Source organism: Pseudomonas sp. M5A4_2d, from assembly GCF_053345295.1.
The window spans coordinates 852,383-907,839 of the sequence record NZ_JBKEZW010000001.1; the positions used below are offsets into that span (position 1 = coordinate 852,383).

Sequence of the window (55,457 nt, forward strand, 5' to 3'; positions counted from 1 at the left end):
GACATGGATCTTGCGAATCTGCCCGGACGCCTGGGCGCCCACATCGACGTACCGGCGCGGTTGCAGGGTGCCCAGTGCCGTGACGCTGTTTTCAATGTTACCGCGCGTTACGGTGACCGTGGCCAAGGTGTCGCGGCCTGGCGGTAGTACCTGCCAGGCGGCCAGCGCAATGAGGGGAATCAGGCACGCGACAGCAAGCAGGGCGCGTCGGGCGGGGCGAGGGCGTTTCATGCGTTGGTTCCAGCCAGGAAGTTTGGACCGCAGTTGCGGAGGGCTGACTGTTATACGAGAAAATCGCCCGAAGATTTAGGTGCTTACATATGCCGTAACAGCTCCTTTGAATAAAAAAATCGTGCGTTGATGCAAGACTTCTTTAAAAGTAGATGAGAATTACTATAAATTGCACGCACTCAAACTGCCACTATCCGCTGGCTGTCGTCTTTAGCATTCAAGGATCTGATGCCGTCTTCCCAGGCGGTCGGGAGTCATGTTGGAAAACTACTATCGCGAGCTGGTGTGTTTCCTCAACGCCAAGCTGGGCAACCGTCAGGTGGCCGAGGATGTGGTGCATGACGCTTATGTCCGGGTGCTGGAGCGCGCCAGTGACACGCCGATCGAACAGCCGCGCGCCTTTTTGTACCGCACCGCGTTGAACCTGGTGATTGACGGGCATCGGCGCAACGCCTTGCGCCAGTCCGAACCCCTGGAAGTGCTGGACAGCGAAGAACGCTTCGCCACCAGTTCACCCCATGCCAGCCACGATCAGGCCCGCCGCCTCGATATGCTCGAGCGCGCACTGGCCGAGCTGCCGGCGACCTGTCGCGAGAGCTTCCTGCTGCGCAAGCTCGATGGCCTGTCCCACCCGCAAATCGCCGAGCACCTGAGCATTTCCCGCAGCCTGGTGGAAAAACATATCGTCAATGCCATGAAGCATTGCCGGGTGCGTATGCGCGAGTGGGACGCGCACTGATCAATGATTAGTTAAATTTTATTTCACTGTCCTCGTTTCCTATCAACACATGACCTGTTGTTGAGGTCTTGCAGGTATTCCCGCCCCACCGCCAAGGGGCTTATCCAGAGGACACTGGAATGACACAGGCAATTGCTTCGCCCGCGGTTCACGACCTGATCGGTATCGGTTTCGGCCCATCGAACCTTGCGCTGGCCATCGCCCTGCAGGAGCGTGAAAAAGCCCAGGGCAAACTGGATGCACTGTTTCTCGATAAGCAGGCCGACTACCGCTGGCACGGCAATACCCTGGTGACCCAGAGTGAACTGCAGATTTCGTTCCTCAAGGACCTGGTGACCTTGCGCAACCCCACCAGCCCTTACTCCTTCGTCAACTACCTCAAGGCCCACGACCGCCTGGTGGACTTCATCAACCTGGGCACCTTTTACCCGTGCCGCATGGAGTACAACGACTACCTGCGCTGGGTTGCCGGGCAGTTCCAGGCCCAGGCACGCTATGGCGAGGAAGTGCTGGCCATCGAGCCGATCCTGCATCAGCAACACGTCGAAGCGTTGCGCGTGATCTCCCGCGATGCACTGGGCGAGCAGCATGTGCGCACCACCCGTTCGGTGGTGGTCAGCGCCGGTGGCACGCCTCGTGTGCCGCCGGCGTTCAAGGCGCTCAAGGAGGACGGCCGGGTGTTCCACCATTCCCAGTACCTGGCGCGCATGGCCCAGCAGCCATGCGTTGAAGGCAAAGCGATGCGGATTGCGATCATCGGTGGTGGCCAGAGCGCGGCTGAAGCCTTCATCGACCTCAACGACAGTTTTGCGTCGGTGCAGGTCGATATGATCCTGCGCGGTTCGGCACTGAAGCCAGCCGATGACAGCCCGTTCGTCAACGAAGTGTTTTCACCGGCGTTTACCGATCTGGTGTTCCAGCAAGTCGGCGCCGAGCGTGAGCGGCTGGTCGCCGAATACCAGAACACCAACTACTCAGTGGTGGACCTGGACCTGATTGAGCGGATCTACGGTATTTTTTACCGCCAGAAAGTCTCCGGCGTTGCCCGCCAGGCCTTCCGCACCATGACCGTGGTCGAAAAAGCCACCGCCGGGCCACTGGGCATCGAGTTGACGCTGCGCAACAACGCCAGCGGCGAAACCAGCCTCAGCCATTACGACGCAGTCATCCTGGCCACCGGCTACGAGCGCCAGATGCACCGCGAACTGCTGGCGCCGCTGGAAGCCTATATGGGCGACTTCGAGGTCGCCCGCGACTATCGCATCGTGACGGACGAGCGCTGCAAGGCCGGGATCTACATACAGGGTTTCAGCCAGGCCAGCCATGGCTTGAGTGACACGTTGCTCTCGGTATTGCCGATTCGTGCCGACGAGATTGCCGCGTCGCTGTATGAAAACGATCGCAGCCGGGGCAAGGGGCGTTCGGTGCAGGATTTGCTGCTGGCCACCGCCAGCTGACAGGCTGCACTTGTGACGGGCAGGGCTGCCTGATACTGTACAAAAAACCAGTATCGGTAGCCCTCCATGCAGTTGATCGAAAAACTCAGCATCCTTGCCGACGCCGCCAAGTACGACGCTTCCTGCGCCAGCAGTGGCGCGCCCAAGCGCAGCTCCGAGGGCAAGGCGGGCCTGGGCTCCACCGATGGCATGGGGATCTGCCACAGTTACACCCCGGATGGGCGCTGTGTGTCGTTGCTCAAAGTGTTGCTGACCAACTTCTGTCTCTACGATTGCCAATACTGCGTCAACCGCCGCTCCAGTGACGTGCCCCGCGCGCGTTTCAGCCCGGAGGAGGTGGTCACCCTGACCCTGGATTTCTACCGCCGTAATTGTGTCAGCGGGCTGTTTCTCAGCTCCGGCATCATCCGTTCGGCTGACTACACCATGGAGCAACTGGTGCGGGTCGCCAAGCTCTTGCGCGAAGAGCATGACTTTCGCGGCTATATCCACCTCAAGACCATTCCCGAAGCCGACCCGGCGCTGATCGCCGAGGCCGGGCGCTATGCCGATCGGTTGAGTGTGAATATTGAACTGCCCACCGATGCCAGCCTGCAAACCCTGGCGCCGGAGAAGCAGATCGTGTCGATCAAGCAAGCGATGCAGACCATCTACACCGGCGAACAGACCGTCCTCAACGAACCGCGCGCTCCGCGTTTCGCCCCGGCTGGGCAGAGCACGCAGATGATCGTCGGCGCCGATGACACCGACGACAGCACCATCTTGCATGGTGCCGAGGCGTTGTATGGCAACTTCAAGTTGCGCCGCGTGTATTACTCGGCGTTCAGTCCTATTCCCAACAGCCCGAAAAGCGTGCCCCTGGCGGCACCGCCACTGATGCGCGAGCACCGTTTGTATCAGGCGGACTTTCTGTTGCGCAGCTACGGTTTCAGCGCCAACGAACTGTTTGAAGGCCCAGGCCACCTGGCGCTGGATATCGATCCGAAGCTGGCCTGGGCCTTGGAACACCGCGAGGTATTCCCGCTGGACTTGAATCGCGCCGAACCGACCTTGATCGCGCGTATCCCCGGCATCGGCCTGCGCACCACCCAGCGTTTGGTGGACCTGCGCCGCGAACGCAAGATCCGCTTCGAAGACCTGGCGCGCATGCGCTGCGTGCTGGCCAAGGCCAAGCCGTTTTTCATCACCAGCGATTACCACCCGCAACAGGCTGAAAGCACCAGCGTGCTGCTGCGCGAACAACTGCGTGACCGCCCGCAGCCACAGCAAATGGGGTTGTGGGGATGATCAGCCTGGAATGCGACAACCTGTTCAGCACCTGGCGCGAACAGGCACGCTGGCTGCTCAGCCATCAGGTCGACCCCAGCCAGGTGAGTTGGGGCGAAGCGCAAGGGGCGGACCTGTTTGCTACTGACGAACCGATACCTGAAGGGCTCGGCCCGTTCCAGGCGCGGATTCCCAAGGCGCTCCTGGAGCTGCTTGAGTCGGCCGCCTGTTATCACGGAGACCAGCGTTGGAGCTTGCTGTACGAAGTGTTGTGGCGAGTCAGCCATGGCGACCGCACCGCGATGCTGGCGGGTGACAAGCTGGGCAGCGAGTTGCAACGGCGAATCAAGCAGGTCAGTCGTGAAGCCCATCACCTGCATGCCTTTGTGCGGTTTATCGCGTTGCCGGCAGAGGCGGGCAGCGAATTGCCGGAATATGTGGCGTGGCACGAGCCGGCCCATGACATTCTGAAGTCAGCCAGCCAACACTTTGTCGGGCGCATGGGCCGTCATCGTTGGATGATTGCCACTCCGCTGGACGGGGTTTATTACGACGGGGAGCAGTTGATTCATCAGCGCGAGTGCCCCGATGCGTGGCGGCAACTGGCGCAAAATGTCGAAGACCCGCACAGCGCCATGTGGCTGACCTACTACAGCCACATCTTCAACCCTGCGCGGTTGAACCCCAAGGTGATGGAAGGGCACCTGCCCAGCCGGTTCTGGAAGAATCTGCCGGAGGGCAAGTTGATTCCGGGGTTGATCAGCGAGGCGCGTACGGGGAAGCAGAAGGATGGGCAGGCGAAGCTTGTAGGCGCAAAGTCCGGTAAGCGCATTGCGAACCCTATCAATGTGGGAGCTGGCTTGCCTGCGAGGGCGGTGGGCCAGTCAAATCAAAGTTGACTGATAAACCGCCCTCGCAGGCAAGCCAGCTCCCACATGGGGTTTGTGTTGTTTAGTCCGTGTGCGGGGTCGGGCTTTCAGCGGGAGGGCTGACGAACTGCTTCAACGGCGAATCGAAGTCATCAGTTTTAATCGGCGGGCGATAGTTTTGAGTACTGGCGGGCATCACATTCTTCAGTGCGTAATCTGCGCCGGAAGGTTGAGTGCCTGAAGCAGTGGGTTTGCTTGCAACGCCAGGTAGCTCTTTCAGGCAGTTTTCTTTCTCGATCCCGTCCGGGAAATCACGACAAGCCTGTTCGCGGTTTTTGCGAATACACTGTTCGCGATCAGCAGGCACCAGGCGATTCTGACACGAAGCTCCCGACAATATCCCCATGGCCACCTTGAACCAGGTGGCTGTAGCGTCGCTGGCGGGTGGGGCTGCCTGGGTGGCAGTAGAGACGAGGCAGGTGAGTAATGCGCAGATCAATAATGATGTTTTGATGGTGTTCATCCTTGAGGCCGCCAATCAGAAGAGTGGTTTGTATAACACCGTGGTGTTTCAAGCTGCAACATGATGATCATTCCCACGCTCTGTACGATCTGCAGCGATGGACGGTGTTTAAGCCAGCTCAGTTGCGGTGTTTTTAACCACCGCCAACTCCGGATGCGCCACCAATTTATCAATGTGCAACTCGTCGTTGTTCAACCAGGTCTCTGTCAGCACGCGGTAGTGCTCCATGTCCCGGCAGCGCATGCGCAGGCTGTAATCAAATGGCCCACTGATCAACTGGCATTCGAACACCTGCGGGCAGGCTTTGACGCACGCTTCAAAGGCCTTCTGCGCCGAGCGCCCGCTTTGATTGGACAAGGCCACCAGCACCAGCAGTGACAGCCCCGGCGAGACCATCTGCACATCGATGATCGCCCCATACCCGCGAATCACGCCGCGCCGCTCCAGCTTGCGCACGCGCTCCAGGCAGGGCCTGGGCGTGAGGTGCACCAGTGACGAGAGCTTTTCGTAGGTGATACGCCCCTGGTGCCGCAACACGTCGATGATGGCCTCATCGATGCGATCCAGCGCAGAGGAAGAATGGGGTCCGTTGGCCTTGGTATCCATGAGTTCACTTCAAACGATTGGAAAGAAATTGCTGCAAACGTTCGCTGCTGGGGTGGTCGAGGATCTCGGCGCCGCCTTGTTCTTCGACTCGGCCCTGATGCAAAAACAGCACTTGGCTGGACACCTGGCGGGCAAAGCCCATTTCGTGGGTGACCATCAACATGGTACGACCTTCCTCGGCCAACGTCTGTATGACTTTGAGGACTTCTCCTACAAGTTCAGGGTCCAGCGCGGAGGTCGGTTCGTCGAACAAAATGATTTCCGGCTCCATCGCCAGCGCCCGTGCGATGGCCACGCGCTGTTGCTGGCCACCGGACAGAAACGCCGGGTATTGATCCGCCACACGGCCCGGCAAGCCGACTTTGTCCAGGTACATTCGTGCACGTTTTTCAGCCTCCGCCGCGCTGACATTCAGCACCCGGCGCGGGGCCATGGTGATGTTTTCGAGCACGGTCATGTGGCTCCACAGGTTGAAATGCTGGAACACCATGGCCAAGCGCGTGCGCAGGTTCTGCAGTTGCGCCTGGTGTGGCGCGCGGGTGCCGGCGCGGCCTTGCTGCATCTCGATGCTGATGCCGTCGAGGGTGATCACCCCGGCGTCCGGTTGTTCGAGAAAGTTGATGCAACGCAGCATCGTGCTTTTGCCCGAACCGCTGGCGCCGATCAGGCTGATCACATCGCCCTGGCGCGCATTGAGGGAAACGCCCTTGAGCACTTCGTGGTCGCCGTAGCGTTTATGAATGCCTTCGACCTGGAGTTTGACGGCTGCCGTTACCGCCTTGGCGGACGGCGCGGTGTGTACATCTACGGGATAAGTGGCCAGGGCCTGCGCGGACTGATTCATGGGTTAGCCTCGGGTAGGAACAAGAAAACGCATCCAGCGACGTTCGGCCAGTCGAAACAGGCCCACCAGTGCAAAGGACAGCAGCATGTAGAGCAGGGCGGCGATACCGAAGGCCTGGAACGTCAGGAACGTTTCGGCGTTGGCATCGCGGGCCACCTTGAGGATGTCGGCGACGGTGGCGGTAAACGCCAGCGAGGTGGCATGCAGCATCAGGATCATTTCATTGCTGTAGGCCGGCAATGCACGGCGCAGCGCGGCGGGCACCACCACAAACAGGTTCAGCCGCCAGCCATGCAAGCCGTAGGCGCGTGCCGCTTCGATTTCACCATGGGGAATATTGCGGATCGCCCCGGCGAAGATTTCCACGGTGTAGGCGCAGGTGTTGAGCACAAACGCCAGCAGGGTGCAGTTCAGCGCATTGCGGAAAAACTGGTTGAGCAGGGCGTTGTCCTGCACCACCTCCAGGCTGTACAGCCCGGTGTAGCAAATCAGCAACTGGATATACAGCGGCGTACCGCGAAACAGGTAGGTGTAGACCTCCACCGGCCAGCGCAGCCAGAAGTGCTCCGATACGCGGGCCAGCGCCAGTGGGATCGACAGCACAAAACCCAGGATCACCGAGATGATAAACAGCCACAGCGTCATGGCGACTCCGGACAAGCCGGCGCCGTCGCTGAACAGGTAGGCCAGGCCGTATTGCTGGAACAGTTCGATCATCGCGCCATCCCCTTGATGCCGAGGTTGTAGCGCCGTTCTAGACGCTTGAAGATGCGGTTGGAAAGGGTGGTGATCACCAGGTACACCACGCCGGCGAGGATCAGGAAATACAACGGCTCGTTGGTGCTCTTGCCTGCGTTTTGCGCGGCCTTGACCAGGTCCGACAGGCCAATGATCGACACCAGCGCGGTGGACTTGAGCAGCACCAGCCAGTTATTGCCCAGGCCCGGCAGAGCAAAGCGCATCAACTGCGGGAACAGCACCAGGTGGAAGCGCTGCCAGCGGCTCAAGCCGTAGGCGGTGGCGGCCTCAAGCTGCCCGGCCGGCACGCTGAGGATCGCGCCGCGAAAATTTTCGGTGAAATACGCACCGTAGATAAACCCCAGGGTGATCACCCCGGCGGTAAACGGGTCGATTTCAAAATAATCCCAGCCGAACACTTCGCTAAGGTCGTTCAGCCACAGTTGCAGGCTGTAGAAAATCAGCAGGATCAGCACCAGGTCCGGCACGCTGCGGATCAGCGTGGTGTATAGCGTGGCGGGCACGCGCAGCCCTTTGACGCTGGAGAGCTTGGCGCCGGCCGCAATCAGGCCCAAGGCGAGGCTCAGGGCCAGGGCCAGAAATGCCAGCTTGACCGTCATCCAGGCACCCTGGGCGAGCATGGGGCCGTAGCCTTGCAGGTTGAGGAATTCGTTCATGGGGGGGAGATCTCGATGGAGCACAGAGATTTACTGTGGGAGCTGTTTTTTTGTGGCGAGGGAGCTTGCTCCCTCGCCACAAAAAGCCAATTCCCACAGGGCTGGCGTTGACTTACTCGTTGTAGATATCCTGATCGCCGAAGTACTTCTTCTGGATCTGTGCGTAGGTGCCATCGGCCTGCACGGCGGCGATGCCTTTATTGATCAGCGCGCGCAAGTCTGCGTCGTTTTTGCGCAGGCCCATGGCGATGTCCAGGGGCAGGGTCGGGTCCTTGAAGGCCGGGCCGGTCTTGAAGTCGGCGCCTTCAGGCTTGGACAAGAAGTTGAGCTGGGCTTCGAGCTTGTCGGTCAGGGTGGCGTCGAGGCGGCCATTTTGCAGGTCGGCGTAGTTCTGTTCCTGGGACTGGTACGCCTTGATCTGCGCGCCGAGCTTGGCCAGGTGCGCGCGGGCATAGGCTTCTTGCAGCGAGCCTTGCAGCACGCCGACCTGTTTGCCTTTCAGGGATTCGGGGGTGTCGCCGAAGTCGGCGCTTTTGCGGGTGATCACCGAGGTCGGGCTGAGGAACAGCCGGTCTGTGAAGTCGATGACTTTTTCGCGCGCCGGCGTCACGGCCATGGACGACATGATCGCGTCGAACTTGCGTGCGCGCAGGGCCGGGATCATGCCATCGAATTCGTTGTGCACCCAGGTGCATTTCACTTCGAGCTTGGCGCAGATGGCGTTGCCCAACTCAATATCAAAGCCTTGCAGGCTGCCGTCGGCGGCCACGGATTCGAAGGGCGGGTATTCGGGGAATACGCCGAAGCGGATTTCTTTCCAGTCCTGGGCGTGGGCGGCGCTGGCGCACAGAGGCAACAGCAATGCAGCGAAGAGTGATCGCAGTGGAGTCATGGGGCGTCCCTATATTTTGTAATTGATGTCAGGGCAGTGAAAGGGTGCAGCGTGCATTCATTTGCTGACTCTTTGGTCGGGCTCAGAATGCTTCATGGTGGTGCGTTTTTTGTGTCGTTTATCCGGTGCATAAAGCGCGAATTGCGCTGTTAAAAAGCGCAATGCAGCGGAATCGGCTGCTGCACGCGCAAAATCGGCTTTTTGCGGGTGAGGTTCTGGCCTGCCATCGGCGCAAAGCGGCAGACCAGAGCGGTCTCAGGCGCGCTTTTTCTGCTGTGCGCGCGGCTGTTGGGCCAAGCGTGCAAACAAGTCTTTCGGGTCGGCCAGGTCCGGCACCAGTTCGAGTGTGCTGCCCACATCCAACGCGTTGGCCACATCGAACACATAGCGCAGTGCCGAATAATCTTCGATGGCAAAACCCACCGAGTCGAACAGCGTGACCTGGCGTGCGTTTTCGCGACCCGGCTTCTGGCCGTTTAGGACCCGCCACAACTCGGTGACCGGCGAATCTTCCGGCATGTGCTGGATTTCACCTTCGATGCGGCTTTGCGGTTCGTACTCGACGATCACGCGGGCGCGTTCGACGATACGTCGGTCCAGCTCGGTCTTGCCGGGGCAGTCGCCGCCCACGGCATTCAGGTGCATGCCGGGTTCGATCATGTCGTCGGTGAGGATGGTCGCGTAGGCCTTGTCGGCGGTGACGGTGGTGACGATGTCCGCGCCTTTGACCGCTTCGGCAACGCTGCCGGCCAGGATCACTGTGATTGCCGGGAAGGCCTCGAGGTTGGCAGCCAGCTTGGCGGTGGCCTTGGCGTCGATGTCGAACAGGCGGATTTCGTTGATGCCGAGCATGGCGTGGAAGGCCAGGGCCTGGAACTCGCTTTGCGAGCCGTTGCCGATCAGCGCCATGCTGCGGCTGTTGTCGCGCGCCAGGTAGCGGGCGACCAACGCTGAAGTGGCAGCGGTGCGGATGGCGGTGGTCAGGGTCATTTCCGCCAGCAGTACTGGTTTGCCGGTGTCCACGTCGCCCAGCGCGCCGAAGGCCATCACCGTGAGCATGCCGGCCAGGGTGTTCTTGGGGTGGCCGTTGACATATTTGAAGGCGTACAGCGCGGCGTCGGACACCGGCATCAGCTCGATCACGCCATCCGGCGAATGGTTGGCCAGGCGCGCACATTTTTCGAAGTCCTGCCAGCGCAGGTAGTCGGCGCGGATGTATTCGGCCATTTCGGTGATGCAGGTTTGCAGGCCTTTTTGCGAGACCAGGTAGCAGAGGTCGTTGACGTCGATGTAACGGGTCATGGCAAGACTCCTTATTGAAATGAGGGGCGGGCGGGCAGGTGCACTTCCGCCAACATGCAGCGGGCACTGCCGCCGCCGATGCGTTCGATGTTGTCGATGTTCACCACCACCGGCCGCGTGTGGCGTTCCACCTGTTGGCGCTGATTCGGTTGCAGGGCGCCCCAGGCGCTGGCGGACATCACCAGCAGCGGCTGGCCGTCGCGGTTGTGGACTTCGAGCATGTTGCCGGCGAAGGCTTCGAGCTGGTTGAAGTCGAGGGCGAGGATGTCTTTGCCGGTGTCGCGCAGTGAGCGTTCCAGGCCCAGGCGTTCGCTCGCGTCGGGCAGGGCTTGCAGGCACACCACCGAGAGGTCGCGGCCGACGCTCATCATCACATTGCTGTGGTAGATCGGCGCGTGATGGCGGTCGACGGCGTGGAACACACAGAGTTGATAGTCGAGGCGTTCGGCGAACTGGCGCAGGGCGTCCTGGTGCGTGCGCCCGGAGTGGCAGGCGTAGCTGATGCGGTGCTGGCGGTCGAGCACCATGCTGCCGGTGCCTTCGAGGAAGATGTTCTGTTGTTCGAGGTGGCTGAGGTCGATGGTGTGGTGGATCGCAAAGCGCTGCTCCAGCACTTGCAGCACGCCTTTGCTGCGCTCCAAGCGTCGGTTCTGGCCTTCCATCGGGTACAGCACCAGGCTGCCGTCGGCGTGGCTGCTCCACCAGTTGTTGGGGAAGATCGAGTCGGGCGTGTGAGGCGCGGGAGTGTCCTGCACCACCAGCACTTCGACGCCGTGTTGGCGCAGGGTGTCGACGTAGCCGTCGAACTCCTCCAGCGCTTTCTGCTGCGTGCTGAGTGGGTCGAGGGGTGGGCGTTGGAAGCGGTTGTTGATCGCGGTGTCCGGGTTGAAGGCAAAGCGCGCCGGGCGAATCATCAGGACAGTGTTTGTTGTTTGCATAGGTGCACGGGTCCATGGGGGCTGAGCTGTGGGGGTATTTTGTGCGTTGTGGTGGGGGAATCCCGGCTGAAACAGAGGGGCGGCTCAGCCGGGAAAGCTGAAAAGTGGGGTAGGGCAGCCGAATCGGCTGAAGAGGTTGGAATGAGGTCAAACTGTGGGAGCGGGCTTGCTCGCGAAGGCGGTGGGTCAGGTTCAGATGCATTGACAGGAAGACTGCATTCGCGAGCAAGCCCGCTCCCACATTGGTATTGTTGCGTCTGTTGTAACGCCGTCAGCCAGGAGGAATCATGTCTACCGCCGTTCGTCTCGCCCAGGCAGCCGATGCCGAAGGGATCAGCCAGGTCATCCTGGCAGCCTTGCACAGCAGTAATGCGCGGGATTACCCGGCGGATGTGATTGCTCGGGTCGCGAGTAATTTTACGCCTGACGCTGTGCTGGCTTTGCTCCAGCGGCGGGTGGTGCTGGTGGCGATTCAGGATCAGGTGATCGTCGCCACTGCTGCCCTTGACGGCAATGTGGTGCGCTCGGTGTTCGTCAACCCGGCGCTGCAAGGGCAGGGCATCGGGCGGCTGCTGATGATCGAAATCGAACTGCGTGCCCGCGAAGCCGGGGTGACGGTCTTGAACGTGCCGTCTTCGCTGACGGCCGAGCCGTTCTATACCAAGCTGGGGTTCCACACGGTGCGCGATGTCTATCACGGCAACGAGCGCACGCTGGTGATGGAGAAGGCGTTGTTATCCCGCCATCCGATTGGGCCGTATCGCGACCGTCAGCACCGTGCGCAGGTGGTGGCCTTGTGGCAGGAGGCGTTTGGGTATGACACCGCGCACAACCTGCCAACGTTGGCGATTGATAAGAAACTGGCGGTCAACGATGGGTTGTTCTTTGTGGCGACGGATAAAAAAGCCGTGATCGGCAGCATTCTCGCCGGCTACGACGGGCATCGTGGCTGGCTGTATTCGGTGGCGGTGCACAGCGATTATCGGCGGCAGGGTTTGGGCGCGTCGTTGGTGCGGCATGCCGAGCAGGCGTTGACGGCGCTGGGGTGTATGAAGATCAATTTGCAGATTACTGGCGGGAATGACGCGGTGGTGGGGTTTTACGAGGCGTTGGGGTATGGGGTGGAGCCGAGGATTAGTATGGGGAAGAAGATTGGCGTGAATATCCCGACTCAATCTTGAAAACACTGTAGATCAAATGTGGGAGCGGGCTTGCTCGCGAATGCGCAGTGTCAGTCACCTGATTCAGTGCTGACAGACCGCATTCGCGAGCAAGCCCGCTCCCACATTGGGTTATGCGTGTGGGCTGTTAGACCTTGACGATCCAGCCTTCCGGCGCTTCAACGTCGCCGGTCTGCACACCGGTCAGCTCTTTGTAGAGCTTCTGGGTGATCGGGCCAACTTCGGTTTCGCTGTGGAATACGTGCAGTTTGCCGTTGTACTGGATACCGCCGATCGGCGAAATCACCGCAGCAGTGCCGCAGGCACCGGCTTCCTTGAACTGGTCCAGTTTGTCGATGAAGACTTCACCCTCGACCACTGTCAGGCCCAGGCGCGACTGGGCCAGTTCGATCAGCGACAGGCGGGTGATGCCTGGCAGCACCGAAGGCGACTTCGGCGTGATGAACTGGTTGTCGTGGGTGATCCCGAAGAAGTTGGCCGAACCGACTTCTTCGATTTTCGAATGGGTCATCGGGTCCAGGTAAATTGCATCGGCGAAACCGGATTTCTTCGCTTCGGCACCCGGCATCAGGCTGGCAGCGTAGTTGCCACCCACCTTGGCGGCACCGGTGCCCTGTGGCGCGGCGCGGTCGAAGGTGGAAATCTGGAAGTTGTGTGGCACCAGGCCGCCCTTGAAGTAGGCGCCGACCGGGATTGCGAAGACCGAGAAGATGAACTCCGGCGCGGTACGCACGCCGATGTTGTCACCGGTGCCGATGACGAACGGGCGCAGGTACAGCGCGCCGCCGCTGCCGTACGGCGGGATGAACCGCTCGTTGGCCTTGACCACTTGCTTGCAAGCGTCGATGAACGCGTCGGTCGGCACGTGCGGCATCAGCAGGCGGGCACAGCTGCGCTGCATGCGCGCGGCGTTCTGGTCAGGACGGAACAGGTTGATCGAACCGTCCTTGCAGCGGTAGGCCTTGAGGCCTTCAAAGCACTGCTGGCCATAGTGCAGGGCAGTGGAGCCCTCGCTGATGTGCAGCACATTGTCGTCGGTCAGGGTGCCGGCTTGCCATTCGCCGTTTTTCCAGACCTGGAGAAACCGCTTGTCGGTCTTGATGTAGTCAAAACCCAGCTTGTCCCAATTGATGCTTTCGTTACCCATGACACCCTCTATCTCTGGTCAACCGCCTGGTCGAAGACAGGCTTGTCGGTTTTTTTCTGGATGGGCGCAACAATACTTCATTCTTGCTTTATGTGGGAGCGGGCTTGCTCGCGAATGCAGGGTGTCAGTCAATACACGTCTGACTGATCAACCGCATTCGCGAGCAAGCCCGCTCCCACAGGGGAATTGCGGCAGTTCACATATGTAAGGCGTGGCCCAATGCCCGCAGTGCAGCCTCTTGTACAGCTTCGCCGAGGGTCGGGTGGGCGTGGATGGTGCCCGCTACATCTTCCAGGCGCGCGCCCATTTCCAGGCTCAGGCCGAAGGCCGTGGACAGTTCCGACACACCCACGCCTACGGCCTGCCAGCCGACAATCAAATGGTTGTCACGCCGCGCGACCACACGCACGAAGCCGGTTTTAGACTCCAGCGTCATTGCCCGGCCATTGGCCGCAAACGGGAAGCTCGACACGATACAGTCCAGGCCCGCCGCCTTGGCTTCGTCCGGGGTCTTGCCGACCACCACCAGTTCCGGGTCGGTAAAGCACACCGCCGGGATGGCCGCCGGGTTGAATTCGCGGGATTTACCGCTGATCAGTTCGGCAACCATTTCACCCTGGGCCATGGCCCGGTGCGCCAGCATCGGCTCGCCGCTTACGTCGCCGATGGCATACACGTTGTGCATGCTGGTCTGGCAACGGCTGTCGATCTTGATCGCCGAACCGTTCATCTCCAGGTTCAGCGCTTCGAGGTTCCAGCCCTGGGTGTTGGGTTTGCGACCCACGGCCACCAGCACCTGATCCGTCTCCAGCGACAGGGTGTCGCCATTCGGGTCACGCACTTGCAGGCTGTTGTGTTCGAAACCGGTCACGCTGTGCTTGAGGTACAGCTTGACGCCCAACTGCTTGAGGGATTCAGCCACGGGCAGTGTCAGCTCGCCGTCGTAAGCGGGCAGGATACGTTCCTGCGCCTCGACCACACTGACCTCGGCGCCGAGCTTGCGGTAGGCAATGCCCAGCTCCAGGCCAATATAGCCGCCACCCACCACAACCAGTCGCTTGGGCACGCGGGTGGGCGTCAGCGCTTCGGTAGAGGAGATAATCGGCCCGCCAATTGGCAGCATCGGCAAGTTGACGCTTTTCGAACCGGTGGCCAGCACCAGGTGTTCGCATTGGATGCGCTGGTCGCCGACGTCGACGGTTTTACCGTCCACTACTTTGGCCCAGCCGTGGATCACCTGCACTTTGTGCTTCTTCAGCAGCGCGGCAACGCCGGTGGTCAACCGGTCGACGATGCCATCTTTCCATTCCACGCTTTTGCGGATGTCCAGGGTCGGCACATCCACTTCGATGCCCAACTGTGAGCCCTGGCTATGGTGCACGGTTTGCTGGAACTGCTCGGCCACATGGATCAACGCCTTGGACGGAATGCAGCCGATATTCAGGCACGTGCCGCCCAGCGCCTGGCCTTCTACCAAAATGGTCGGGATACCCAGTTGACCCGCCCGAATCGCGGCCACATAACCACCAGGGCCGCCGCCGATAATCAGCAGCGTCGTGTTCAATGTCTGAGACATGCCTTACTCCAAAAACAGGCTGGCGGGTTGTTCGAGCAGGCCGCGAATGGCCTGGATGAATTGCGCCGCGTCCATGCCGTCGACCACGCGGTGATCGAAGGAACTGGAGAGGTTCATCATCTTGCGCACCACGATCTGGCCTTTGATGACCATTGGTCGCTCGACAATGCGGTTGACGCCGACAATCGCCACTTCCGGCAGGTTCAGCACGGGTGTGCTGACGATGCCGCCCAGCGCGCCGAGGCTGGTCAAGGTAATGGTGGAGCCGGACAGCTCATCACGGCTGGCCTTGCCATTGCGTGCAGCGGTGGCCAAACGTGCGATTTCCTCGGCATTGCCCCACAGGCTGCGTGCTTCGGCGTGGCGCACCACCGGCACCATCAAGCCCACGTCGCTCTGGGTGGCGACGCCTACATGCACCGCGCCGAGGCGGGTGATGACCTGGTTTTCGTCGTCGTAACGCGCGTTGATCTGTGGGAAATCGCGCAGCGCCACGACCATGGCGCGCACGATGAATGGCAGCAGGGTCAGCTTGCCGCGTGTAGCGCCATGTTTCTCATTGAGGTGCACGCGCAGCTCGTCGAGGGCGGTGACGTCGATTTCTTCCACGTAGCTGAAATGCGCGGCGCGGCGAGTGGCGTCCTGCATACGCTGGGCGATCTTGCGGCGCATGCCGATCACCGGGATCTGTTCTTCGCTGTTGCGTTCGGCGTAAGGGTTGCCCGCCGCAGAAGTTTTTGCCGGACCCTGAAGCAAGTAAGCCTCCAGGTCTTCGTGCAAAATGCGGCCCGCCGGGCCAGTGCCCTGGACCAGACGCAGCTGAATCCCGGCATCCAGCGCATGCTTGCGCACGGCAGGGGAGGCCAGTGGGCGTTCGTCGGCTTCGCGGGCCACAGGTGCTTGAGTCGCCACGACCGGCGCGGGTTTACTGGCGGCTGGCGCAGGCTTGGCTTCCACCACCGGCGTCGGCACCGTTTTTACCGGTTCAGCCACTGCCGGCGCCTCTTTGGCATTGCCCGCGCCTTCCACTTCGATGCTGATCAAAATACTGCCCACGGCCATGACTTCACCCGGCGCGCCGCCGAGGGAAATCACTTTGCCGTGCACCGGCGAGGGAATGTCCACCATCGCCTTGTCGGTCATCACATCCGCGAGCACCTGGTCTTCAACCACCAGGTCGCCAACCTTCACGTGCCATACCGACAGTTCAACTTCTGCGATGCCTTCGCCAATGTCCGGCATCTTGATAACGTGCGTGCCCATTCAGACCTCCATAACCCGTTTCAACGCCGCGCCCACTCGGGACGGCCCTGGGAAATACGCCCACTCTTGCGCGTGCGGGTAGGGTGTGTCCCAACCAGTGACGCGTTCGATCGGCGCTTCCAGGTGGTGGAAGCAATGCTCTTGCACCAGCGCTACCAGCTCGGCACCAAAGCCGCAGGTGCGGGTGGCTTCATGCACCACCACGCAACGACCGGTCTTCTTCACCGACTTGACGATGGTTTCCAGGTCGAGCGGCCACAGGCTGCGCAGGTCGATGACTTCGGCGTCGATGCCGGTTTCTTCGGCGGCCACTTGCGACACATACACCGTGGTGCCGTAGGTCAGCACGGTGACGGCCGAGCCGGGGCGCACGATAGCGGCGACGTCCAGCGGCACGGTGTAGTAACCGTCCGGCACTTGTGCTTGCGGGTGTTTCGACCACGACGTGACCGGGCGATCGTGGTGGCCATCGAACGGGCCGTTGTACAGGCGCTTGGGCTCGAGGAAGATCACCGGGTCATCGTTTTCGATGGAGGCGATCAGCAGGCCCTTGGCGTCATACGGGTTGGACGGCATTACCGTGCGCAGGCCGCAGACCTGGGTGAATACTGCTTCGATACTCTGGCTGTGGGTCTGGCCGCCGTAAATGCCGCCGCCGCAGGGCATGCGCATGGTCAGCGGCGCAGTGAACTGGCCGGCCGAGCGATAACGCAGGCGCGCCGCTTCCGAGATGATCTGGTCGGTGGCAGGGTACACGTAGTCGGCGAACTGGATTTCCGCGACCGGGCGCAGGCCGTAGGCACCCATGCCCACGGCCACGCCGACGATGCCGCTTTCCGAGATCGGCGCGTCGAAAACCCGCGAGCTGCCGTACTTGTTCTGCAACCCTTCGGTGCAACGGAACACGCCGCCGAAGTATCCGACGTCCTGGCCGAACACCACCACATTGTCGTCACGCTCAAGCATCACATCCATGGCCGAGCGCAGGGCCTGGATCATGGTCATGGTGGTGGTGGTCATGGCGGTTTCCAGTTCAATGCTGTTGTTGTGATCGTTCATGTCAGATCCCCAACTCTTGACGCTGGCGCTTCAAGTGCTCCGGCATCTCTTTATAGACGTCTTCGAACATGGTCGCGGCGCTTGGAATCTGGCCACCGGCCAGGGTGCCGTACTGTTCGGCTTCTTTTTGTGCCGCAATGACTTCGGCTTCAAGTTCGGCACTGACCGCCGCGTGTTCCTCTTCGGACCACTGGCCAATCTTGATCAGGTGCTGCTTGAGACGGACAATCGGGTCGCCCAACGGGAAGTGGCTCCAGTCATCGGCGGGGCGATATTTGGAAGGGTCATCGGAGGTGGAGTGTGGACCGGCGCGGTAGGTGACCCACTCGATGAGGGTTGGCCCGAGGTTGCGGCGCGCGCGCTCGGCAGCCCAGGCTGAGGCGGCGTACACCGCGATAAAGTCGTTGCCGTCCACACGCAGGGAGGCAATCCCGCAACCGACGCCGCGTCCGGCGAATGTGGTGGCTTCACCGCCGGCGATGGCCTGGAAGGTGGAGATGGCCCACTGGTTGTTGACCACGTTGAGAATCACCGGCGCACGGTAGACGTGGGCGAAGGTAAGGGCGGTGTGAAAGTCGGATTCGGCGGTGGCGCCGTCGCCAATCCAGGCCGAGGCGATTTTGGTATCACCCTTGATCGCCGAGGCCATGCCCCAGCCCACACCCTGGACGAATTGGGTGGCAAGGTTGCCGGATATAGTGAAGAAACCGGCGTCTTTGACCGAATACATGATCGGCAACTGGCGGCCCTTGAGCGGGTCGCGCTCGTTGGACAGCAGTTGGCAGATCAGGTCTACCAGCGGCACTTCCCGGGCCATCAGGATGCTTTGCTGACGATAGGTGGGGAAGCACATGTCGTCGATGTTCAAGGCCAGGGCCTGGGCGCTGCCGATGGCTTCTTCGCCAAGGCTTTGCATGTAGAACGACATTTTTTTCTGACGCTGGGCAACCACCATGCGGTTGTCGAAAATCCGCGTCTTGAGCATGGCGCGCATGCCCTTGCGCAGGATCTCGACCGGTACGCCTTCGCCCCATGGGCCAAGGGCCTGGCCCTGGTCGTCGAGCACGCGAATCAGGCCTTTTGCCAGGTCGGCGGTGTCGGCGGGTTCTACATCGATGGCGGGTTTGCGCACCAGGCCGGCGTCGGTCAGACGCAGGTAGGTAAAGTCGGTCTTGCAGCCTGGGCGGCCCGAGGGTTCGGGAACGTGCAGGCGCAATGGTGCATATGGCTGATTCATGGCTTTCTACGCTCGATCTTGTGAATTCTTGTAGTGGGCGCGCTAGCTGACAGTCAGTCTCCGGGTAGGAGAAATCTTGTCCTACAAACATCATAGGCGTGGCGTAGAAGAATATTTATCTGTGTTTCGTTGCGCTCGCGATCATTTGCGGATAAAAAAACTGCATAACCATAAAAAACAGGTGATTTTGTCTCATGCGCAAACTGGACCGTACCGATATCGGCATTCTCAACGCCTTGCAGGAGAACGCCCGCATCACCAACGCCGACCTGGCTCGCTCGGTCAACCTGTCACCCACACCGTGTTTCAACCGGGTCAAGGCGATGGAGGAATTGGGCCTGATACGCGACCAGGTCACGCTGCTCGACGCGGATTTGCTCGGGCTGCACGTCAACGTGTTCATCCACGTCAGCCTGGAAAAGCAGAATGAACTGGCCTTGCAGCAGTTTGAAGGCGCGATCTCGGACCGTCCGGAAGTGATGGAGTGCTACCTGATGGCTGGCGACCCCGATTACTTGATCCGCGTGCTGGTGCCGACAATCCAGTCGCTGGAACGCTTCATGATGGACTTTCTGACCAAGGTACCGGGCGTCGCCAATATCCGCTCCAGTTTTGCCCTCAAACAAGTGCGTTACAAGACGGCGCTACCCTTGCCGCCCGGTGGCTTGATGGTCTGAGGAGTATGAGACGGCGGCGCAGTGCGTCGCTGCCTCCGCGTTATAAAGTGATCCCTGTCAATATAACTTGGGCTTTTACCTTACTAGGCTCAGGTACCTGCTAAGCTCTATTTTTAAATGGCGGGACAGGTCATGGATAAGCAGCAATTAATATGCCGCGCGCTCTACGACTTTAATCTAACTCAGCTGTCTATTGCCGCCGCGCTCGAGGACATGGCCGCGCTCATCGAAAATATAAGTAATCTGTCGCCACAAATAAGTGGCTCTTTGAAACGCCACTTGGAAACGGTCGGGCGAAACTGTGACCGGTCCTGTAATGCGATGTATTCGCTGCTTAACGAAAAAGCCGAAGCCGACTGACCCAGCAGAAAGTCTTAGGGTTGAGTGACTTTTTTTGTTGGCTAAGTAACATTAGGGGGCGCACTCTCTTAACCCTGATACTAAACATTCCTGTAAGTGGTTACATAGTATTCACAGACGGCTATGCGCGATGATAGCCATAGACTATCTAACTAAGCGGTCTAAGTAAGAGGTGAATAGATATGTCCATGAGATCCTTGAAGTTGAACATTCGTACGGCGCTCTGTTTTGGAGTAGTGTGCCTGCTGCTGTTAATCCAAGGGGGCATGACGCTGGTCAAAGTCGATACTATCTATGCCTCGACCGTTGAAATTGAAACCAACTGGCTGCCGAGTATTCTTCTGTCCGGGAAAGTCGACTCGGCCCTGTATAAGCTGCGCCTGGAGTTGCGCAGTTTTGCGATGGACGCTGCCCGGCAAACTCAAGGCTCACAGGATAAAATCCAAAGCCTGCGGGCGGACCTGACCAAGGTCGCCGAGAGTTATGCGCCCATGGTGTCGAGTCCCGAGGAGCAGGCTAAATATGATGAGGTCCTCAGTGGTGTTGGAAGTTACAACCAGCAGGTTGACGGTTTTCTCGTACTCTCTTCCACGGCGGCCACTGAACAGCTCGCGATCTACATGCGTGAAGTCCTGAGTCCTATCGCCATGAAGGTGCAGGGTTCGATCAACGAACTGATCCAGTTGAACGAGCGCGGTTCTCAGCAGGCGGTGCAGGTTGCCGCCAGCGAGCACAGCGCGACGCGTCTGTTTACTTGGGGATTGATGATCGTTTCAGTGCTGTTGACCGTGGTAGTCGCCGGTCTGTTTACCCGCAGTATCATTAAACCGGTACGTGAACTGCTTGTGTCAACCACCAAGATCGCTGAAGGCGACCTACGCGTGGCCATTACCGTTGATGGCAAGGATGAGCTGACGGCGCTTCAGCAATCCACGGCAGCCATGCAGATGAACCTCAAGACCACCTTGCAGAACATCTCCGAAGCCTCCGGGCAATTGGCTTCGGCTGCCGAAGAGATGAGTTCGATTACCCGTGAGTCCAGCGCGGGTATTGAGCGCCAGAGCCAGGAAACCGACCAGGCGGCCACGGCGGTCAATCAGATGACGGCTGCGGTGGAGGAAGTGGCCCGCAACGCGGTCTCGGCCTCCCAATCGACCCAGGACTCCCAGCGCTCGGCGAAAATCGGCCAGGAGCGCGTCACCCAGACCATTGCCGCGATTGAAAAACTCAGCGCCACGGTGCAGCAGACCGGCGTGGAAGTCGAAGGCCTGGCCAAGCAGTCCCAGGACATTGCCCGGGTGGTGGAAGTGATCCGCTCGATTGCCGAACAGACCAACCTGCTGGCACTGAACGCCGCCATTGAAGCAGCGCGGGCCGGTGAGCAGGGGCGCGGCTTTGCGGTAGTGGCCGACGAAGTGCGGGCATTGGCCCACCGCACTCAGACCTCGACGCAGGAAATCGAGCAGATGATCGCGAAGATCCAGACCTGTTCCAGCGACGCCGTCGCCTCCATGAGCATGAACCGCAGCGAAGCGGTGGACTCATTGAAAATTGCTCATGAAGCCGGCCAGGCCATCCTTCAGATTACCGAGGCCATTGCCGATATCAATGACAGAAACCTGCTGATCGCGACTGCTTCCGAGGAGCAGGCCCATGTGGCCCGTTCGGTGGATCAGAACCTGATCAGTATCCGCGACCTGTCGATCCAGAGTTCGTCGGCCGCCGGGCAAACGTCGATTGCCAGCCACGAGCTGTCGAAGTTGGCGATGGACCTCAAGCACATCGTGGCCCGTTTTTCCATAGCCTGACGGTGCACGCAGTGAGGGATGGCCTATGTTGAAACGCATTCCTGCGTCGCAAGCGATTTTGGGCATGTATATCCATAAACTCGAGGGTGCCTGGATCGAGCATGGTTTTTGGAAAAACCAATTCTTACTGGAGCGCGCCGAGGATCTGCAGCGCCTGCAGGCGTCGCAGATTCAGCATGTATGGGTTGATACACTCAAAGGTTGTGACGTGGCTGTTGCGGCCACGTTGCACTCCGCACCGGCGCCGGCCAAGCCCCGAGAGGTGCTGACCCGTCACGAGATGAAGGCGGAAGTGGCCCGGGCGGTAAAGTTGTGCGCGGTGGCCAAGCGCGCGGTTATCACCATGTTCGGGGAGTTGCGTATGGGCGGGGCAGTCGATCCCACGCAGGTGACCCAACTGGTGGACGACATCTCCCAGTCGCTGCTGCGACACCCTCATGCCTTGATCAGCCTGGCCCGCCTGAAGACGGCCAATGAATACACCTACATGCACTCGGTGGCCGTGTGTGGGTTGATGATCGCGCTGGCGCGCCAGCTGGGTTTGTCACCCGACTTTATCCAGGAAGCGGGCTTGGCAGGGTTGTTCCACGATGTTGGCAAGATGGCTGTTCCCGAGGCGATCCTGAGTAAACCCGGTGCGCTGACCGCGCTTGAGTTTGCCTCGGTACGCCAGCACCCGGCGCAGGGCTTGGACATGCTGCGCCACTGCCCGCACATCAGCGCACTGGTGCTGGATGTGTGCTGGCATCATCATGAAAAATGCGATGGCAGTGGCTACCCACACGGGCTGGTCCAAAACCAGATCAGCCTGTTCGCGCAAATGGGCGCGGTGTGTGATGTTTACGACGCCATTACTTCTGAACGCCCTTACAAGCAAGGCTGGGGGCCGGCCGAAGCCATTCAGAAAATGGCCGAATGGAAAGGTCACTTTGACGAGAGAGTTTTTCAGGCGTTTGTCCGGTGCATGGGCATCTACCCCGTCGGTACCCTGGTACGCCTGGAAAGCGGTCGTATCGGTGTCGTCATCGAACAAACATCGATGTCATTGCTGACGCCGACAGTAAAGGTGTTCTTTTCCGCACGTTCCCGTTTGCCGATTAGCCAAGTGGTGGTCAATCTGGCCCAGCAACCCGACAAGATTGTGGCGCGCGAGAATGTCGATGAGTGGGGCTTCAAGCACGTCGACGAATTGTGGTCGGGACTCCCGCACCCTAAAGGGTCCTATTTCGATTAGCCGCTCACAGCTGATTCAGCGGAATCTTCAGATAGACCACGCCATTCTCCTCCGCTGGCGGCATATTCCCCGCCCGCACATTCACCTGGATCGCCGGCAGTAGCAGAGTCGGCATTCCCAACCCGGCATCGCGTGTCGTGCGCATCGCCACAAACGCCGCTTCCTCCACCCCGTCATGCACATGGATATTCCCCGCGCGTTGTTCTGCCACGGTGGTCAAGCACTTGGCTGCACGGCCCTCAGGCGGATAGTCATGGCACACGTACAGCTCGGTCTCCAATGGGAAGGCCAGCAACTTGCGCATCGACGCATACAATTGGCGCGCATCGCCGCCGGGGAAATCGCAGCGGGCGGTGCCGACGTCGGGCATGAACAGGGTGTCGCCCACCAGGATCAAGCGGCCGTCGATCAAATACGCCATGTCGGCCGGGGTATGCCCGGGCACATGCAGTGCCTGGGCCTTTAAATTGCCGATATGAAAGATCTCATCCGGCGCAAACAGGTGGTCGAACTGCGAGCCATCGACGCGAAATTCCGGCTCCAGGTTGAACAAGTTCTTGAATACGCCCTGCACCTTGCTGATCGACTGGCCGATGGCGATCTTGCCACCCAGCGTACGCCGCAGGTAGGGCGCGGCGGACAGGTGGTCGGCATGGGCGTGGGTTTCCAGCAGCCATTGCACCTGCAAACGATGCTCGCGCACAAAGGCGATGACTTTGTCGGCTTGGGCCGTATCCGTGCGCCCGGAAGCCGGGTCGTAGTTGAGCACCGAGTCGACGATGGCGCACGGGCCGCCGTCGTTTTCATAGAGGACATAGGTGAAGGTCGACGATGCCTCGTCCAGAAAGGCTTGAATCAACGCTGGCATGGCGGCTGTCCCTGTTGAGGAAAAAAATGAAGAAGAAAAATGTGGTTACAATCAGTTTACGATTACACATAATGTTTTGAGCTTAAGTGACGTAAAGGACCCGAGGCAAATGGAATCTACTCTGAGTGAGGGCGAAGTCGCCCAGTTGCGCGCGTCGGCGTCCAAGGCTTGCTCCTTGCTCAAGGCGCTGGCCAATGAGGACCGCTTGTTGATCTTGTGCCAGTTGACTCAGGGCGAGCGCAACGTCGGCGAGCTGGAAACCATGACCGGCGTGCGCCAGCCCACGCTGTCTCAACAGTTGGGCATCTTGCGTGACGAAGGGTTGGTCGCCACCCGTCGGGAAGGCAAATACATTTTCTACGGGCTGGCCAGCCACGAAGTGATTCAAGTGATGAAAACCTTGTCCGGGCTGTACTGCGGCGCGGTCATGAAAAGCTGGGCGTGACGCCATCCGGCAGCGACCCTTGTGTGCATTGACTATAAAAGGCAAAAGACCATGACCGAGCAACACTGTGGACCAACCATCAGTGGCGACATCGTAGTCATCGGCGGCGGCTCGGCAGGTATCGGCCTGCTGGCCAGCTTGCTCAAGCGCGACCCGCACCTGAACATCATCCTGATCGAACCGAGCGAATTCCACTGCTACCAGCCGGCCTGGACCCTTGTCGGCGGCGGTGCCTACGACCTGAAAAAGACCCGGCGCCCACTGGCCGACGTGCTACCCAACGGCGTCACCTGGGTGCAGGCCACCGTCACCGAGTTGCTGCCCGACGAACACACGCTGGTGCTCGACAGTGGCCAGCGCGTCACCTGGAACAACCTCATCGTCTGCCCCGGCCTGCGCCTGGCCTGGGAGAAAGTCGAAGGCCTGCAAGACACCCTCGGCCAGAACGGCGTCACCTCCAACTACAGTTACCAGCACGCTGCCTACACCTGGCAATTGGTGCAGCAACTCAAGGGCGGCAAGGCGATTTTTACCCAGCCGGCCATGCCGATCAAATGCGCGGGCGCGCCGCAAAAGGCCATGTACCTGTCCTGCGATCACTGGCTCAAGCAAGGCCACCTGAAGAACATTGACGTGGAATTCAACCTGGCGGGAGCGGCCCTGTTTGGGGTGGCGACCTTTGTGCCGCCGCTGATGAAATACATCGAGAAATACAACGCGCACCTGGCGTTCAACTCAAACCTGATCAGGGTTGATGGCCCGGCACGCAAGGCCTGGTTCGAAGTCAAGAACGCCGAGGGCACTGTCACGGTTGAAGAGAAAACCTTTGACCTGCTGCACGTGGTTCCGCCGCAAGTCTCCCCGGACTTCATCCGCCAAAGCCTCCTGGCCGATGCCGCCGGCTGGTGCGAAGTGCACCCCCACAGCTTGCAGCACCTGCGCTACCCGCACATCTTCGGCCTCGGCGATGTATGCGGCACGACCAACGCCAAGACCGCCGCCGCCGTGCGCAAACAGATCGTGGTCGTCGCGGAAAACCTGCTGGCCCTGCGCAAGCAGGCGCCGCTGCCGCTCAAGTACGACGGCTATGGTTCGTGCCCGCTGACGGTGGAGAAGGGCAAGGTGGTACTGGCCGAGTTCGGCTACGGCGGCAAACTGCTGCCGACCTTTCCATTGGACCCGACCCGGGCGCGCCGCTCGATGTGGTTTCTCAAGGCCACGCTGCTGCCGTGGTTCTACTGGAACGGCATGCTCAAGGGCCGCGAATGGCTGACCCGCCTGAGCAAGGTGGATTAAATGCTGCTGGCGAGTGTGTTGGGGTTATTGATGGGCCTGGTCATGGGCCTGACCGGCGCGGGCGGCGGTATCCTCGCGGTGCCGGCGTTGGTACTGGGGCTGGGCTTGACCATGACCCAGGCGGCCCCGGTGTCGTTGCTCGCCGTGGGTGCGGCGGCGGCGGTCGGGGCGGTCCATGGGTTGCGTCACGGCCTGGTGCGCTACCGTGCCGCGTTGTTGATTGCCTTGCTCGGCGCGCTGTTTTCACCGCTGGGTGTGTTTGTCGCACACCAGCTGTCGGAGCACCTGCTGATGGGCTTGTTCAGCGCGTTGATGGTGCTGGTGGCCTGGCGCATGTTGCAACGTGAAAAGGTCGAGGCCGGGCCCAGCGACCATGGTGCCGCGTCCTGGGGCCAAAAAAACTGCATGCTCAACCAGCAAACCGGGCGCCTGGCCTGGACCGCCAAATGCACGGCCACCCTGGCAGCGCTGGGCGCAGTAACCGGCGCGGTGTCGGGCTTGCTCGGCGTGGGCGGCGGGTTTCTGATCGTGCCGGCGTTCAAGCAACTGACCGATGTGCAGATGCGCGGCATTGTGGCTACGTCGTTGATGGTGATCAGCCTGATTTCGCTGATCGGCGTGGCGGGTGCGATGCACGCCGGTGTGACTATCGGGCCCGTGGGCTGGATGTTCATCGGCGCCAGCATTGTCGGCATGCTGGCGGGGCGGCGTTTGTGTTCGTTGATCAGCGCACGAACCCTGCAGGTAGGCTTCGCGAGCCTGTGTGTGCTGGTGGCTGTCGGAATGCTCATCAAGGCAACACTCTCACCCTGACCTGGAATACAGTCCAACTGTGGGAACTGGCTTGCCTGCGATAGCGGTGTGGCTGACCCACCGCGATCGCGGGCAAGCCAGCTCCCACCGTGTTGACCGTGTACACATTTGACATGGCAAGATGAACGCCTCTCAGGTTTACTAGGCCCTGAGTCACGGATTCACCGGCCTTGCACGTCGGATCATCAAGGTCATGCAATGGACAAATACACCCCCCACACCTGGCAGCCCCACGAGCGACCGAGCCTGCCCGGCTCGCCGTCGACGCCGCTGCACCCCACGCACAAGCGCTGGCTGTTTGCGCTGGTCGGCGTATTGGTGGCGATTACCGGCGGGCTGGGCAACGCCCTGGTGATCGCCAACCTGCAATACCTGCAGGGTGCTCTCGGCGCGACCACCGCCGAGATGGCCTGGCTGCCCGCTGCTTATGTCATGACCAACGTGTGCATGAACCTATTGCTGGTGAAGTTTCGCCAGCAGTTCGGCTTGCGTGCGTTTACCGAGGTGTTCCTGGTGCTGTATGCACTGGTGACCTTCGGCCATTTGTTCGTCAACGACCTCAGTTCGGCGATTGCGGTGCGGGCGGCCCACGGTATGGTGGGTGCGGCACTGAGTTCGTTGGGCTTGTACTACATGATCCAGGCGTTCCCGGCGAAGTGGCGCATGAAAGCCCTGGTGCTGGGGCTGGGCACCGCGCAGTTGGCGTTGCCGCTGGCGCGATTGTTCTCCGAAGATTTGCTGCAAATCGCCGAATGGCGCGGGTTGTACCTGTTTGAACTGGGCCTGGCACTGATCTGCCTCGGCTGCGTATTTCTGCTCAAGTTACCGCCCGGCGATCGCTTCAAGACCTTTGAAAAACTCGACTTCCTCACCTTCGGCATCCTCGCCACCGGCGTGGCACTGCTCTGCGCGGTGCTGTCCCTGGGGCGTATCGACTGGTGGCTGGAAGCGCCGTGGATCGGCGTCGCCTCGGCCTGTTCCCTGGTGCTGATCATGGCTGGCCTGGCCATCGAGCATAACCGCAAAAACCCGTTGCTGATGACCCGTTGGTTGGGCAGTGGCGTGATGATCCGCCTGGCGCTGGCGGTGGTGTTGATTCGCATGGTGCTGTCGGAGCAGTCCACCGGCGCCGTGGGGTTCATGCAGATGTTGAACATGAGCTACCAGCAAATGCACACGTTGTACGTGGTGATGCTGGCCGGGGCGATTGCCGGGCTGGTGCTCAGTGCGCTGACGATCAACCCGGCCCACTTGCTGATGCCGTTGATCATCTCCCTGGCGCTGATGGCCACGGGCTCGGTGATGGACAGCTTCTCCAGCAACCTGACCCGCCCGCAGAACCTGTACATCAGCCAGTTCCTGCTAGGCTTTGGCGGCACCTTCTTTCTCGGGCCGACGATGGTGCTGGGCACGAAAAACGTGTTGACCAACCCGCGCAACCTGGTGAGTTTCTCGGTGATGTTCGGCATTTGCCAGAACCTTGGGGGCCTGATTGGCGCGGCCTTGCTGGGCACCTTCCAGATCGTGCGCGAGAAGTACCACTCCAGCATGATCGTCGAGCACCTGACCCTGCTTGACCCGCTTGTGGCCGCGCGGGTGCAGAGCGGCGGTTCGGCCTATGGCGGCGTCATCGCCGACCCGCAATTGCGCAACCTGATGGGCATCCGCAGCCTGGCCACTGCGGCCACGCGTGAGGCGAACGTGATGGCCTACAACGATGTGTTCATGTTGATTGCGATCATCGCGATCCTCACCATGCTCTGGATATTTATCCGCAGTCTGTGGCTGATGAGTACCACCAAGACAGCAGCCCCTCTCGTTCAACCCAGCGGCGTTACTTCATGACCGAACCGACCACCAGCACCACGACCACCACTAACGCCATCGCGTCCACCCCGGAAGGCACCACGCCGCCGGGTGCATCGGTCACCGAGCCGCGCTCGCTGCGGGTGCGCATCATCTCGTCCCTGGGCTTTGCCGCGATCGCCATCGTCGGTGTGCTGATCGTGCTGTATGCCTGGCAATTGCCACCGTTCAGCAGCGCGGTGGAAACCACCGAGAACGCCCTGGTGCGCGGGCAAGTGACGATTATCGGCCCGCAACTGAGCGGCTATGTGTATGAAGTGCCGGTGCAGGACTTCCAGTTCGTCAAGGCCGGCGACCTGTTGGTGCGCCTGGATGACCGCATCTACAAGCAACGCCTCGACCAGGCATTGGCGCAACTGGCCGTGCAGAAAGCCTCGTTGGCCAACGTGGTGCAGCAACGCAACAGCGCCGAAGCGACGATCAAGCTGCGCCAGGCCGCACTGGTGGACAGCCAGGCCCAGGCGCGCAAAAGCACTGCCGACCTGCGCCGAAACGAAGAATTGATCAGCGACGGTTCGGTGTCCAAGCGTGAGTTGGATGTGGCCCGCGCCGCGAATGCGCAGACCATCGCCGCTGTGGCCCAGGCCCAGGCCAGCCTGGAAATTGCCCGGCAGGACCTGCAAACGGTGATCGTCAATCGCGGTTCGTTGGAAGCCGCTGTGGCGAGTGCCGATGCGGCCGTGGAACTGGCGCGTATAGACCTGTCCAACACCCGTATCATCGCGCCGCGTGACGGCCAACTGGGGCAGATTGGCGTACGCCTCGGTGCCTACGTCAACTCCGGCGCGCAGTTGATGGCCCTGGTACCGCCCCAGTTGTGGGTGATTGCCAATATGAAAGAAACCCAGATGGACAATGTGCAGGTTGGCCAGCCGGTGACCTTCACCGTGGATGCGCTGAACCACCGCAAGTTTCACGGCACGGTGCAGCATATTTCCCCGGCGACCGGGTCGGAGTTCAGCCTGTTGCAGGCGGACAATGCCACCGGCAACTTTGTGAAGATTGCCCAGCGGGTGCCGGTGAGGATTACGGTTGACCCCGACCAGGCCGAGATCGAGCGCCTGCGGCCGGGGTTGTCGGTGGTGGTGAGTATCGACACGGCAGGGCGCCTCAAAAACACACCGCCCTGACACAGACATGTGGGAGTAGGCATTGCGAATGCGGTGTGTCAGTCGGTGGGTGTGTTACTGATCCAACGCATTCGCGAGCAAGCCCGCTCCCACAGTTGGATGGTAGCTGAGGTTGAAATCGAGTTGGATTGATTGGCCTTGTTCTAACAGTTTGAGGCCGGGCCGCCCTGGCAGATGATGGGCATTCACCGGATGGCTCACCGGCTCAATGCAAAAGAACCCCAACCCCGGCGGGCAGTACAACAGGAAGTAATCGGCGCCGGTCGCCCGGCACTCCAGCACATACCCCAGCTCTGGCTGCTCAATCCGGCAATGCCCGTCCCATTGGCAAAACCCATTGTCCACCAGGCCTGTGGGCAGGGCTTTTGAGACCTTGAAGTCCCAATCTTCCGGTACTGGCGCCAGCCCGGTAGGCAGCTTCGACGCATCACTCAACCACACCTGCTTAGCCCTGGCCTGCAACCGTGTGCCTGGCTGACGCGGCAAGTAGGGGTGCAAGCCCAAACCGTGCCACGCCGCGTGCTCAGCCAGATGCGTCACGCGCAACGCGATGCTCAGCTCACCGTTATTCAAGCGAAACCGCTGCTCGGCGCGGTAGGCGAACGGTGTGCCGCACACCACCTCGAGCACCACTTCATCCGCCGTCTGGCTGACCACCCGCCACGCCTGTTGCCAGGCTGAGCCATGGATCGGCAACGGATCGGTGAGGCTGTTGGGCGTCAGGTCCAGCCAGCCATCGGGGTTGTCAAAACCGCCCAAGGAGATGCGGTTGGACCAGGGCGCCAAGGGATAACAGCCCAGCTTGCCCGGCAAACCGCTGTTCAGCGCGTGCTCATCCGTGTGTCGCAACAGCGCTTGCCCGGTGGCGCGCACGCGCCAGTTGACGATGCTCCCGCCCACGGCCGGAGCCAGGGTGAGGTGGGTCAGGTTATCTTCGAGTTCAATCAGCATCGCAGTCCAACCCACTAGAGGGCAAAGGTCGGTTCGGGCAGGCCCAGGACGCCAGGGTTCAGGGCGAATACGCCGCCGGCCAGCGACTGTTCACTCTGGTCGTCACGGATCGAGGTGACGAACAACGTGTCCAGGCGGCTGCCGCCAAAGGCGCACATGCTGGGTTTTTTCACCGGCACGCTCAGGGAACGGTCGAGGCGACCCTCGGGGGTGAAACGGTGAATCAGCCCGGCGTCATTGGCGCAGATCCAATAGCAGCCGTCGGCATCTACCGCTGCGCCGTCGGGGCGCCCGGGGTACTGCTGCATATCGACCAACACGCGGCGATTGGACGGCGTGCCGGTTTCGATGTCGTAATCGAAGGCCCAGACCTGCTGCACCAGCGGATGGGAGTCCGACGCGTACATTGTGCGGCCGTCAGGGCTGAAGGCCAGGCCATTAAGGGTGATAAAACCGCTTAACTGAGCCTGCGGCGCCACACCTGAGGCGTAGCGGTAAAGGGTGCCCTCGGCCGCGTTCAACCCCATGTTCAGCACCATGCTGCCAGCCCAGAAACGGCCCTGGCGATCACAGCGGCCATCGTTGAGGCGCATGTCCGGGCGCGGGTGCTCGACACTCGCCAGAAGCGTAGTGTCGAGGCTGCCATCGTTGTGCGGGGTCATTTGGAAAAAACCGGTTTCCATGCCGGCGAGCCAATTGCCCGTTGTGGTGCGGGCAATGCACGCAAGCATTTGCGGCGCTTTCCAGGCGGCGACATGGCCGGTGGTGGCGCTCCAGCGTTGCAGGCCGCCGTTGGGGATATCCACCCAGTACAGCGCGTTTTCCTGCGGCACCCACACCGGGCACTCGCCCACGGCATTGCGGGCGTCGACAATCAATTCAGCACTCATGGTTACTCATTCCCTTGGGTTGCTGTGCACTCAGTCACCGAACGGTCCCGCCGCGCAGAATGCGCCGCCTTGATAGCGCTTCGCCGGGTCATCGGCAGCGACGGGTGGCAGCGTTTCGATCTGCGCCCTGAATACTTCGGAAGTGTCCTTGGGCGCAAAACCCAAGTGCGCGGCGTAGCGGTTGTCCCACCAGGTGTCGAGGTTATCCGACATGCCATAGACCACGGTGTGGCCGACGTTCGGCGTGTACAGCGCGCGTTCGAGCAGTTGGGTCAGGTCATCGAAACTCAGCCAGGTGTGCATCATCCGGCGGTTTTGCGGCTCGGGGAACGAGGAGCCGATGCGGATGCTCACGGTCTCGATGCCATAGCGATCAAAGTAGAAACTCGCCATGTCTTCACCGTAGGACTTGGACAACCCGTAGTAGCTGTCCGGGCGGCGCGGCGAATGTGCATCGATGGTTTCGCCTTGCTTGTAGAAACCGATCACATGGTTGGAGCTGGCGAAGATCACGCGCTTTACACCCTGGCGGCGGGCGGCTTCATAGATGTGGAAAATGCCGCAGATATTCGCGCCGAGCACTTCTTCGAACGAGCGCTCTACCGAAACGCCGCCGAAATGCAGGATGGCGTCGACGCCTTCTACCAAATGGTGCACGGCTTGTTTATCGGCGAGGTCGCACGGCTGCACTTCTTCGCCGGCATCGACGGCCGGGGCCATGTTGGCGATGTCCGACAGGCGCAGCACCTTGGCGTAAGGGCGCAGGCGTTCGCGCAAGACTTTACCCAGCCCGCCGGCGGCACCGGTGAGCAGCAGGCGGTTGAATGGAACAAGTGCGGTTGTGGTGGTGGTCATGAGGGTTCCATTGTTGTTGTAGGTTGTCGTATGACTTGATGAAAGTATCGTTTTGCATTCCCTACGTTGTCAACGTTCTTCCTGATGACAAGTGACTCATTGTGGGAACTGGCTGGCGATGGTGGTCGGTCAGTTGATATTGCGGTTACTGATACACCGCTATCGCAGGCAAGCCAGCTCCCACATTGACCGAGTTACAACAAGGAAATCGGGTAACTGATAAAGATCCGATTTTCATCGAATTCATTGTTGCTGAAATCCCGACGCAGGGTCGAATTCCTCCAGCGCACGTTCAAATCCTTCAGCGCGCCACTCTGCACGGTGTAGGCCAGTTCCGATTCGCGGCCCCATTCCTTGCCATCCGTGATCGCACCGGTGTGTACGTTACTGCCGCTGATATAGCGGTTCATCATGGTCAGCCCGGGTATGCCGAGCACCACGAAGTTGAAGTCATGGCGCACTTGCCAGGACTTTTCCCTGGCGTTGTCATAACTGGAGTTGTAGCTGTCGTTGGCCAGGGTGCCGCCGCTGGTGCCATTAACCCTCATCCACAAGCTATCGCCGGTCAGTTTCTGCAAGCCCACATAGAAGGTGTTGCCGTTGTATCGGGCCGAGAGCAGTGCGGAGAGGGTCTTGTTGTTCAAGTCTCCGGCCAGGGCACTGCCGTCTTCCTTGCCGTTGAAGTAACCGAGGTTGGCGCCCAGGGTCCAGTCGCCCACGGGCTGGCTGTGCGTCAGGTTGAAAAACTGTTGCTGGTAGATATCGCTCAGCTCGGCGTACCACACGCCGACTTGAGTGTGCTTGTCGTTGAAGCTGTATTCGCCGCCACCGAAATTGAAACGGTTAGAGGTGAACGCGGCTTTGCCGTTCATGAACATGTCTTCCATGCTCGCATCGTTACGCGGGCTGTTACCGCGAAACTGCCCGCCATAGAGTGTCAGCCCGGCGATTTCATTGGAGGTAACCTGGCCACCGCGAAAGGTCTGGGGCAGGGAGCGACCATCGTCCGAGCGCAGGATCGGCAGCACCGGCATCCATTCGCCGACTTTCAATTCGGTCTTCGACAGTTTGGTTTTCAGCGCCACGCCCAGGCGCCCGAAATTGTCAGCGGGGCGGCCGTCACTGCCGATCGGTAGCAGTTGGGTGCCCCCGGTGCCTTTACCGCCATCGAGCTTCTGCGAATACAGCCCCAACACATCAAGCCCGAAACCCACGGTGCCCTGGGTGAAGCCCGATTTGGAATCGAGGATGAAGTTCTGCGTCCACTCTTCGGCCTTGGCCTGGGGATAGGTCGGGTTGGTGAAGTTACGGTTGAAGTAGGCGTTGCGCAGGTTGAGCGTGGCCGTGGCGTCATCGATAAAGCCGTCGGCCTGGGCGTTGAGGGGAAGAGTGAACGCCAGGCTGCTTAGCCCGATAAGGCCGATACGCGAGGAGGAATTGCGGGCGAATTGACTCACAGTGAGGCTCCGTTTCGTTTGTTGTTTTTATTATTTGTCGTACGTCGTCGTACAACATTTGGCGAGATATTTGCGGGGTTTTTGCGGGGTGTCAAGCAGAAGTTATACGATGACTTCGGGTTGATCGGTCTGAAGTGGGCGCGTCAGTGTGGGTAATCGACGTGGGCTTGAGCGTGCCGTGAATTCAGCCGGCCATCACCATCGGAGGAAGGGTGCCAAGCAGGGAAACAGCGGCGACTGCACAAACGCCTAACAGCCCTTCCAGCATCACGCTGGCCTTCAAGCTCCCCAGCCGTTGCTCGCAATGCTCGATGCGTAGCCGGTTCAGCAGCGCCAGCGCCAACATGCCCAGCACCAGCAGCACTTTGATCAACAGAATCAGGGCAAACCCGTTGAACAGCGGCGTGGGCCACAGCTGCCCGGTCAGCACGCGCACGTTGATCAAACCCGTCACCAGCAGGCCGGCGACCAGGGCGTAACCCACTCCGCTGAAGCGTTGGAGGATAGGTTGCAGCGCGCGCGCTTGTGACTGCCTGAGGATCAACACCAGCAACAACAGCCCGCCGAGCCAGGCACCGACGCAGACTAAATGCACCACCTGGTTCAGAATCAGCAATTGCCCGCTCAGCCCATTGAGCATGGCGCCGTGGCCAACGGGGGCCAGCGTCGCCAGCAGCAGTGCGCTCAACGGCAGGCGCACTACCGGCCAGGGTTTGATCAACACGATCACCAGCAGCAGGTTCAGCAATAAATGCCAGACCCACACCTGGCCGAAAAAGGTTTTGCCCAGCACCAATTGCACGGTTGCCGGTTGCAGGGCCGCATCCCAACTGCCGGCCATGCTCGCCGTGATTAACAGCAACCAGGCCACGCCGGAGCCCAGCCCCAGCCACGCCAAGGCACGGGTGATGCGCAGCAGTTGCCGGTCCAGTATCGGCTGCGGTTCAGCGCCCAAGAGCCAGGGCCTGAACACACAGGCCCCGAACATCAACAGCACGACGATGAAATGCAGGAAACGGCACAGCACCAGCAGGGTCGCCATGGGTTATTGGCCGACCTTGAAGCTGTATTCACCGTTGCTCTTGTGGGTGTCGACCGACACCGCGTTCCACTCCACTTTGTAGGTGCCGGCGGCCAGTGGGGCGGCAGGCGTCACCACCAGGGTTTTCTTGTCGGCGTCGGGCGTTTCCAGGCCTTTGATCGCGACTTCGGTGCCGTCCTTGCTCAGGGACACCTTGGTGAAGGTTGCTTCGACGCCTTCGCTGAAGGTCAGGCGCAAGTCCGCGGGCGCTGCGACAGTGCTGTCGGCGGCGGGCGTTTCGCTTTTCAGGTGGGCATGGGCAAATGCCGCCGAGGCGCCGAGCAGAGAAGCGAGCAGCGTGACGGTGGTCAGGGCTTTCTTGATCAACATTGTTCAGTACCTTCAGTGGAGGGAGTCGGTAACGCCATGTGCAGCACAGGAAAGGGTTTGCCCTCGCCATCCAGCGGCGAGCGCGCGACCTGGATAAAACCATAGTGCAGGTAGAACCCCACGGCCTGCGGGTTTTGTTCGTTTACGTCCACGGTCAGCGTGCCGAGGCGTGCGCGGGCATGGTCGAGCAATTGCCGGCCGATGCCCTGGCCACGGCGGTCGGGGTCGATAAACAGCATTTCCACAGTGTGCCCGCCGGTGCCGATAAAACCGGCGATGCCTGCGTTATCCTCGAACACCCACACGTCGATGGCAGGCATCGGCAGGTAGGTGTCGCGTACCAGGGGCAGTAAACGTTGAATGTCGTCCTCAGTGAGGAAGTCATGGGTGGCCCGTACCGAGCGCTCCCACAGTGCTCCCAGCACGGTGTCGTCGGCGGCCACGCGAGGTCGAGTAGTCATTGCAATGATCCTTCATGGGGATCGCGATCCTAACCAATCCGTTTTTGGGGGGAAAGGTTCGCGTAAGAAGTTTCATTATGCCCGGTCGCCTTGATCCTGAGCCGACGTCAGTCTTGAGGCCATGGAGCTGTCGGAGGATCGCCTCGCGCGAAGTTCGTCACTTCACGGCAAATCGCTGCCTTTTTATCCGGTACATATCGCTGTCTGCGTGGCTGAGCAGCGTATCGGCGTCCTCACCGTTCGCCGGATAAAACGCCACACCCACACTGCAAGACGGCATTTTTACCCCGTCAAACTCGGCGCCCAGCGGTTCGGCCATGACCGCGAGTATCTGCGCCACTTTCGCGCAAACAGCTTCTTGCGATTGGATATCCGTCAGCAGCACCGTGAATTCATCCCCGCCCATCCGGGCCACCAGGTCGCTCTCGCGCACGCAGCGTTCCAGCCGTCGTGCGATCACACAGAGCACCCGATCGCCCACGGCATGGCCATGCACGTCGTTGATGCCCTTAAAGTCATTGACGTCCAGAAACAGCAACGCAAACGTGGTGGTGTGGCGCTGTGCTGCTTGCAGGGCCGACGCCAGCCCATCATTGAACAGCGAGCGATTGGTGAGGGCCGTCAGCGGATCATGATGGGCAAGGAACCGTAACTCTTCCTCAGCCTGTGTGAGGGCCGTTACGTCCCTCGCAACACCGATCCGCGCACCGACTTCTTCGGACCAGAATGCCGCCCACAGGATATGTACGACACTGCCGTTCTTGCGGATATAGCGGTTGCGGAAGTCGACGTGAGGCTGGCCGTTCATGACCCGCACGATCGAGGCCCGGGTGCGCGGCAGTTCCTCTGGGTGCATGTAGTCGGTAATGAGTGTGCCGGTCAGTTCGTCGGCACGGTAACCGAGCAGCGCTTCACAGGCATCACTTACAAAGACGATCAGGTTATCGCTGTCGACCACGAACACCGTGTCCAGCATCAGGTGTATCAACTTTGGATAGAGGGCTTGCAGGTCAACGGCCATAGGTCAGGGGCGTCCGGTTCAGATTCGCCGATCATAGCCCGATCGCGAAGGACGTTGCCGAGGAATCCTGCAGACTTTCAGGCGCCAAGCCCGATCTGTCGATCAACGGCGTTCAAAGGCCAGCGCCACCGTTGCGCAGTCGAGCGATCTGCTCGGCACCTCATGATGGCGTGTAGCCTAATGAGGCGGTTCGTGATGTGATGGAGGGCATTCATCACGCGATGCCTTTACAGCACGCTTATAACGCTCGCGGCGCATACGTTCGTGGGAACGCGCAGAGCAAGAGCGGTAGGGGTTTGATGTGTCGAAGGTAAATTGCATATAACAGTGAGTGGGCTTCCAGCATCTATGGGCAATCACAAGATCAGCATTCGTCGGGTCAACGTCGAAAAAATCCTGCTGGCGGCGGAGAAAATCTTCGCTGAGAAAGGCTATGGCAGCACCGCCATGGCTGACATCGCCGAAGAAGTGCAACTGCCGCGCTCCAACCTGCATTACTACTTCACCACCAAAAGCGAGCTGTACAGCGCGGTGCTGTTCGACCTGCTGGAGTTGTGGAAGCAGGATGCCCTGAGCTTTGAAACCTTCGATGACCCACGGGTGGTGCTCAGCAGCTACATCCGCGCCAAGATGCAGCGCTCGCGTACGCGGCCGTATGGCTCGAAAGTCTGGGCCAATGAAATCATCCACGGCGCGCCGACACTGGGTGAGGCGCTGGACGAAAGCCTGTATGACTGGGCCAAGATGAAGGAAGCGAAAATTCGCCAGTGGGTCGAGGACAAACGCATCCTGCCAGTGGAGCCGTCGAGCTTGCTGTATATGATTTGGGCGTCGACCCAACACTATGCGGACTTTGATCACCAGGTGAAAATTCTGAATGATCACCAGCCGTTGTCGGATATGCAGTTTGAGAAAGCGATTCAGACGGTGACGGGGGTGATTCTGCGGGGGATTGGGTTGGAGCCTTAAGAGGTGTGGTGAGGCTTAGGGCCCTTCGCGAGCAAGCCCGCTCCCACAGTTGACCGCGTTTTGTTTGAAGCAGTGCAGTCGAATGTGGGAGCGGGCTTGCTCGCGAAGGCGGTCCAAGAAGCTACACCGCCTCCCGGTAAGGATTACGCGGGTCCTGCGTCCAATTCAAAAACGGTTTACCCGTCTCTATCGGCACCATCTCAATGCAATCGGCCACCGGGCAGGTGATCTGGCACAAATTGCAGCCCACGCACTCATCGTCAATCACTTCGTATTTGTGCGTGCCATCCGCCTGTTTCAAGCTGGCGATGGCCTGGTGCGACGTGTCCTCACAGGCAATATGGCAACGTCCACAGCCAATACACGCGGCCTGATCAATCTTGGCGATCACCTGATAGTTGATGTCCAGGTACTTCCAGTCCGTGGTATTGCCCACCGCCCGCCCGGAAAATTCCTGCAAGCTTGTGTAGCCTTGGCTGTCCATCCACCGCGACAGCCCATCCTTCATCTCCTCGACAATTCGAAACCCATGCAGCATCGCCGCCGTGCACACCTGCACTGCGCCGCAACCCAGGGCGACGAATTCCGCCGCGTCGCGCCAGTTGCCGATGCCGCCAATCCCGCAGATGGGCAGGCCCTGGGTCTGTGGGTCGCGAGCGATTTCCGCGACCATGTTCAAGGCGATCGGCTTCACCGCCGAGCCGCAATAACCGCCATGGGTACTTTGGGTGCCGACCGTGGGCAGGGCGACCATGCGCTCAAGGTCGACACTGGTGATGGAGTTGATGGTGTTGATCAACGACACCGCATCCGCGCCCCCGCGATACGCCGCGCGCGCGGCCACGCGAATGTCGGTGATATTCGGCGTGAGCTTGACGATCACCGGCAGCGAGCAATACGTCTTGCACCAACGCGTCACCTGTTCCACATACTCCGGCACTTGGCCCACCGCCGCGCCCATGCCACGTTCGGGCATACCGTGGGGGCAGCCGAAGTTGAGCTCGATGCCGTCGCAGCCGGTGGCCTCCACCAACGGCAGGATGTTTTTCCAGGATTCTTCAACGCAGGGCACCATCAACGACACGATCAGCGCGCGGTCGGGCCAGTCCTTTTTGACCTGGGTGATTTCCCGCAGGTTGATCTCCAGGGAACGGTCGGTGATCAGCTCGATATTGTTGATGCCCAGCACTTCACGGTTGGCGCCGTAATGCGCCGAGTAGCGTGACGACACGTTGACCGCCGCCGGGTCTTCACCGAGGGTTTTCCACACCACGCCGCCCCAGCCCGCTTCGAAAGCGCGGACCACGTTGTAGGCCTTGTCGGTGGGCGGCGCGGAGGCCAGCCAGAACGGGTTGGGGGCTTTGATACCGGCGAACACAATCGAGAGATCGGCCATTACGCAGCCTCCACATTCAGCATGAGTTGGGCGTGCATGGCTTCGGCGGCCAGTTTGCCGTGTTGCACCGCTTGTACCGTGAGGTCCTGGCCGAGGCTGACGCAATCGCCGCCGGCGTATACCCCGGGAATGCTGGTGCGCAGGTGTTCGTCGACGAAAATTCTTTCGCCCACGCGGTGCAGTTGCTGGGCCAGTGGGTCGTGCAGCGCGGCGTTATCGAAACCTTGCCCGATGGCTTTGAAGATCGCGTCGGCGGCCAGCTCGAAGGTCTCGCCAGTGCGCTGCGGTCGCCCGTTTTCCATACGTGTACGGGCAAAGCGCATGCCGCGCACGTGGCCCTGATCATCGAGCAAGACCTCATCGGGCTGGGCCCAGGTCAGCAGCCGCACCTGATTGGCTTTGGCAATGTCCTGTTCATGCTGGGTGGCGCCCATGTCGGCAAGGCCACGCCGGTACACCAGGTTCACGTCGCGGGCCCCGAGACGGGCCATTTGCACGGCCATATCGATGGCGGTATTGCCCGCGCCAAGCACGATACAGCGGTCGGCCAGAGGCAGTTGCGAGAGGTCATCGGCCTGGCGCAGTTCGCGAATATAGTCGGTGGCGGCGAGCAGGCCGGGGGCGTCCTCGTGGGGTAAGCCGAGCTGTTTGCTGGCTGCGAGGCCCAGGCCGAGGAACACCGAATCGAATTGCTGGTGCAGTTCGCTCAAGGTCAGGTTGTCGCCCAGGCGTTGGCCGTGGCGGATCTCGATGCCGCCGATCTGCAAGAGGAAATCCAGTTCCTTCTGGGCGAAGTCATCGACCAGTTTGTATTTGGCGATCCCGTATTCATTCAGGCCACCGGCTTTTTCCCTGGCTTCGAAAATCACCACGTCGTGGCCGTGCAAGGCGGCGCGATGGGCACACGCCAAACCCGCCGGCCCGGCGCCGACCACGGCGATGCGTTTGCCGGTCGGTGCAGCGCGTTGGAACGGGTGTTCGCTGAAGTGCGCGTTGTCGATGGCGTAGCGTTGCAGCAGGCCGATCAGCACCGGCGCGCATTCTTCGGCGTTGTTACGCACGCAGGCTTGCTGGCACAGGATCTCGGTGGGGCACACCCGCGCGCAACTGCCGCCGAGGATATTCGCCGAGAGGATTTTCTGCGCCGCGCCCTGTACGTTTTCGGTGTGGATATTGCGGATGAACGACGGGATATCGATCTCGCTGGGGCACGCATTCACGCAGGGCGCGTCGTAGCAATACAGGCAGCGCGAGGCTTCCAACTGGGCCTGGCGGGCGTTGAGCGGCGGCGCCAGGTCGGTGAAGTGGCTGGCGAGAGTCGCCCCATCTTCGTGGGGATGGGGGAGGTGGGTCAGGGTCTGGATCACGGTTTTGGCCTCACGGTTTTTTTTGGATTGCCTCTAGCGGGCATCTTTGTTGCCTGTGCTGGCGCCATCGCAGGCAAGCCAGCTGCCACATTTGGAATGTGTGAACCCGATCAAATGTGGGAGCGGGCTTGCCCGCGATTGGCGGTCTCAGCGTTTCACGGCAGTGGGCCTGGAATGCTCCGCCCGCTTGCTCAACTGCTCAAACACCGACGGGTACGCGGGTCGTTCCACATAGCGGCCGGCACCGCGTTCGGCGCGCAAATCGCCATCGGCCCAGACCAGCTTGCCCTGGCTGATGGTGTGGCTCGGCACGCCGCGCACGGTCTTGCCTTCGAAGATGTTGAAGTCGACGTTCTGGTGGTGGGTCTTGGCGGAAATCGTGCGCGTGCCCTGGGGGTCCCACAGCACCAGATCCGCATCGGCTCCCACGCGGATTGCACCTTTACGCGGGTAGAGGTTGAAGATTTTTGCGGTATTGGTCGACGTCAGCGCGACAAACTCCTGCATCGACAAGCGCCCGGTATTCACACCTTCATCCCACAGCAGCGCCATGCGGTCTTCGATCCCGGCAGTGCCGTTGGGGATCTTGCTGAAATCGTCGCGACCGGCGGCTTTTTGCTCGGCGCAGAAGCAGCAGTGGTCGGTGGCAGTGGTGTGCAGGTTGCCCGATTGCAGGCCGTGCCACAGCGCTTCCTGGTGCCCGCGCGGGCGGAATGGCGGGCTCATCACGTAGCCCGCAGCGGTTTGCCAGTCGGGGTGCTGGTAGACGCTGTCGTCCAGCAACAAGTGGCCAGCGAGGACTTCGCCGTACACCGGCTGGCCCTTGCCACGGGCGTAGGTGATTTCGTCCAGAGCTTCCTTGGTTGATACATGCACCAGGTACAGCGGCGTACCGATCGTCTCGGCGATGCGGATTGCGCGGCTGGCCGCTTCACCTTCCACCTGGGACGGGCGCGACAGCGGGTGCGCTTCCGGCCCGGTGATGCCCTGGGCCATTAACTTGCGTTGCAGGTGGTACACCAACTCGCCGTTTTCCGCATGCACGGTAGGCACTGCGCCCAATTCCAGGCAACGTTCAAAGCTCGCGACCAGGGTGTCGTCAGCCGCCATGATCGCGTTCTTGTAGGCCATGAAATGCTTGAAGCTGTTGATGCCATGGTGGCTGACCAGCTCGGCCATTTCCTCGCGCACTTGCTCGCTCCACCACGTGATCGCCACGTGGAAGCCGTAGTCGGAAGCGGATTTTTCCGCCCAGCCGCGCCACTGGTGAAAGGCTTCCATCAAGGACTGCTGCGGGTTGGGGATCACGAAATCGATGATCGACGTGGTGCCCCCTGCAAGGCCTGCCGCCGTGCCGCTGAAAAAGTCCTCACTGGCTACGGTGCCCATGAAGGGCAATTGCATATGGGTGTGGGGGTCGATGCCGCCGGGCATCAGGTATTGGCCGCTGCCGTCGAGTACCTCAGTGCCGGCGGGAACATCCAGCCCCGTGCCAATAGCGCGAATGAGACCGCCTGCGCATAAAACATCGGCGCAGTAACTTTCATCATGGGTAATAACGGTGGCGCCACGGATCAACAGCGACATGTCGAGTTCCTCACAGGCTTGACCTGCTTGTGCCAGTTCTAAGTGTTGTAGTGCTGCTTGCCGATGGTCGGTTAAAACCTGTCATCGGTGACAGGAATAGAAACTAGCCCGAGTTTTTATAATGAGCAAGAACATTTTTTATAAGCTTACATCGTATATAAGTTATTGATTAATAAGAATAAAAAACATAATTCACCAAAATGTAGCGGCCTCTCACCATTTTGACGCACTTGACAGGTTATCAATTTGAGCAACATTTCTTATTGCAAATCAGACGCTTGAGACATGCCCCTTGACGAGGGCGGGAAATAAAAATAATTGTGTTGCACCAGATTGAGCCCTGAGGCGTCGGACAACGTCTGCGTTATTTAGCCTGAGTCGCGCGGACAGTACCGAGGGGGCAATCGGGTAAGGGAATAAAGCTGATAAACATCAGCAGGTTATATAAGCGGTGCGGGTTCAGGGGCGGTTGTCGGCACGGTTATTGAGTGCAGTGGCGGCTGGCCGGACCCGTGATGTCATGTTGTTTACGAGGTACTCCGGCCACCCCGCACTTAGCGTGGGGTGAGCAAAAATAATTCGAAAAAACCGTGGAGCGGCCATGCAACAGAACAGATCGCAAGTCATTGAGCGCAACGGCCTGTACGAACTCGACGCCGGCCCCGACGTCCTCGACAGCCCTCGCTACAACCACGACATGGCACCGACCAAGGTGCACGAACGCACCTGGAACAGATGGCACATCACCGCGCTGTGGGTCGGGATGTCGATTTGCGTGCCCACCTATACGTTGGGTGGGGTGCTCACCGCCTACTTCGGGTTGTCGGTGGGCGAGGCACTGATGGCGATCCTGCTGGCCAATATCGTGGTGCTGATTCCGCTGACCCTTAACGCGTTTCCCGGCACCAAGTACGGCATTCCGTTTCCGGTATTGCTGCGTTCCTCCTTTGGCATTCTCGGTTCCAACGTGCCGTGTCTGATTCGGGCGCTGGTGGCGTGTGGCTGGTTTGGCATCCAGACGATGTTTGGCGGGTTGGCGATTCACCTGTTTCTGGGCTCGATTTTCGAGGGTTGGAAAGCCCTCGGCGGCACCGGTGAAGTGATCGGCTTCATGATTTTCTGGACCCTGAATTTGTGGGTGGTGCTGCGCGGCGCCGAGTCGATCAAGCGCCTGGAAACCCTGTCGGCGCCGTTGTTGGTGGCGGTGGGGATTGGCCTGCTGGTTTGGGCGATGCCGAATGTATCGCTCAGCGAGTTGATGGCGATTCCACCCAAGCGCCCCGAAGGCGCGAGTCTCACCGGCTACTTCATGGCGGGACTGACTGCGATGGTGGGCTTCTGGGCCACCTTGTCGCTGAATATTCCGGACTTCAGCCGCTACGCCAAAAGCCAGAAGGACCAGATCCTCGGGCAGATTTTCGGCCTGCCGCTGACCATGTTCCTGTTCGCCGCCCTCGGCGTGATCATGACCGCCGCGTCGGTGAAACTGGTGGGTGTCAGCGTCTCTGATCCGGTGACGCTGATCGGGCATATTCAGAGCCCGGTGTGGGTGGCCATTGCCATGCTGCTGATCATCATCGCCACGTTGTCCACCAACACCGCAGCCAACATCGTCTCGCCCACCAACGACTTCCAGAACATCGCGCCCAAGCTGATCAATCGCACCACGGCGGTGATCCTTACCGGTCTGGTCGGTCTGGCGCTGATGGGGCATGAGCTGCTGAAAAAACTCGGGCTGATCGTTTCGAATGTCAGCCTGGAGACCGTCTATTCCAACTGGCTGCTGGGTTACTCAAGCCTCTTGGGGCCGATTGCCGGGATCATGGTGGTGGACTACTTCATCACCCGCAAACAGCAGTTGGACCTGGCCGGCCTGTACCGCGATGACGTGTACCCAGCGTGGAACTGGAGTGGCTTTGTCGCCTTCGGCGTGCCGGTGGTGCTGACCCTGTTGTCGTTGGGCAGCGATGCCTTCAGCTGGTTCTACAGCTACGGCTGGTTCACCGGTTCGGCGCTGGGCGGTTTGTTGTACTACGGCCTGAATGCCAAACGCAGAGCCAGCCCGGTGGCGCTGAAAACACCGCTATAAAAGGTTGAAATGCAAGCCAAATGTGGGAGCGTGCTTGCTCGCGAAAGCGGTGAGTCAGTCAGCACATCAGTCGCTGACAGACTGCATTCGCGAGCAAGCCCGCTCCCACATGGATGACCTCATTCCAGTGCTGGAATCGAGTCAACTCATAAGAAATGTAGCCTGAGGAGATCCCCATGAACGCTGCCCTCGACGTTCTGCAATCCACCCATCAGCACATCAACCGCGACCGCTTGTGGCAATCCCTGATGGACCTGGCCAAGCTCGGCGCAACGCCCAAGGGCGGCGTATGCCGCCTGGCCCTCACCGACCTTGATCGCAAGGCTCGCGATCTGTTCGTGCAGTGGTGTGAGGAGGCCGGTTGCACCGTGACCGTCGACGGCATCGGCAACATCTTCGCGCGCCGCCCGGGACGCAATCCCAACCTGCCACCGGTGATGACCGGCAGCCATATCGATACTCAGCCCACGGGCGGTAAATTCGACGGGTGCTTCGGCGTGTTGGCAGGTGTCGAGGTGCTGCGCACCCTCAACGACCTCAACGTCGAAACCGAGGCGCCGCTGGAAGTGGTGGTGTGGACCAACGAGGAAGGCTCGCGCTTCCCGCCGTGCATGATGGGCTCGGGCGTATTCGCCGAGAAATTCACCCTGGCCGATACCCTGGCCAAAGTCGACGTGGACGGCGTCAGCGTGGGCGATGCATTGAATGCGATTGGCTATGCGGGCACGCGGCCGGAGAGCGGGCACAAGGTCGGCGCCTATTTCGAGGCCCATATCGAACAAGGCCCGATTCTTGAGGATGAGAAGAAAACCATCGGCGTGGTGTTGGGGGCCTTGGGGCAGAAGTGGTTCGACCTCAAGCTGCGCGGCGTTGAAGCCCATGCGGGGCCGACGCCGATGCACCTGCGCAAGGATGCTCTGGTGGGCGCGGCAGCAGTGGTGGCTGCCGTGAATGCGGCGGCGTTGGGGCACCAGCCGCATGCATGCGGCACCGTGGGTTGTTTGCAGGCCTATCCTGGCTCGCGCAATGTGATCCCGGGTGAAGTGCGCATGACCCTGGACTTTCGTCATCTGGAACCGGCGCGGCTGGATTCGATGATTGCCGAAGTACGCAAGGTGATCGATGACACCTGTGCCAAGCACGGCTTGAGTTTTGAAATGGAACCCACCGCCGACTTCCCGCCGCTGTATTTCGACAAAGGCTGCGTGGACGCTGTGCGTGACGCGGCGAATGGGTTGGGGCTGTCGAACATGGACATCGTCAGCGGGGCAGGGCACGACGCGATCTTCGTCGCCGAACTCGGCCCGGCCGGGATGATCTTTGTGCCCTGTGAAGGCGGCATCAGCCACAACGAAATCGAGAACGCCGCGCCGGATGACCTGGCGGCAGGGTGTGCGGTGTTGTTGAGGGCAATGGTGGCAGCGTCGGCGGCAATCGCCAGCGGCAAACTGGCTGCCTGAAATGCCGTAAGTAAATGTGGGAGCGGGCTTGCTCCCAATAGCGGAGTATCAGCTACAGATAAGCTGACCGACCCACCGCCATCGGGAGCAAGCCCCCTCCCACAATTGACCGCTTTGTCCTGTCGAATATTGATCAAGATGTGGGAGCAGGCTTGCCCAATGATCGCCAGCGGCAAACGGGCTGCCTGAAATGCTGTAGGAAAATGTGGGAGGGGGCTTGCTCCCGATAGGGGCGACTCGGGCTCGACTTATACCCAAATCGCATCCCACAACGGATAGTCGCCAATCTTCTTCACTAATCCCTCCCGCAATGGATTGGCCACCACATACCTGGCCATTTTCACCAAGTCGTCTTCCTTGCGTAGCGCCCGGTCATGGAAGCTTTCCTGCCAAAGCCGTCCCTTGCGCCCAGTGACGCCGTTAACGTTTCGCGTGCTTTTAGACTTCACCTGACACATCAGGTCCGCCAGCGAGCCTTTTTGCAGTTCCAGCAGCCAATGGAAATGGTCCGGCATGATTACCCATGCCAGGGAGTTTGCCAGCCCTTGGTGCTGGGCGACCCGCAATTGCCAGACAACCAAGCGACCGAGGTGGAAGTCGCTGAATATCGGTGTGCGTTCGTGAGTGTTGGTGGTGATCAGGTAGGTACGGTTTGGTTCGCTGAATCGACCGATGCGCAAACGGTGTGAAGCGGGTAGTTCAGGCATTCCTTGGCCTCTCTCAGGGTGTGTGTTGAGAGGCTAGATCTGGTGTTACGAGGATGGTCGACAGGCTTTTGGCAGGATGTGTCTAAGAGGTTGCTATCGGGAGCAAGCCCCCTCCCACAGGGGGCAGCGGTGTTCATACATTGTGTGTCTAACGCAGTATTGATGTGGGAGGGAGCAAGTCCCTCCCACATTTATCAGGCGCCGGGTTGCCAGCCGCCGCCAAGTGCCGTCACCAACCCTACACTCGCCTGCAGTTGCCGGGTCTGCACGGCTTGCAACGTCCTCTGTGCCTGCAACGCCGCCGTCTGCGCCGTCACCACATCCAGGTAACTCACCGCTCCCGCCTGATAGCTGTTCATCGCCAATGACTGTGTGTGCTGCGCTGCATCCGCCGCCGCTTGTTCATCTTGCGCTTCCTGCTGCAAGTCGCGCAGTTGCGCCAGGTTATCTTCCACCTCGCGCACGGCTTTCAGTACATGACTGCGGTACTGCGCCGAAGCCTCTTCAAACTCGGCCTTGGCCTGACGCTCATTGGCACTCAAGCGTCCACCGTCAAAGATCGGCAAATTAACCAGCGGCCCCAGCGCCCAATAACGATTACCGGCGGACAGCAGATTGCCAACCCCTTGTGTCTGGCCGCCAATCAATCCGGTCAAACTGAAATCCGGATACCACGCCGCTTTCGCCACGCCGATATTCGCGTTGGCTGCGAACACCCGGCGTTCCGCCGCGGCAATGTCCGGACGACGTTGCAGCAGGTGGCTCGGCAGTTGAGAGGGAATCCCAGGCAACGCGATCAATTGCTGACTCGCCGGCAACCTGAAGTCGCTGGCTGCGACACCCACTAGCTCACCAATCGCATGCTCGGTCAGGTTGCGCTGGCCGCGCACCTCGTCCAGTTGCGCCTTGGCTTCGGCCAGTTGATTTTGCGCGCGGGTCAGGTCCAGCTCCGAGGCAATCTGGCCCTCATAACGACTACGCGTCAGTTGCAACGCCTGGCTGAAATCATCCAGCGAGCTGTTCAGAATCCGGCTCTGCGCATCCAGCCCATTGAGTTGCACATACAGCGTCGCCAATTGATGCTGCAGGCTCAGGCGCGCCACCGCCAGGTCATCCCCGGAGGCTTGCGCCTGGGCATCACCGGCCGCGACCTGGTTGCGGATTTTGCCCCACAGGTCCAGGTCGTAGCTCAACGAAAAGCCCGCCGTATTGCTGTTGTAGACCGACGGCTGCGTATCACCTCGCAGCGGCCGCGAATCGGATTGACGCTGGCGCAACGGCTGCGCGCTGGCGGTAATCTGCGGGAATAACCCGGCATGTAACTGGCTGGCATAGGCCTGGGACGCATCGAAGTGCGCCAGCGCTGCCGCCAGGTCCGGGTTGGCCTTGAGCAGTTGTTGTTGCAGGTCGTTGAGGCGCGAATCGTTGTAGAGCTTCCACCATTCGGGCGCCAGTTGGTCGGACGGTTGCGCACTGTGCCACGGACCATCGCTGGTCTGTTCGCGGTAGCCGGCCGGGAGGTCGACCGATGGCACCGTGTAAGTGGGCGCCATCGAGCAACCCTGCAAGGCCAGCAGCACTAACGCCGCGAGGGGTTTAAGCCTTGGGCGCATGCGCACCTCCGGCGTCGGCCAGCTGCACGGGGTCGCCTTCGCGCAGGGCGTCGGGTGGGTTATCGACGACGCGGTCGGCGGGTTTCAGGCCTTGGTCGATCACCAGGCGCTCGCCGAGGTCCAGGCCGATGTGGATGTCTTGCAAGTGCACATGGTTCTGCGCATCCAGCACCGCGACCTGGGTGCCCTGGGCGCGGAAGATCAGGGCGCTGGCCGGGATGCTCACGCCATGGGTGTCCGCTGGAATCGGCAAGGTGGCTTCGGCGTAATCGCCGGGCAGCAATTCGCCGTTGGGGTTGTCGGCCACGAACTGGGCGAGCAAGGTGCCGGAGCGACGGTCGATGGCGGTGGAGTCGCCGATCAGGTGCGCCTTGAAGTGCTCGCCGGGGTGCTCGGGCACGGTCAGTTCGGCTTCGAGACCGGGGTGGATGACCGCCGCGTAGTTCTGCGGCACCGGCACGTAGAGGCGCAACTGGTGAGTGTCGGCGATGTTGAACAGCTCGGGATCACTGTCGGTGTCGGCCTTGATCAACTGGCCAATATCGGTGTTGCGCGCGGTGATGGTACCGGCGAACGGTGCGCGAATGGTCTTGTAGCTTTCCAGGGCGGACAGCCGCGCATAGTCGGCAGCCGCCGCCTCGGCGTTGGCCTTGGCTGCGGCGGCGTTGGAAGTTTTTTCATCGGCTTCCTGACGTGACACCGAGTGGCTGGCCAACAGATTTTGCCAGCGCGTGGCGGTGGTTTCGGCCAGGCGCGCATTGGCCTGTTCCTGCACCAGGCGGGCGTGGGTTTGCGCCAGTTGCTGGTCGAGGTCCGGGCTGTCGATTTCGGCGAGGACTTGCCCGGCTTTGACTTGGGTACCGATGTCGGCTTTCCAGTCTTTCAAGTAGCCGCTGACCCGCGCGTGAATCGGCGCCTTGCTCCAGGCCTCGAGGTGTGCAGGCAGGCGCAAGGTGTCACCGACCACGTTCTGTTTCGGTTGGAACACCATCACTTGCGGGATGGCGGCGGTTTCGGTCCAGGCGGTGACCGACTGTTCGTGCATCGTACGGGCGTGCAGGCCGTTGGCGACCAACAGGGCGGCCAGTGTCAGGCCGCCGACACCCATTAGCATCAGACGCTTGCGCGAGGGTTTGTGATCAGACGACATGTGGGGTTTCTCCAGCAGCTGCGCGAGTAGGGTGACGACCGTGGACCAAGCTGAAGACCACGGGAACAAACAACAAAGTGGCGACGGTGGCGAAGATCAAGCCACCGATAACGGCACGGCCAAGCGGGGCGTTCTGCTCCTCGGAAATCGCCAGCGGCAGCATGCCGATGATCATCGCCAGGGCGGTCATGCACACCGGCCGGAAGCGCGTGTAACCGGCCTCCATGGCGGCCTTCAGTGCATCGCCATGTTCGGCCAGGCGTTCACGGCAGAAGCTCACCACCAGGATCGAGTTGGCGGTGGCCACGCCCATGCACAGGATGGCGCCGGTGAGGGCGGGCACCGACAGCGAGGTACCGCTGAGAAACAGCATCCACACGATCCCCGCTAGCGCTGCGGGCAGCGCGGTGATGATCACAAACGGGTCGGCCCACGACTGGAAGTTGACCACGATCAGCAGGTAGATCAGCACCACGGCGCCGAGCAGGCCGAAGCTCAAACCACTGAAGGCTTCATGCAGCGCATCGATCTGCCCATGCAGGCTGATCACCGCGCCTTTGGGGCGCATGGAAGCGGTGTCATCCAGCACTTTTTGCACGTCGCGGGCCACGCCGCCGAGGTCGCGGCCTTGCACGTTGGCGTACAGGTCCAGGGTCGGTTCGATGTTGTAGTGGGTCACCACCGCCGGGCTTTGCACGCGGGAGATGGTAGCCACGCCGCCGAGGATTTGTGATTGGCCATCGGCGCCGGTCACCGGCAAGGCTTCCAGTGACGGCAGGCTTTCGAGACGGTATTGCGGGGTGGCGGCCACGATCGAATACGACACGCCGTTGGCCGGGTTGAGCCAAAAGGTCGGCGCGGTTTGCGAGCTGCCGGCGAGGGAGGCGACCATGCTGTTGGTCACGTCACGCTCGGTGATGCCCAGGCCATTGGCGCGCATGCGGTCGACGTTAACCTGTAGCGACGGGTAGCCGGTGGACTGCTGGATGCGCAGGTCGGCAATGCCCGGCACGTGTTGCAGGCGACGTTCAAGTTCCACGGCGTAGGCACGGTTTTCTTCATCGCTGCGCCCGGAGATTTTCACGTCGAGTGGGGCAGGTGCACCGAAGTTGAGGATCTGGCTGCTGATATCCGCAGGCAGGAATGCGAAGTGGCTGCCGGGGAAACTTTCCGGCAAGGCTTCACGCAGTTTTTTTACGTAGTCGGCAGTCGGTGCGTGGTCCTTTTTCAGGGTGACCTGAATGTCGCCATCCTGCGGGCCGATGGTGCCGCTGCTGCTGTAGGCCATGTCGATGCCGCTGAGCGGAATGCCGATGTTGTCGACGATGGTGTCCAGTTCTTCGGCCGGGATCACTTCGCGAATCCGCGCTTCAATCCGGTCGAAGGCCGCGGCGCTTTCCTCAATCCGTGTGCCCAGCGGCAAGCGTACGTGAAGGGCGAGGGCGCCGGCGTCGGTAGCCGGGAAGAAGTCCTGGCCCAGGCTCGGCAGCAGCAGGAACGACGCCAGCACGCAGGCCAGGAAACCGACGATAAAGCGCTTGCGGGCGCCCAAGGCCAGCGTCAATAGACCGAGGTAGGTATCGCGGATATTCGAGAAGTGCCGCTCGAACCCTTGCTGGAAATTCAGCACCGATTGCAGCGCACGATTGCGGGGTTTCTTGTGTTGCTCACCCTCGTGGTGGTTGATGAATTGATCTTCCGGGTGATGCCCAGCGCCTTGCTCAGGCGTATGCGGCTTGAGCAGAAACATCGCCAGTGTCGGCACCAGGGTGCGCGAAAGGATGAACGAGCTGGCCATGGCAAAGATCACCGCGAGTGCCATCGGGCGGAACAGGTAACCGGCGATGCCTTGCAGCAGGAACATCGGCACAAACACGATGCAGATACACAGCAGCGAGACGAACGCCGGGCCGACAATTTGCGCGGCGCCGTCGAGGATCGCGGTCTTCACCGCCTTGCCTTGCTCCAGGTGCCAGTTGATGTTTTCGATGGTCACTGTGGCGTCGTCCACCAGAATCCCCACCGCCAACGCCAGCCCGCCAAGGGTCATCACGTTGAGGGTTTGCCCGGTGACGGCCAGCAGCGCGATGGCCGAAAGCACCGCGAGGGGAATCGACGCGGCGATGATCAGCGTCGAGCGCCAGCTGCCGAGAAAGAGCAGGATCATCGCACTGGTCAACAGCGCGGCGATGATGCCTTCCTGGGCCACGCTGCCTACCGACTGCTTGACGAACACCGAGGCGTCACCCAGCAGCGAAGTTTTCAGCGACGGCGGCAGGGTTTCGTTGATACGTGGCAGCATCTGGCGGATGCCGTCGATGATCGACAGGGTCGAGATGCTGCCGTTTTTCAAGGCTGGCATGAGTACTGCGCGGTGACCGTCGACGCGCACGATGTTGGTCTGTGGCGGCGAGCCGTCACGCACGTGGGCCACTTGGCCAATGGTGATGATGGCGCCGTCGACGGTCCTGATCGGCAGGTCGTTCAGCTCGTCAATCGCCTTGGGGCTGTTGTTGAGCAGGATCGTGTATTCGTTGGGGCCGAGTTTGGCGGTGCCCACCGGGATGATCTGGTTCTGTAATGCCAGGGCGTTACCCACGTCCTGCGCCGACAAGCCTTTTGCGGCCAGTGCCTGGGGGTCGAGGTCGAGGGTGATCTGGCGTTGCTTGCCGCCCATTGGCGTGGGCATGGCCAGGCCGGGCAGGGCACTCAAGGGCAGGCGAATATTGTTCTGCACCAGGTCGCGGATCTTGGCTTCCGAGAGGCTGGGGCTGGAGAACGCCATTTGCAGGATCGGCACCGTGGAGGCGCTGTAGTTGAGAATCAGCGGCGGCGTGATGCCCGGCGGCATCTGCTTGAGCACGGTTTGTGAAACTGCCGTCACTTGGGCGTTGGCGGTGCGGATATCCACGCCGGGCTGGAAGAAGATCTTCACGATGCCCATGCCGGGCAGCGATTGCGATTCGATGTGTTCGATGTCGTTAACGGTGGTGCTCAGGGAGCGTTCATAGGTGTAGATCACCCGACCAGCCATGGCGTCCGGTGACAGGCCGTTGTACTGCCAGACCACGGCGACCACGGGGATGCCGATGTCGGGGAAAACATCCGTAGGGGTTCTGAGGGCCGCCATCGGCCCGACGATGCAGATGAATATGGCCAACACGATAAACGTGTACGGCTTTTGCAGTGCGGTCTTTACCAGCCCGAGCATGCGTGAACCTCCGGAGAACAGGATTGCAAACCCCGGCAGTCTTGCCCGACCCACCTAACACGCACCTTTCAGCCAAGTGAAGGAACATTTAGTTAACGGCTGAAGATCGTTTCATATGTATTCATTTGTTCTACAAAGGGTGGGTCTTCAAGCTTGTCATCCATCGGACTCGACACTTTTCAGATCCGGACAACGTTGTTTTTTGGAGCCCTGCCATGTCATTTAAAACACTTAAACCCCTGCTGTTGATTCCCGCCCTCGGCGCTGTTTTGTTGTTGTCGGCCTGTGCCGGCCCGCTGCCCAAGGCTGACCCGAGCGAAGCGTGGATTGGTTTGAAAGAAGAAGCACCGAACGACCTGATGGCCGAGCGCGTCGATGGCAAACGTGTGGATGACGGCCGCTACTTTGAAGTGACCCCGGGCGACCACCGTCTGGACGTGACGTTATTTGAAGAGGAGGCGGGCGACGACAACCAGCAAGACTGCCAGGGCCGGGTCGAGTACAAGAACTTCAAGGCAGGTGAGCACTACACCTTGGTGGAGTCGAGCCTGGGCACCACCGTACGTGCCGTCCTCAAGGACGGTCACGGCAAGGAAGTCGCGGCGACTCAAGACTTCAGCTGCATGCCTGGCTAAGCGTGGTGCACCGCCGCCTTGTGGGGCTTGGCCGGTGCAGCAGGTTTGACGTGGGGGTGATGATGCCGGCGAGTCACGCGCATCACGCCCCACAACATGGCGCTGGCCACCGCCAGCCAACCGCAGACCAACAGGAAAATCGTTGTTGCAAGGCTCATTCGGGCCTCCTTTCGCCCCACTGGGGGCACACACAGTCTTCTCAATGGACAGTCTAGCTAGCTGGCGGTTGCCTGCTATTGACCAATGGTCGAGTCCATCCAACTTGTTTGCTATATCCGCACCCCCTCTCTGTTACCTAAACGCGATTGGGCTATGATCAGGGCCCTCACCGGCCGTTGATCAAGAGAGTAAAAAATTGCGGTTACGTTCGAACGTTAAAATCTCTTTGCTCCTGGCATGCGCCTTCGGGCTTGCCGCCTGCTCCGGGCACCCGTCGAAACTGGCGGGCTTGCCGGAGCGTGTCGAACTCACCGGGGTGCCGGCCTTTCGCAGTGAGGCTTACCTGAGCGGTCCATCGGCGTTAGCCAGCATGCTGTCGCAACAAGGCATTGTCATGACACCCGGCTTGCTGGATAAACCGCTGCACTTGCCGGGCGGTGAAGCTGATCTTGAGCGCAACATGCAGGTACTCGCGCGCGAATACGGGCTGATGGTGTACCCGCTGGATACCAGGCTTACGGCGGTACTGGAACAGGTGGCCGCGGGTTACCCGGTGATGGCGCGGATCGACTCAAGCTTTTGGTCTGGCGCGCGGTACGTCGTGGTGGTGGGGTTCAATCAGCAGAAGAGCACCGTGCTGCTGCGCTCGGGCAAGGATCGACGTTTGTTGATGAGCTTCAGCGATTTTGAATCGGCATGGAAGAGTGCTGGTCACTGGGGCATCCTGACCCAGCGTCCGAGCCAGTTGCCGGCAAATGTAGATGCGCATCGCTGGCGAGAGGCTGCCAATGCTACGGCACAGGCCGGTCAGGAGCAGTCGGCGGCGCAGGCACTCAAGGTGCTGGCAGAAAGGAAGTAACGTACCCAGGATTCAAAAATGTGCGAGCGCGCTTGCCCGCGATGCAGGCAACTCGGTTATCTGTTGCACCGCGTTGCCGCCATCGCAGGCAAGCCAGCCCCCACACAAGCCAGCTACCCTCGTCGAACTGCGTGGTTCAGCGACGTACTTCGGCAGCGTTCGGGCGATTCTTCAGGTTCTTGTCAGCCTTGTAGCGCAACGCGACGTCCGGCACCGAACCGCTGCTGCCGGTCTCAACCCAATTGCGGATACGCGTGGCATCGGCGAAGTGGGTGAACTTGCCGAAGGCATCAAGGATTACCAACGACACCGGGCGGTTACCCATGCTGGTTACCAGTACCAGGCAGTGGCCGGCCTGGTTGGTGAAGCCGGTCTTGGTCAGTTTGATATCCCATTTGGCACGGTTGATCAGGTGGTCGGTATTGGAGAAACCCAGGGTGTAGTTGGGTTTGCGGAATGACACGGTCTTTTCTTTGGTCGTGCTCAGTTGGCTGAGCAGCGGGTATTTGCGCGCGGCGGCCAACAGCTTGCTCAGGTCACGGGCGGTAGACACGTTGTGAATCGACAGGCCGGTAGGCTCGACGTAGTGAGTGCTGGTCATGCCCAGCGCCTTGGCTTTGGCGTTCATTGCGGCGATAAAGGCCGGATAGCCGCCCGGGTAGTGGTGCGCCAGGCTCGCGGCAGCACGGTTTTCCGAGGACATCAGGGCGATCAGCAGCATTTCCTTGCGGGGCATTTCGCTGCCGATTTTCACCCGGGAGAACACGCCTTTCATTTCCGGCGTGTCTTTGATGTTGATGTCGATGTACTCATCCATGTTTTGCTTGGCTTCCAGCACGATCAGGCCGGTCATCAGCTTGCTCACGGACGCAATGGGCACCACGACATCGGGGTTGCTGGAATAGATGACTTTGTTGGTCTGCAAGTCGACCAGCATGGCGCTGCCGGAAGCGATTTGCAGTTTGGAGGTATCACGCGGGGCCAAGGTGGTTTCGGCTGCGTGCGCGAAGGTGCCTGTAAATGCGAAAAATAGGCTGACAATAGAGAGACGAATTTTCACGCGGATGAACTCGCTAAAAAGTAAGGAAATACCGTTTGGGAACGGGTTTTATGACAAATGCCGTTACATTTTAGGAGTATGGATCAGAAACTGTCGAATGTTCTTCGAGAACCAGACGAAAGTGCTTAAAAACTAACAAAAAACGGGTTTTATGCGGGCATTAAAAAGCCCTGCTATAAGGCAGGGCTTTTTCAGTACGACGGGTTATTAGCTGTGCAGCGTTTCTGCCGCATACAGCGTATTTTCCAACAGGCAGGCACGGGTCATCGGGCCGACACCGCCCGGTACTGGGGTGATCCAGCCCGCGCGGGGCAGGGCGGTTTCGTACACCACATCGCCCACCAGCTTGCCGTCTTCCTGGCGGTTGATGCCCACGTCGATAACGATGGCGCCTTCCTTGATCCACTCACCCTTGACCAGGCCCGGCTTGCCGGCGGCAACCACCACCAGATCGGCACGGCCGACGTGGCCGGCGAGGTCCTTGGTGAAGCGGTGGGTGACGGTCACGGTGCAGCCAGCCAGTAGCAGTTCCATGGCCATCGGGCGACCGACGATGTTGGACGCGCCGACCACCACGGCATCGAGGCCGTACAGATCGACACCGGTGCTTTCCAGCAGCGTCATGATGCCTTTCGGCGTGCAGGGGCGCAGCAGCGGGATACGCTGGGCCAGACGGCCGACGTTATAGGGGTGGAAACCGTCGACGTCCTTGTCCGGGCGAATGCGCTCCAGCAGTTGGGAGGCGTCCAGATGCTCGGGCAGCGGCAGTTGGAGCAGGATGCCGTCGATGCTCGGGTTTTCGTTGAGGCTGTCGATCAGGTCGGTAAGGGCCTGCTGGGTGGTGTCTTCCGGCAAGTCGTAGGCTTTGGAGATAAAGCCGACTTCTTCACAGTCTTTACGCTTGTGCGAGACATAAACCTGAGAGGCAGGATCGCTGCCGACCAGGATCACCGCGAGGCCAGGCGTGCGCAGGCCTTGCTGGCTACGCTCGGTGACGCGTTTGGCGATCTGCTGGCGCAGGCTGGCGGCGATTGATTTGCCGTCGATAAGTTGTGCAGTCATTACGCGTGATTAACCATCGAGAGGGGGAAGAAAAGTGCGCGTATT

The 55,457-nt window shown here is 60.5% G+C and carries 53 protein-coding genes (1 of these 53 cut by a window edge); 20 read left to right on the forward strand and 33 right to left on the reverse strand.

The features are described 5' to 3' along the window. Positions 1–231, reverse strand: the start of a protein-coding gene (locus ACLBW8_RS03965; RefSeq protein WP_262665398.1) for an efflux RND transporter periplasmic adaptor subunit. 942 nt of this gene lie to the left of the window's left edge; only the first 231 of its 1,173 coding nucleotides appear in the window; its start codon is at positions 229–231; its stop codon lies off the left edge, out of view. 256 nt (positions 232–487) lie between these two features. On the opposite strand from ACLBW8_RS03965, the gene ACLBW8_RS03970 reads away from it, so the two are divergent. The 4 genes from ACLBW8_RS03970 (at position 488) to ACLBW8_RS03985 (ending at position 4,592) form a co-directional block, all read left to right on the forward strand. Then, positions 488–970: a sigma-70 family RNA polymerase sigma factor gene (locus ACLBW8_RS03970; RefSeq protein WP_432750792.1), complete on the forward strand. Its 483-nt coding sequence runs from the start codon at positions 488–490 to the stop codon at positions 968–970. A gap of 119 nt (positions 971–1,089) precedes the next feature. Beyond that, a complete protein-coding gene (locus ACLBW8_RS03975) occupies positions 1,090–2,427 on the forward strand; it encodes a lysine N(6)-hydroxylase/L-ornithine N(5)-oxygenase family protein (protein ID WP_128587269.1) in 1,338 nt (445 codons plus the stop codon). 66 nt (positions 2,428–2,493) lie between these two features. Next, positions 2,494–3,714, forward strand: a complete 1,221-nt coding sequence (locus tag ACLBW8_RS03980) for a putative DNA modification/repair radical SAM protein (RefSeq protein WP_064453048.1) — start codon at positions 2,494–2,496, stop codon at positions 3,712–3,714. Then, positions 3,711–4,592, forward strand: coding sequence for a TIGR03915 family putative DNA repair protein (locus tag ACLBW8_RS03985; protein ID WP_447804636.1), 882 nt, complete (start codon positions 3,711–3,713; stop codon positions 4,590–4,592). Before ACLBW8_RS03980 ends, ACLBW8_RS03985 begins: the two co-directional genes overlap by 4 nt. Before the next feature lie 52 nt (positions 4,593–4,644). On the opposite strand, the gene ACLBW8_RS03990 is transcribed toward ACLBW8_RS03985, so the two are convergent. Then, positions 4,645–4,929 (reverse strand): hypothetical protein, encoded by a 285-nt coding sequence (locus ACLBW8_RS03990; protein WP_447804637.1) that lies wholly within the window; start codon positions 4,927–4,929, stop codon positions 4,645–4,647. Positions 4,930–4,966: 37 nt separating this feature from the next. On the opposite strand from ACLBW8_RS03990, the gene ACLBW8_RS03995 reads away from it, so the two are divergent. Beyond that, positions 4,967–5,149: a hypothetical protein gene (locus ACLBW8_RS03995; RefSeq protein ID WP_447804638.1), complete on the forward strand. Its 183-nt coding sequence runs from the start codon at positions 4,967–4,969 to the stop codon at positions 5,147–5,149. A 44-nt stretch (positions 5,150–5,193) separates the two neighbouring features. On the opposite strand, the gene ACLBW8_RS04000 is transcribed toward ACLBW8_RS03995, so the two are convergent. The 7 genes from ACLBW8_RS04000 to ctlX form a co-directional block, all read right to left on the reverse strand. Then, the gene (locus ACLBW8_RS04000; protein WP_064453046.1) at positions 5,194–5,691 is read right to left on the reverse strand and encodes an Lrp/AsnC family transcriptional regulator; all 498 of its coding nucleotides are present in this window, start codon (positions 5,689–5,691) and stop codon (positions 5,194–5,196) included. A 4-nt stretch (positions 5,692–5,695) separates the two neighbouring features. Continuing rightward, a complete protein-coding gene (locus ACLBW8_RS04005) occupies positions 5,696–6,535 on the reverse strand; it encodes an ABC transporter ATP-binding protein (RefSeq protein ID WP_447804639.1) in 840 nt (279 codons plus the stop codon). A 3-nt stretch (positions 6,536–6,538) separates the two neighbouring features. Further along, complete coding sequence (locus ACLBW8_RS04010; protein ID WP_262665390.1) at positions 6,539–7,252, reverse strand: ABC transporter permease; 714 nt, start codon at positions 7,250–7,252, stop codon at positions 6,539–6,541. Beyond that, positions 7,249–7,950: an ABC transporter permease gene (locus tag ACLBW8_RS04015; RefSeq protein WP_064453044.1), complete on the reverse strand. Its 702-nt coding sequence runs from the start codon at positions 7,948–7,950 to the stop codon at positions 7,249–7,251. Before ACLBW8_RS04015 ends, ACLBW8_RS04010 begins: the two co-directional genes overlap by 4 nt. 112 nt (positions 7,951–8,062) lie before the next feature. After that, positions 8,063–8,842, reverse strand: a complete 780-nt coding sequence (locus tag ACLBW8_RS04020; RefSeq protein ID WP_064453043.1) for an ABC transporter substrate-binding protein — start codon at positions 8,840–8,842, stop codon at positions 8,063–8,065. Between the two features lie 255 nt (positions 8,843–9,097). Beyond that, complete coding sequence (locus ACLBW8_RS04025; RefSeq protein ID WP_447804640.1) at positions 9,098–10,144, reverse strand: ornithine cyclodeaminase; 1,047 nt, start codon at positions 10,142–10,144, stop codon at positions 9,098–9,100. An 11-nt stretch (positions 10,145–10,155) separates the two neighbouring features. Then, positions 10,156–11,082, reverse strand: coding sequence for a citrulline utilization hydrolase CtlX (ctlX, locus tag ACLBW8_RS04030; protein WP_432750788.1), 927 nt, complete (start codon positions 11,080–11,082; stop codon positions 10,156–10,158). Positions 11,083–11,369: 287 nt separating this feature from the next. Between ctlX and ACLBW8_RS04035 the strand changes: the two genes are divergently transcribed. Then, positions 11,370–12,263, forward strand: coding sequence for a GNAT family acetyltransferase (locus ACLBW8_RS04035; RefSeq protein WP_082895916.1), 894 nt, complete (start codon positions 11,370–11,372; stop codon positions 12,261–12,263). A 127-nt stretch (positions 12,264–12,390) separates the two neighbouring features. Here ACLBW8_RS04035 and ACLBW8_RS04040 read toward each other — a convergent pair whose 3' ends face one another. From ACLBW8_RS04040 to ACLBW8_RS04060, 5 genes are all read right to left on the reverse strand, one after another. Beyond that, entirely contained in the window at positions 12,391–13,410 is a 1,020-nt protein-coding gene (locus ACLBW8_RS04040) for a branched-chain amino acid aminotransferase (protein ID WP_064453040.1), read from the reverse strand. Positions 13,411–13,606: 196 nt separating this feature from the next. Further along, complete coding sequence (gene lpdA, locus ACLBW8_RS04045; RefSeq protein ID WP_447804641.1) at positions 13,607–14,986, reverse strand: dihydrolipoyl dehydrogenase; 1,380 nt, start codon at positions 14,984–14,986, stop codon at positions 13,607–13,609. Between the two features lie 3 nt (positions 14,987–14,989). Continuing rightward, complete coding sequence (locus ACLBW8_RS04050) at positions 14,990–16,249, reverse strand: dihydrolipoamide acetyltransferase family protein (protein WP_447804642.1); 1,260 nt, start codon at positions 16,247–16,249, stop codon at positions 14,990–14,992. Beyond that, positions 16,250–17,308 carry an alpha-ketoacid dehydrogenase subunit beta gene (locus ACLBW8_RS04055; protein WP_221295160.1) on the reverse strand — a complete coding sequence of 353 codons (1,059 nt, stop codon included), beginning with the start codon at positions 17,306–17,308 and terminating at the stop codon, positions 16,250–16,252. It abuts the gene before it with no gap. 1 nt (position 17,309) lies between these two features. Beyond that, entirely contained in the window at positions 17,310–18,545 is a 1,236-nt protein-coding gene (locus ACLBW8_RS04060; protein ID WP_221295159.1) for a 3-methyl-2-oxobutanoate dehydrogenase (2-methylpropanoyl-transferring) subunit alpha, read from the reverse strand. 194 nt (positions 18,546–18,739) lie between these two features. Here ACLBW8_RS04060 and ACLBW8_RS04065 point away from each other — a divergent pair, with 194 nt between their 5' ends. The 4 genes from ACLBW8_RS04065 (at position 18,740) to ACLBW8_RS04080 (ending at position 22,624) form a co-directional block, all read left to right on the forward strand. Next, the gene (locus ACLBW8_RS04065; RefSeq protein WP_083357856.1) at positions 18,740–19,222 is read left to right on the forward strand and encodes an Lrp/AsnC family transcriptional regulator; all 483 of its coding nucleotides are present in this window, start codon (positions 18,740–18,742) and stop codon (positions 19,220–19,222) included. A 132-nt stretch (positions 19,223–19,354) separates the two neighbouring features. Beyond that, positions 19,355–19,582: a hypothetical protein gene (locus ACLBW8_RS04070; RefSeq protein WP_221295158.1), complete on the forward strand. Its 228-nt coding sequence runs from the start codon at positions 19,355–19,357 to the stop codon at positions 19,580–19,582. 182 nt (positions 19,583–19,764) lie between these two features. Beyond that, positions 19,765–21,390 (forward strand): methyl-accepting chemotaxis protein, encoded by a 1,626-nt coding sequence (locus ACLBW8_RS04075; RefSeq protein WP_447804643.1) that lies wholly within the window; start codon positions 19,765–19,767, stop codon positions 21,388–21,390. Between the two features lie 25 nt (positions 21,391–21,415). Then, complete coding sequence (locus ACLBW8_RS04080; protein WP_447804644.1) at positions 21,416–22,624, forward strand: HD-GYP domain-containing protein; 1,209 nt, start codon at positions 21,416–21,418, stop codon at positions 22,622–22,624. Positions 22,625–22,628: 4 nt separating this feature from the next. Here ACLBW8_RS04080 and ACLBW8_RS04085 read toward each other — a convergent pair whose 3' ends face one another. After that, positions 22,629–23,492, reverse strand: coding sequence for an MBL fold metallo-hydrolase (locus ACLBW8_RS04085; RefSeq protein WP_221295155.1), 864 nt, complete (start codon positions 23,490–23,492; stop codon positions 22,629–22,631). 109 nt (positions 23,493–23,601) lie between these two features. On the opposite strand from ACLBW8_RS04085, the gene ACLBW8_RS04090 reads away from it, so the two are divergent. The 5 genes from ACLBW8_RS04090 to ACLBW8_RS04110 all read left to right on the forward strand — a co-directional run bounded on the left by ACLBW8_RS04090 (position 23,602) and on the right by ACLBW8_RS04110 (position 29,042). Next, positions 23,602–23,937: an ArsR/SmtB family transcription factor gene (locus ACLBW8_RS04090; RefSeq protein WP_053256978.1), complete on the forward strand. Its 336-nt coding sequence runs from the start codon at positions 23,602–23,604 to the stop codon at positions 23,935–23,937. A gap of 51 nt (positions 23,938–23,988) precedes the next feature. After that, positions 23,989–25,233 carry an FAD-dependent oxidoreductase gene (locus ACLBW8_RS04095; protein WP_447804645.1) on the forward strand — a complete coding sequence of 415 codons (1,245 nt, stop codon included), beginning with the start codon at positions 23,989–23,991 and terminating at the stop codon, positions 25,231–25,233. After that, positions 25,234–26,046 carry a sulfite exporter TauE/SafE family protein gene (locus ACLBW8_RS04100; RefSeq protein ID WP_447804646.1) on the forward strand — a complete coding sequence of 271 codons (813 nt, stop codon included), beginning with the start codon at positions 25,234–25,236 and terminating at the stop codon, positions 26,044–26,046. A gap of 198 nt (positions 26,047–26,244) precedes the next feature. After that, positions 26,245–27,891 (forward strand): MFS transporter, encoded by a 1,647-nt coding sequence (locus tag ACLBW8_RS04105; protein ID WP_447804647.1) that lies wholly within the window; start codon positions 26,245–26,247, stop codon positions 27,889–27,891. Continuing rightward, positions 27,888–29,042 carry an HlyD family secretion protein gene (locus tag ACLBW8_RS04110; RefSeq protein WP_064453028.1) on the forward strand — a complete coding sequence of 385 codons (1,155 nt, stop codon included), beginning with the start codon at positions 27,888–27,890 and terminating at the stop codon, positions 29,040–29,042. The genes ACLBW8_RS04105 and ACLBW8_RS04110 overlap by 4 nt, the downstream gene beginning before the upstream one ends. A 54-nt stretch (positions 29,043–29,096) precedes the next feature. On the opposite strand, the gene ACLBW8_RS04115 is transcribed toward ACLBW8_RS04110, so the two are convergent. From ACLBW8_RS04115 to ACLBW8_RS04150, 8 genes are all read right to left on the reverse strand, one after another. Further along, positions 29,097–29,993, reverse strand: a complete 897-nt coding sequence (locus ACLBW8_RS04115) for an aldose 1-epimerase (RefSeq protein ID WP_447804648.1) — start codon at positions 29,991–29,993, stop codon at positions 29,097–29,099. Between the two features lie 14 nt (positions 29,994–30,007). Further along, positions 30,008–30,883 carry an SMP-30/gluconolactonase/LRE family protein gene (locus tag ACLBW8_RS04120; RefSeq protein WP_447804649.1) on the reverse strand — a complete coding sequence of 292 codons (876 nt, stop codon included), beginning with the start codon at positions 30,881–30,883 and terminating at the stop codon, positions 30,008–30,010. Positions 30,884–30,913: 30 nt separating this feature from the next. Then, positions 30,914–31,738 carry an NAD-dependent epimerase/dehydratase family protein gene (locus ACLBW8_RS04125; protein WP_447804650.1) on the reverse strand — a complete coding sequence of 275 codons (825 nt, stop codon included), beginning with the start codon at positions 31,736–31,738 and terminating at the stop codon, positions 30,914–30,916. A 194-nt stretch (positions 31,739–31,932) separates the two neighbouring features. Further along, positions 31,933–33,195, reverse strand: coding sequence for an OprD family porin (locus tag ACLBW8_RS04130; protein WP_447804651.1), 1,263 nt, complete (start codon positions 33,193–33,195; stop codon positions 31,933–31,935). A 184-nt stretch (positions 33,196–33,379) separates the two neighbouring features. After that, positions 33,380–34,237 (reverse strand): copper homeostasis membrane protein CopD, encoded by an 858-nt coding sequence (copD, locus tag ACLBW8_RS04135; RefSeq protein WP_447804652.1) that lies wholly within the window; start codon positions 34,235–34,237, stop codon positions 33,380–33,382. 3 nt (positions 34,238–34,240) lie between these two features. After that, positions 34,241–34,606, reverse strand: coding sequence for a copper homeostasis periplasmic binding protein CopC (gene copC, locus ACLBW8_RS04140; RefSeq protein WP_447804653.1), 366 nt, complete (start codon positions 34,604–34,606; stop codon positions 34,241–34,243). Next, positions 34,600–35,067 carry a GNAT family N-acetyltransferase gene (locus ACLBW8_RS04145; RefSeq protein ID WP_447804654.1) on the reverse strand — a complete coding sequence of 156 codons (468 nt, stop codon included), beginning with the start codon at positions 35,065–35,067 and terminating at the stop codon, positions 34,600–34,602. The genes copC and ACLBW8_RS04145 overlap by 7 nt, the downstream gene beginning before the upstream one ends. Positions 35,068–35,224: 157 nt before the next feature. Beyond that, positions 35,225–36,088, reverse strand: a complete 864-nt coding sequence (locus ACLBW8_RS04150; protein ID WP_064453021.1) for a sensor domain-containing diguanylate cyclase — start codon at positions 36,086–36,088, stop codon at positions 35,225–35,227. A 348-nt stretch (positions 36,089–36,436) separates the two neighbouring features. Between ACLBW8_RS04150 and ACLBW8_RS04155 the strand changes: the two genes are divergently transcribed. Next, complete coding sequence (locus tag ACLBW8_RS04155; RefSeq protein WP_064453020.1) at positions 36,437–37,057, forward strand: TetR/AcrR family transcriptional regulator; 621 nt, start codon at positions 36,437–36,439, stop codon at positions 37,055–37,057. A gap of 121 nt (positions 37,058–37,178) precedes the next feature. On the opposite strand, the gene preA is transcribed toward ACLBW8_RS04155, so the two are convergent. From preA to hydA, 3 genes are all read right to left on the reverse strand, one after another. Next, positions 37,179–38,453: an NAD-dependent dihydropyrimidine dehydrogenase subunit PreA gene (gene preA / locus ACLBW8_RS04160; protein WP_447804655.1), complete on the reverse strand. Its 1,275-nt coding sequence runs from the start codon at positions 38,451–38,453 to the stop codon at positions 37,179–37,181. Beyond that, positions 38,453–39,820 (reverse strand): NAD(P)-dependent oxidoreductase, encoded by a 1,368-nt coding sequence (locus ACLBW8_RS04165; RefSeq protein ID WP_447804656.1) that lies wholly within the window; start codon positions 39,818–39,820, stop codon positions 38,453–38,455. Before ACLBW8_RS04165 ends, preA begins: the two co-directional genes overlap by 1 nt. A 147-nt stretch (positions 39,821–39,967) precedes the next feature. After that, positions 39,968–41,407, reverse strand: coding sequence for a dihydropyrimidinase (gene hydA / locus ACLBW8_RS04170; RefSeq protein ID WP_221295145.1), 1,440 nt, complete (start codon positions 41,405–41,407; stop codon positions 39,968–39,970). A gap of 601 nt (positions 41,408–42,008) precedes the next feature. Here hydA and ACLBW8_RS04175 point away from each other — a divergent pair. Beyond that, a complete protein-coding gene (locus ACLBW8_RS04175) occupies positions 42,009–43,496 on the forward strand; it encodes an NCS1 family nucleobase:cation symporter-1 (protein WP_262665359.1) in 1,488 nt (495 codons plus the stop codon). A 176-nt stretch (positions 43,497–43,672) separates the two neighbouring features. After that, positions 43,673–44,956 carry a Zn-dependent hydrolase gene (locus ACLBW8_RS04180; RefSeq protein ID WP_447804657.1) on the forward strand — a complete coding sequence of 428 codons (1,284 nt, stop codon included), beginning with the start codon at positions 43,673–43,675 and terminating at the stop codon, positions 44,954–44,956. Between the two features lie 248 nt (positions 44,957–45,204). On the opposite strand, the gene ACLBW8_RS04185 is transcribed toward ACLBW8_RS04180, so the two are convergent. The 4 genes from ACLBW8_RS04185 to ACLBW8_RS04200 form a co-directional block, all read right to left on the reverse strand. Continuing rightward, positions 45,205–45,663: an REP-associated tyrosine transposase gene (locus tag ACLBW8_RS04185; RefSeq protein WP_447804658.1), complete on the reverse strand. Its 459-nt coding sequence runs from the start codon at positions 45,661–45,663 to the stop codon at positions 45,205–45,207. A gap of 194 nt (positions 45,664–45,857) precedes the next feature. Further along, complete coding sequence (locus ACLBW8_RS04190) at positions 45,858–47,276, reverse strand: efflux transporter outer membrane subunit (protein WP_447804659.1); 1,419 nt, start codon at positions 47,274–47,276, stop codon at positions 45,858–45,860. Next, complete coding sequence (locus tag ACLBW8_RS04195; protein WP_447804660.1) at positions 47,260–48,426, reverse strand: efflux RND transporter periplasmic adaptor subunit; 1,167 nt, start codon at positions 48,424–48,426, stop codon at positions 47,260–47,262. Before ACLBW8_RS04195 ends, ACLBW8_RS04190 begins: the two co-directional genes overlap by 17 nt. After that, positions 48,416–51,637: an efflux RND transporter permease subunit gene (locus tag ACLBW8_RS04200; RefSeq protein ID WP_447804661.1), complete on the reverse strand. Its 3,222-nt coding sequence runs from the start codon at positions 51,635–51,637 to the stop codon at positions 48,416–48,418. The genes ACLBW8_RS04195 and ACLBW8_RS04200 overlap by 11 nt, the downstream gene beginning before the upstream one ends. Positions 51,638–51,852: 215 nt before the next feature. Here ACLBW8_RS04200 and ACLBW8_RS04205 point away from each other — a divergent pair, with 215 nt between their 5' ends. After that, a complete protein-coding gene (locus tag ACLBW8_RS04205) occupies positions 51,853–52,272 on the forward strand; it encodes a PA0061/PA0062 family lipoprotein (protein ID WP_407016697.1) in 420 nt (139 codons plus the stop codon). Here ACLBW8_RS04205 and ACLBW8_RS04210 read toward each other — a convergent pair. Further along, on the reverse strand, positions 52,269–52,430 hold the full coding sequence (locus ACLBW8_RS04210; protein WP_162839874.1) for a hypothetical protein: 162 nt from the start codon (positions 52,428–52,430) through the stop codon (positions 52,269–52,271). The genes ACLBW8_RS04205 and ACLBW8_RS04210 overlap by 4 nt on opposite strands. Before the next feature lie 197 nt (positions 52,431–52,627). Between ACLBW8_RS04210 and ACLBW8_RS04215 the strand changes: the two genes are divergently transcribed. Continuing rightward, a complete protein-coding gene (locus ACLBW8_RS04215; protein WP_447804662.1) occupies positions 52,628–53,290 on the forward strand; it encodes a peptidase C39 family protein in 663 nt (220 codons plus the stop codon). Positions 53,291–53,426: 136 nt separating this feature from the next. Here ACLBW8_RS04215 and pbpG read toward each other — a convergent pair whose 3' ends face one another. Continuing rightward, positions 53,427–54,350 (reverse strand): D-alanyl-D-alanine endopeptidase, encoded by a 924-nt coding sequence (gene pbpG / locus ACLBW8_RS04220; RefSeq protein WP_064453008.1) that lies wholly within the window; start codon positions 54,348–54,350, stop codon positions 53,427–53,429. 207 nt (positions 54,351–54,557) lie between these two features. Beyond that, positions 54,558–55,412: a bifunctional methylenetetrahydrofolate dehydrogenase/methenyltetrahydrofolate cyclohydrolase FolD gene (gene folD, locus ACLBW8_RS04225; protein ID WP_053256953.1), complete on the reverse strand. Its 855-nt coding sequence runs from the start codon at positions 55,410–55,412 to the stop codon at positions 54,558–54,560. Between the last annotated feature and the right edge of the window lie 45 nt (positions 55,413–55,457).

What these genes read in the sequence shown, in the direction of transcription:
- ACLBW8_RS03970 (WP_432750792.1), top strand. Translation starts at nt 488, where the DNA reads ATGTTGGAAAACTACTATCGCGAGCTGGTGTGTTTCCTCAACGCCAAG.
- ACLBW8_RS03975 (WP_128587269.1), top strand. Translation starts at nt 1,090, where the DNA reads ATGACACAGGCAATTGCTTCGCCCGCGGTTCACGACCTGATCGGTATC.
- ACLBW8_RS03980 (WP_064453048.1), top strand. Translation starts at nt 2,494, where the DNA reads ATGCAGTTGATCGAAAAACTCAGCATCCTTGCCGACGCCGCCAAGTAC.
- ACLBW8_RS03985 (WP_447804636.1), top strand. Translation starts at nt 3,711, where the DNA reads ATGATCAGCCTGGAATGCGACAACCTGTTCAGCACCTGGCGCGAACAG.
- ACLBW8_RS03995 (WP_447804638.1), top strand. Translation starts at nt 4,967, where the DNA reads ATGGCCACCTTGAACCAGGTGGCTGTAGCGTCGCTGGCGGGTGGGGCT.
- ACLBW8_RS04000 (WP_064453046.1), bottom strand. Translation starts at nt 5,691, where the DNA reads ATGGATACCAAGGCCAACGGACCCCATTCTTCCTCTGCGCTGGATCGC.
- ACLBW8_RS04005 (WP_447804639.1), bottom strand. Translation starts at nt 6,535, where the DNA reads ATGAATCAGTCCGCGCAGGCCCTGGCCACTTATCCCGTAGATGTACAC.
- ACLBW8_RS04010 (WP_262665390.1), bottom strand. Translation starts at nt 7,252, where the DNA reads ATGATCGAACTGTTCCAGCAATACGGCCTGGCCTACCTGTTCAGCGAC.
- ACLBW8_RS04015 (WP_064453044.1), bottom strand. Translation starts at nt 7,950, where the DNA reads ATGAACGAATTCCTCAACCTGCAAGGCTACGGCCCCATGCTCGCCCAG.
- ACLBW8_RS04020 (WP_064453043.1), bottom strand. Translation starts at nt 8,842, where the DNA reads ATGACTCCACTGCGATCACTCTTCGCTGCATTGCTGTTGCCTCTGTGC.
- ACLBW8_RS04025 (WP_447804640.1), bottom strand. Translation starts at nt 10,144, where the DNA reads ATGACCCGTTACATCGACGTCAACGACCTCTGCTACCTGGTCTCGCAA.
- ctlX (WP_432750788.1), bottom strand. Translation starts at nt 11,082, where the DNA reads ATGCAAACAACAAACACTGTCCTGATGATTCGCCCGGCGCGCTTTGCC.
- ACLBW8_RS04035 (WP_082895916.1), top strand. Translation starts at nt 11,370, where the DNA reads ATGTCTACCGCCGTTCGTCTCGCCCAGGCAGCCGATGCCGAAGGGATC.
- ACLBW8_RS04040 (WP_064453040.1), bottom strand. Translation starts at nt 13,410, where the DNA reads ATGGGTAACGAAAGCATCAATTGGGACAAGCTGGGTTTTGACTACATC.
- lpdA (WP_447804641.1), bottom strand. Translation starts at nt 14,986, where the DNA reads ATGTCTCAGACATTGAACACGACGCTGCTGATTATCGGCGGCGGCCCT.
- ACLBW8_RS04050 (WP_447804642.1), bottom strand. Translation starts at nt 16,249, where the DNA reads ATGGGCACGCACGTTATCAAGATGCCGGACATTGGCGAAGGCATCGCA.
- ACLBW8_RS04055 (WP_221295160.1), bottom strand. Translation starts at nt 17,308, where the DNA reads ATGAACGATCACAACAACAGCATTGAACTGGAAACCGCCATGACCACC.
- ACLBW8_RS04060 (WP_221295159.1), bottom strand. Translation starts at nt 18,545, where the DNA reads ATGAATCAGCCATATGCACCATTGCGCCTGCACGTTCCCGAACCCTCG.
- ACLBW8_RS04065 (WP_083357856.1), top strand. Translation starts at nt 18,740, where the DNA reads ATGCGCAAACTGGACCGTACCGATATCGGCATTCTCAACGCCTTGCAG.
- ACLBW8_RS04070 (WP_221295158.1), top strand. Translation starts at nt 19,355, where the DNA reads ATGGATAAGCAGCAATTAATATGCCGCGCGCTCTACGACTTTAATCTA.
- ACLBW8_RS04075 (WP_447804643.1), top strand. Translation starts at nt 19,765, where the DNA reads ATGTCCATGAGATCCTTGAAGTTGAACATTCGTACGGCGCTCTGTTTT.
- ACLBW8_RS04080 (WP_447804644.1), top strand. Translation starts at nt 21,416, where the DNA reads ATGTTGAAACGCATTCCTGCGTCGCAAGCGATTTTGGGCATGTATATC.
- ACLBW8_RS04085 (WP_221295155.1), bottom strand. Translation starts at nt 23,492, where the DNA reads ATGCCAGCGTTGATTCAAGCCTTTCTGGACGAGGCATCGTCGACCTTC.
- ACLBW8_RS04090 (WP_053256978.1), top strand. Translation starts at nt 23,602, where the DNA reads ATGGAATCTACTCTGAGTGAGGGCGAAGTCGCCCAGTTGCGCGCGTCG.
- ACLBW8_RS04095 (WP_447804645.1), top strand. Translation starts at nt 23,989, where the DNA reads ATGACCGAGCAACACTGTGGACCAACCATCAGTGGCGACATCGTAGTC.
- ACLBW8_RS04100 (WP_447804646.1), top strand. Translation starts at nt 25,234, where the DNA reads ATGCTGCTGGCGAGTGTGTTGGGGTTATTGATGGGCCTGGTCATGGGC.
- ACLBW8_RS04105 (WP_447804647.1), top strand. Translation starts at nt 26,245, where the DNA reads ATGGACAAATACACCCCCCACACCTGGCAGCCCCACGAGCGACCGAGC.
- ACLBW8_RS04110 (WP_064453028.1), top strand. Translation starts at nt 27,888, where the DNA reads ATGACCGAACCGACCACCAGCACCACGACCACCACTAACGCCATCGCG.
- ACLBW8_RS04115 (WP_447804648.1), bottom strand. Translation starts at nt 29,993, where the DNA reads ATGCTGATTGAACTCGAAGATAACCTGACCCACCTCACCCTGGCTCCG.
- ACLBW8_RS04120 (WP_447804649.1), bottom strand. Translation starts at nt 30,883, where the DNA reads ATGAGTGCTGAATTGATTGTCGACGCCCGCAATGCCGTGGGCGAGTGC.
- ACLBW8_RS04125 (WP_447804650.1), bottom strand. Translation starts at nt 31,738, where the DNA reads ATGACCACCACCACAACCGCACTTGTTCCATTCAACCGCCTGCTGCTC.
- copD (WP_447804652.1), bottom strand. Translation starts at nt 34,237, where the DNA reads ATGGCGACCCTGCTGGTGCTGTGCCGTTTCCTGCATTTCATCGTCGTG.
- copC (WP_447804653.1), bottom strand. Translation starts at nt 34,606, where the DNA reads ATGTTGATCAAGAAAGCCCTGACCACCGTCACGCTGCTCGCTTCTCTG.
- ACLBW8_RS04145 (WP_447804654.1), bottom strand. Translation starts at nt 35,067, where the DNA reads ATGACTACTCGACCTCGCGTGGCCGCCGACGACACCGTGCTGGGAGCA.
- ACLBW8_RS04150 (WP_064453021.1), bottom strand. Translation starts at nt 36,088, where the DNA reads ATGGCCGTTGACCTGCAAGCCCTCTATCCAAAGTTGATACACCTGATG.
- ACLBW8_RS04155 (WP_064453020.1), top strand. Translation starts at nt 36,437, where the DNA reads ATGGGCAATCACAAGATCAGCATTCGTCGGGTCAACGTCGAAAAAATC.
- preA (WP_447804655.1), bottom strand. Translation starts at nt 38,453, where the DNA reads ATGGCCGATCTCTCGATTGTGTTCGCCGGTATCAAAGCCCCCAACCCG.
- hydA (WP_221295145.1), bottom strand. Translation starts at nt 41,407, where the DNA reads ATGTCGCTGTTGATCCGTGGCGCCACCGTTATTACCCATGATGAAAGT.
- ACLBW8_RS04175 (WP_262665359.1), top strand. Translation starts at nt 42,009, where the DNA reads ATGCAACAGAACAGATCGCAAGTCATTGAGCGCAACGGCCTGTACGAA.
- ACLBW8_RS04180 (WP_447804657.1), top strand. Translation starts at nt 43,673, where the DNA reads ATGAACGCTGCCCTCGACGTTCTGCAATCCACCCATCAGCACATCAAC.
- ACLBW8_RS04185 (WP_447804658.1), bottom strand. Translation starts at nt 45,663, where the DNA reads ATGCCTGAACTACCCGCTTCACACCGTTTGCGCATCGGTCGATTCAGC.
- ACLBW8_RS04190 (WP_447804659.1), bottom strand. Translation starts at nt 47,276, where the DNA reads ATGCGCCCAAGGCTTAAACCCCTCGCGGCGTTAGTGCTGCTGGCCTTG.
- ACLBW8_RS04195 (WP_447804660.1), bottom strand. Translation starts at nt 48,426, where the DNA reads ATGTCGTCTGATCACAAACCCTCGCGCAAGCGTCTGATGCTAATGGGT.
- ACLBW8_RS04200 (WP_447804661.1), bottom strand. Translation starts at nt 51,637, where the DNA reads ATGCTCGGGCTGGTAAAGACCGCACTGCAAAAGCCGTACACGTTTATC.
- ACLBW8_RS04205 (WP_407016697.1), top strand. Translation starts at nt 51,853, where the DNA reads ATGTCATTTAAAACACTTAAACCCCTGCTGTTGATTCCCGCCCTCGGC.
- ACLBW8_RS04210 (WP_162839874.1), bottom strand. Translation starts at nt 52,430, where the DNA reads ATGAGCCTTGCAACAACGATTTTCCTGTTGGTCTGCGGTTGGCTGGCG.
- folD (WP_053256953.1), bottom strand. Translation starts at nt 55,412, where the DNA reads ATGACTGCACAACTTATCGACGGCAAATCAATCGCCGCCAGCCTGCGC.